The organism is Paenibacillus sp. P4_A9, assembly GCF_056402415.1.
In genome coordinates this window covers 1-57,671 of sequence record NZ_JBFUHL010000014.1, presented here as the reverse complement: position 1 = coordinate 57,671, position 57,671 = coordinate 1, and the positions used below count along the sequence as shown (strand labels likewise).

Below are 57,671 nucleotides of genomic sequence, written 5' to 3'. Positions count from 1 at the left end.
ACTGATGCTGGAATAGATTCATTTACATTAGGACGAAAGATAATGAACGTAAGGGTGCATAGAAAAGACAAAATGGTGATAGGAATCATAAATTCTTGCAGCATCTTAATTCAACCTCTTTTCGATAAAGTAAATTAAGATCTTAATTTAGATCTTAATGATCTTGTCTACTATCTCTCTAGTTCACTGAACGAACCACATGTTGAGTTACGGTTTTCTAGTTGTTTCTCCTTCCATGATAGTTGTCTTATAGTTTCATTAGCATAATATGTACAAACTACATAGGGGGGACTAGTTGTTTATACTATTGGTTTCACTTTTCCACTAATAATACGGTTAAAATGACCTATCTTATCCTTGTAATAAACTAAGGTTTAGTTTGAATAGTTGAGAAGTATCAATGAAAGAAGCCACTCTATCAATTGGAGCGGTTACAAAGCCCCATTTGTTGGGGTTATAGCTGGTTTTTCATTTCATGTTTATTTCAGATTTCAATGGTATATTTAAGTTCTATGGATTCGTCACAGGAGGTAAGGGGATTATGCGTATTTTGCTGGCTGAGGACGATGAGACACTTGGTGAGCTCACCGAGCATCAGCTGAAACGGCAATATCATGTTGTCGATTGGATGAAAGATGGCCTGCAGGCAAAAGAAGCTATAGCAGCGGGGCGTTATGACGTATATGTGCTTGATTGGATGATGCCCGAGATGACCGGTTTGGAGCTCGTTCGAGAGATCCGCAGCAACGAGGATCATACCCCCATTCTGCTGCTGACGGCGAGAGATGCCGTTCAAGACCGAGTAGAAGGGCTTCGCGCTGGGGCGGATGATTATATGATTAAGCCTTTTGCATTCGAGGAGCTGGAAGCGCGGTTATTCGCCTTGTTCCGGCGTCAAGATCGGAGCTACCAGTCGTCGGATACACTCAGCCTAGGAGATATTACGGTGCATCTAAACCGGTTCGAGGTAACGAAGGGAGGCACTGCAATCGAGCTGAAACGGCGTGAGTTTCAATTGCTCGTCTGTTTGATACGTCACGCGGGACAAGTGCTCTCCAGAGAGCAACTGCTCGATCAGGTGTGGGGGATCGGGTCGGATGTGACACTGAATGTCGTCGATGTCACGATCAAATTACTCCGCAAGAAAGTGGACGGGCCCTATAAGGCAAAATGCATCCAAAGCGTCTATGGGGCAGGCTACCGGCTCACGATGGGGGAGGAATGAGAGCCATGTTCAAACGGACAAGGACCCGATTAACGCGAGAATTTTCGCTTACCATTGGCGTTATATTGATGATTTCGGCGGTTTTCTCCTTATGGATGGTGCAGCATATGCTGACGACGACCGAGGACAATCAGCTCAAGTCGTTAAGCAAACAATATGAGGCAGAGCTGCAAAAGCTGGTCGATTCTCCAAAGGGGAAGATCGTGTTCGACTCCGCGATGGGAAGGGAGAAGATTAATTCGACCTATGCACCGAGCGGTTTGCAGCTGAACCAAATGGCATGGCTGCTCGACCCGAAAGGGGAGATGATATTCCAATCTGCGCCGGCAAGCAAACTTGCTCCAACAGAAGTGAACTTCCCCCTGACGGCGCTCTTGCCTAGTCTACTCGCGGAACGAGTCAACAATGAGTACCATAATGAACGCTTCAATGGCAGAACCTTTCGAATTGGCGGGATTGTCATCCAATCGGGAGAAATTAAAGATTACCGGATTATCGTCGCGCAAGAAGTGACGAGCGATACCGCGCTCATGACACAGCTGCGATGGGCGTTTGCAGGGTTCGCCTTGCTCATGCTTGCCGCTGGTGGAGCAGCAGGATTCCTATTGGCGGGACGAGCGATGGGACCGATTGTGCAAGCTTTCCGCAGGCAGGAGCAGTTCACGTCCGATGCGTCGCATGAGCTGCGGACGCCGCTTAGTATTTTGAAATCCGCCTATGAGGTGCTGGATGAACAAAGTGATAAGCTGCCGGACTTCCATCGCAATGTATTGACAAAGTCAGGCCGGGAGATTCATCATATGAGCCGGCTAGTCGATAATTTGCTTGTGCTTGCGCGAAGTGACAGCGGACGGCTTGACCTGGTCATCTCGCGATTCTCGCTGCGGTATACGATTCGCCAAGTGATAGAGCAATTGGAGCCGATTGCGGCATCGAAGCAGGTGAAGCTGGAATGGAAGAGCGGTCAAGGCGCACTTAGTGAGGATGAAGCGATGATCCAGGCGGATGAGGTTCGCATTCGGCAGCTCATCCTGATTTTGATCGAGAATGCGATTCAGTACAACCGGGAAGGCGGCAAAGTTACCATCTCGTTGGAAGTGAGTCTGCAGAAGATATCCTTCACGGTTAGCGATACAGGTATTGGCATCGAAGAGGAGCATCTGCCGCGGATATTCGAACGCTTTTACCGGATGGATAAAGCACGGACTCGGCGGTCGGAGGGCAACGGCCTCGGGCTTGCGATTGCCCAACAAATTGTTGATGCGCACCGCGCAAAGATTGAAGTGTGGAGTGAGCCGCAGATTGGTACAACTTTTCGTGTAACTCTTCCGAATGTTTCAGATTCTTTTCAGAATGTTCCCGTATCTTAAACCATGTAGCCTTCGGAATAAAAGGAGGGCAAACTCAAACAAGGAAGGAGTTAAACGATGAAGAAAAATTGGAAACTCGCAGGCGCAGCGCTGCTAATCGCGATTGCTGTGCCGGTAACTGCTTATGCGGCGGATAATCTGAACAACAAATCGCCGGAGGACAAGAAGAAGGATAGCTATGCAGTTGATCAAAAGACAAAGCCAGCTGGTAAACAAGGAGAGAGGCCAAATCCAGACAAAAACAAAGGGATTAACTTGGATTTGCAAACAATCGGTTCATCAAAGCTCGGTCTAGATCAAGCAGCCTTCGAACAAGCACAGAAAGAAGGCAAGTCGCTCGCAGACATCGCCAAAGAAAAAGGCAAAGAACTTCAACCACTGATTGATGCGCTAACAAATGAAATTAGTGATATGATTCAGGCGAATCTCGGCCCTAAGGAGCTTACAGCTGAACAGAAGGAGAATGTGAAAAAGAAGGCTGCTATGGAGGCAGAGCGCATTTTCACAATACCTCTCAACAAGGAGAGTGATAAGCAGCAGGGTAACGACTGGAATCTAGCAGCGGCTCTTGAATTAATCGGGATCGACAAGGCTACTTTCGCTGAGCAGGTACACAGTGACAAATCGTTCACCGACATCGCCAAGGAACATGGTGTAACCCGCCAGCAATTGATTGATGCGCTGTTGTCCGATATAAATACGAAACTCGATGAAGTTAAGGCGAGCGGGAATATTACACAAGAGCAAGCAGATCAGAAGAAGCAGGCAGTACTTAAGGAAGTTGAAGATTTCGTCGATCATACACAGACGCTGTTTATGAAGAAAGAGAGCTTTGTAATCGCACAGGGCAAGGATGTTAAAGGAAACCTAGACAAAGGGATAAAACTTGATTTTCAACAAATCGCTGCTTCTAAGCTTGGTCTGGACAAAGCAGCCTTCCAACAAGCTGTGAAAGATGGCAAGTCGCTCGCAGATATCGCAAAAGAAAAAGGCATCGAGCTACAGCCGTTGATTGATGGGCTAACGAAGGAAATCAGTGATGAAATTCAGGTGAAGCTCAGTGCTAAGGATCTTACAGCTGAGGAGAAGGAGAACGTGAAGAAAAAGGCCGCGATGGAATCGGAGCGCGTCTTCACCACTCCGCTTAACAAGGAGCAAGAGATGGAGAAGGGCGTTGGTCCATTTAACGTGCAAGCTGCTTTCGCATTGCTCGGCATTGACAAAGCGACTTTCGCTGAACAAGTGCAAGCAGGCAAATCGTTCGCTGACATTGCTATAGATCGTGGGGTAGCCCGTCAGAAGCTAATCGAAACACTTATGTCAGACTTCACTACCAAAATCGACGATGTAAAAACAAAAGGCGACATTACACAGGAACAAGCAGATCAGAAGAAGCAAGCTGTGCTGAAGGAAGTTGAAGATTTCGTCGATCATACACAGTCGATGTTTAATAAACAAGAGAAGAAATAAAATGGGATGAAGCCGCCGGAGACGGCGGCTATTCCGTATGATTAGGTCAGCCATACTACTGGTTGGCCTATTTTTTGCATTCTTTCATTGACGTAACGGCATAAACCCCCTATACTGACCATGATTCTCATTCTCAAATTATGCTAGATATAAACCCAAAGAGGGTAGAAAAGATATGTTAAAGAAGAAACAAGTTGTTCGTTTGATCGCGATCGTTCTGGTCGTTTATTCGATTTACTTAACGTGGCAATGGTTTGATTCAAAGGAATGGCTCCACGATGTAGGGCTGCTTTTCCATCAACCGAAGTGGCTGGTTTTCATGGTCATCGTCTATTTAGCTTCCTTTCTCCTCAAAGCGGCAGCTTGGCGCATATATGCGGGACAAGAGGTTAAATTCGCGGTCTATTTTCACGCCATTAGCTACAGTTTGCTCGTGAACCATGTGCTGCCGATCAAGGTGGGCGATGGCGTGCGCACGGGTTTACTTATGAAAAATGGCGGGAAATCATGGGAGGACGCACTCCATTCCGTAGCGGTTATGCGCTTGCTGGATATGCTTGTGCTTGCGGCCATTGGGGGCATAGGTATCATCCGGATGGGGTTGCCATCTTCATGGATGTGGGTGACTCTGCTGGCTTCTGGCACAGTGATTCTCGCAACTGCTCATTACTTGCCTTTAATAAGAAAAATCCCATTTATCGTCAAACACTCGGCCTATTTTCAGATGAAAATGCTTTCGGGCAAAGGGCTCGTCATTCTGGGCTTAATCACGCTAAGCTGGGTGCTGGAAGCGGGGGTTATCTTCGCTGTGGTCCAAATGATTGGCTTGCAGCTAGGCACTATTTCACTCGTATGGGCAAATAGCATGACGATTGCAGGGCAAATTTTTCATATCACGCCTGGGGGCATTGGTACTTATGAAAGTACGATGAGCGGTTCGCTGGCCTTACTGGGTGTAGATGGGAAAGATGCGTATAGAGCGGCGCTATTGTCACATACGTTCAAATTTCTTTTTGCCTATTCGATAGGCGGCTATTCGCTGCTGCGGATGCCTTTACATTGGCGAGAAATGAAAGCTTGGATTAGCCGTGTTACGGGGCAAACCAAGTCACCATCACATAGCATAGAACGGAAGGAAGATTAAAATGAAAAAAGCTTCATCCTTTGAAATCGTTGCAGCTCGCTGCTGGAACTTGTTAAATGAGGGAAAACCGTTTACACCGATCTTCGTTGTTGGGGTTTTCCTGCTTTACCATATCGGCGTATGGTCCGATCCTAGCTTTTGGAGTGCGGCTGGTCTAGGGCTGCTCGTAACACTTCCTATATTTGTGCTGTATTATTGCTTCGATTTCCCGCTTTTTTTACGCAATTATTTATGGATGCCGCTTATTGCTGCACTTCTCATTTGGGAACGAAATGATTTCTCTCTGTATTTGCTGGCACTAGGGCTGTTTTTCTTCTTTACGATTTATTTCTGGGGCACGTTTTACTATCACTTAAGAATTGGTACGACATGGTGGAATTTCACTCGCTTCTGGAAGCTTGTTCTGAAAAATAGTGATTCGACGAGCGGCAATGCGCAGGAGCAGATGCCTAAGTTTTTGCTGCTGTTGTTTGTATGGAGTCATTATTATCGTCAGTTTGAAGCGGGTGTTTCTGCTGATGTGGGAACAGGGCTGCTGTTTGCAGGTGGCTTGTTGATTTACGCCTTCATTCTTCACCGCTATTTATTCGACTGGAAGCCAGCTGAAATCCCTACCTATACACGCGATTCAAGCGCTGTACAAGCTGGCGGTGAAGCTTTGAATCAAAAGGTCATCGTCATTGTTGTAGACGGCATGCGCAAAGAGCGTTTTGAGGAAGCCCATGCACCATTTATGAAGAAACTGCGAGCAGAAGGCACCGAATATGCCCAAATGGAGACGGTATATCCGGCACGTACGGTGGTTTGCTTCTCTTCAATGTTCACAGGTACATATCCAAGCGAGCACGGCATTCGCTCCAATATGGTGTGGAGGCTGGGCATTCGGGTTGAAAGTATTTTCGATTCACTGCGTAAAGTAGGGAAAAAAGGGCGTTTGCTGGGGATCGCACACTTAATCGACTCCATGGGAGACGATGTAGAGAGTGTGACGGCCGTCATGCACAACGATGTTGCGGATCGTAACATTATTGAACGAGCCAAGAAGATTATGGCGGAGCAAAATCCAGACTTACTCGTAGCTCAATTAATCGGGGTTGACCAAACAGGTCATAGCCGAGGCGTTCTTTATGATGATTACACGCAGAAGATTGCTGAAGCGGATCAATTAATTGAAGAGTTCGTCGGCTGGCTCGAAGAGCGCGGTATGATGGCTAATACAACACTGATTATCTGTGCGGATCACGGGCAGGCAGACGGCATTGGCGGACATGGGCATCTCGACGAAGGCGAGCGTTATGTGCCATTCTTCCTGCATGGTCCAACCATCGAAGCGGGCCGTCGTATTGATGAGAAGCATTCACTTGTATCCATGGCGCCGACGCTGGCTTATCTGCTGGGAGCACCGTTCCCAAGCCATAGTCGCGGACCTGTTCTAACGGAGGCTATCAAACATCATGACTAAGAAAAAAATCATCGTATTCATGCCTGCACATAATGAAGAAGACAATATCAGCGGGGTCATTGCCCGCGTTCCGAGAGATTTCCACCCGCAGTATGAGGTGGAGGTGCTCGTGATCGACGATGGGTCCAAGGACCGCACCGTCCAAGTAGCTCGCGAAGCGGGGGCCGACCACATTGTGTCGTTCCCGCACAATCGAGGGCTCGGCGCTGCCGTTCGCGAAGGGCTGAAGCAATGCTGCCTGCTCGGCGGCGACATTGGCATCATGATCGATGCGGATAATGAGTATCCGCCGGAACAAATTCCGGACGTCCTTGCGCCCATCATTATCGAGCGCGCCGACTACACCTTTGGCTCACGCTTCAAAGGCCAAATACAAGGGATGAAGCTGCATCGCCGCCTAGGCAACTATACCTTTACCCTGCTGCAGGCGATCCTGCTGCGCAGATGGATTTATGACGGCCAGTCGGGGATGCGCGGCTTCTCGCGCGACGCTATGGAGAATGCCGTCATTATTCATGACTACAACTACGCCCAGGTGCTCACGATTAATCTGGTTCGCCAGGGCTATCGGTTGGAGGAGATTCCGATCTCGTACCAAGTTCGGACCAAAGGCCAATCCTTCATCAAGTTCAGACAGTATGTGTCTTCTGTACTTCCAGCGATTTATAAAGAAATGAGACGTCCTGTCTCCAAAAAGCGCCAGGTCACTCTCCAGATGCGTCGAGATGAATCAAGCATATGACACGTAATGCGGTGTTATTGGCCCTTTTCGCAGCTGCGGTTATTGCCGGTGTGACCTGCCTTAGTCTGCTATACGCGAGCCCCTATGTGCGTACGTGGGACGAGGTAGATTTTACGCTGGCGCTGCATCGGTATGATTTACTCGCCATGCAGCCTCATTTTCCTGGATATCCCTACTTTATTCTGGGCGGCTGGTTTATTAACCAGTGGATAAATAATGCTGTAATGGCTTTATCCGTTTTCAACACCCTAGCGGCGATAAGCTCCGCGATTCCTATGTTTTTATTAGCACATCGACTGACGGGCAGCGGCATCAAGAGTCTTTTACTGCCCGCACTCGTATTAAGCAGCCCCTACATTTGGCTGATGTCCTCGCGTCCTATGTCGGAATGCGCAGGCATGGCCTTGCTGTGGTGGTTTCTTTGGAGTATCCGCTTTGCGATGGATCGCCCGAGTTCAGCGCTTCGCCATGGACTAGCGCTGCTCATGTTCAGCTTTTTAATGGGCACACGCCTATCCTTCTTTCCATTCGGTTTAGCTTTAGTTCCGCTCTGGTATTCCGTATGGCGGCAGGGGGCGATAGGTTGGAATAGGTGGCTCCGTTTAGGAGGATCCGCTCTGACTGCAGGGTTGTTTCAGTTGATTTGGGTAGCTGGCTTGGTGCTTTCTGAAGGCAACGCAGCTGGCTTTTGGAAGCTGTCCTTAGCTTTCGTAGAAGGCCATTTCTCTGAATGGGGAGGTGGTGTGATCTCAACGCCTATGCCGATGGGAGACCGAATCATCCAGCTCATCGGGCATAATTTACTAGGTTCGGCCCTTTTTGGCGGTTCCATTATCATTGGTGTGTGTTTTGCCGTTATGGTTGTACTTACGTTGATGGTTCGGAGATTTGCCGCTCACACTTCAAAGCTTGAGAAAGAGAACAAGCACTATCTAATCTGGTTGGCAGGCTGTGCTGCCTTATATACCGTATGGGCGTTAATGGGTCAAAATATTGAAAAACCACGACATATCGTTCCTGTCGTTGCGCCAATTTTGATTTTCTTTTTTGTTTATATGATACGAATGGCAGATGCTGTGAAGGCATCGGGTCCTAAGACGCGGCTGCTAAAAATAGCGCCGAATCTTATGTATCTTCTCCTCATAGGCTTCATAACTGTACAAGCTGTCTATGGCTCTCAGCTCTTGAAACGGCAAGCGGTAGATGAGCCGGCGGTCTATCAGTTGCATGACTATCTAAGCAGCTTACATGAGCCTCTCATCCTGTTTACGTGGGAAGAAACGAGAGTCCTTCAGTACTTGCAGGCTGACTATGAACATGAGCGCATTTATACGTATGGGTATTTTCAAGCATTGGCGAGTGCGAATTCGGAACGTCGGGTCTTCCTAACAGATCACGTCGTTCGAGGCTTTGCAACGCAAGGTAAATTAGTGGAAGAGCATCTGAAGAAGGTTGCTGAGTTTACATCGGATCCACTGTTTGACCCCGCGTATGGACACGTCATTGTATATGAGTGGGTTCGGTAGTTGTCATTGCAATCATTATGTGAAAATTGTGAACAATTTGTACTACACAATCATTACCATGTTAAAAAATGGTTGACAGCACGTCGGACAATGATTATCATTATCAATGACATTGAGAATCAAATTCATTACAGGGGTGAAGTTATGAAACGATGGCTACTAGCCGGATTGACATTTGTTCTCGCGGCATTATTAATCCTGCCGACTTCCGCGCTGGCCTATTCTTACGGTGATGCTAATACCGAGGATGTCGCAGAAACCTTTAAGCTGATACAAACCAGCATTGGAGACGGAGCGAATGATTGGGGAGCAGCTGAAGGTGCCTACAAAGAGCGGAGAGCTGAAATTGTAGCACACTTTGGTGAAGCAGTAGGCACCACATTAGACGCTAATTTCCAGGCAAAAGACAATAAATTAGTCATTGCTAATTTCAAAGCTGTCCTTGTCATGAACTTGGATCGTCGATTCACGTATGCACAACAGGGAATTGATGACTATGCGGGTGCCACGCTATTATTAGCCAAAGCCAAAGCGACCTACGAAACCTTACAGCCTTATATGGGATCTGGTACAGCAGAGATTGGCAAGGCGTTTGTTACTGCGCTCGATGCACTGGGTAATCCGGGATTGTTCGGATTTGGGAAGAAGCCTGTGCAGCCGGATATATTTAAGGAAAAGGTTGATTTTATCTATAGTAAGGTAAAGCCGCTTTTCCCTTATAAAGCTTTCACTGCACCAGCGGCTACAAGTGCGCCGACGCCAGTCGTTAAGCCGGAAGAGACGCCAAAGACAGAACCTGTTGTAAAGGCAGAGGTTAGCCCTAAGCAAGAACAACCTGCTGTAACGAAAGATGCCAAACCAGCAGAAACGAAGGCACCTGATACAGCAGCTGCTGTGGAGACGAAGGCACCTGAGCCGTCTGCATCCGCATCGGCAAGTCCAAGTCCAACACTGACTGCTGAAGTTGCTAAGCCAACTGCAACAGTGGAAGCAACTGCTAAAGCTACAGAGGCAGCGAGTGCAACTGCGAAGGTAGAGCCTGTGAAAGAAGCGTCATCAGTCCATGCGCCTATGCAGCGTTCGGACAAAACGAATCCGTGGGTCAGCGTTGCTGTCATCGGTGGGGTTATCGTTGTACTCGGCGGGGCTGTATGGTTCGCTCGCAAAAGAAAGTGGATCTAACCGTTAGGTCAACCAATAAATTGATAAGAATAGAGGAGAAATTTATGCGTAAATTTTTATCTGTAGTACTAAGTACTTCAATCGCTTTATCTAGTGTTGTTACCGTTACATCCGTTGCTTTTGCGGAAAGTAAATTCCAAATCACCGAAGATCAAACGATTGCTACTAAACTTCAATCCTTCACGGACATTAAAGCACTTTTTACCGACAAAACCGTTCTTACAGATGTTAAGCAATTATATGTAGATAAATTCCAAACGGATGTCAAACGTCTTGATGTGAATATCAAAGCAGATGATCCTAAGATGGATGCAAACATTACACTCGTTTTGGACGCTGCCATTAACGGTGACTTGCAAGTGGGTCAAGCGAAAGAAGCTATCGACAAAGGATTGCAGTGGTATTTCTTCTTCGCACTTCGCGATCTGATGACCAACCAAGTAAAAACTGCTTTGACGAAAGGTGATATTGCTGGAGCAACAGCCGCTTTCGATAAAGTCGTTCAAATCTATGAAGGTGCGCTTCAACCTAATGTTGTGAAACGTGATACCAAGTTTAGCTTGAACATGGTTCCACTATTGAAAACAACGATTGAATTTATCCAAAAAGATATTAAAGACAACAACTTGAATGACTTTAACTTCCACCGTCAAATTCTTGACAAAACTTTGATCAAAAATTACGCACTTGCTACGTATACATACGCAGAAAATGTTGGTTTGGCAGCACCAGCTGACCAATCAAAAGCGATCACAGAAGGTTACTTCCTCTTCATGCCTGTGTACACGTACCTTAAAGGTGGAAGCCCAGTTGACGCTGACTTCGTGAAGAATGCCTTCGCTTCAGGCGATGCAAGCAAAATCAAAAAAGACGAAATTGGTGACGCGCTTCAACGCACAATGATCGGTAAAGTATCCGAATACCTTAACCAAATTCTAGTTAAACAAGCAGCTAGCGATCTGCAAGGCGCTCGTGGTTATGTAGCTGAAGGTACGATGTTCCTTGCTAGCCAAGAAGTTTTCTTGGGTAAAGAGAAATTTGCGGCTGCTAGTGTTGCGGCTACGAAATTAACTGAAGCTGTTGATAAATCCGATGTTGCTGCTACGAATGCGTCTATTTTTGAAATCGTAAAATTCCTCGTTGACAAAGATGGTTCCAGCCTAAAAGTTGGCGACAAAGGATATAAAGTAAATGGCGCTGCTTTCACTGCTGAGAATGCTCCTTTCATCAACCAAGAAAGCGGTCGTACACTAGTGCCAGTTCGTTTGATTGCTCAAGCAATCAATGCGCAAGTTGAGTGGGTAGAAGCAACTAGAACTATTGTGATCACGAAAGATGGTAAGAAAACAGAAATCGTGGCAGGTTCCGATCAAGTTGTTGAGAATGGTAAATTGAATGAGAAGGTCAAATTGGATCAGCCAGTTGTTCTTCAAAACGGCAGATCTTTCATTCCATTGCGTGCAGTAGCTGAGTTGTTCAGTTATGGCGTATTCTACCAAAACGGTGAGATCATTATCCTTCGCTAATCATTTCGTTTATATGGGAGACACTTGTGCTGCTTGAGCGCAAGTGTCTTTCAATGTTCAGATATGTAAGGTAGAGAATAGGGGGGTATATCATGGATTTACAGGCATTTCTCATTACGTTTCGCGAAGCGCTGGAAGCCATTCTCATTGTTGGTGTTATTCTTACCTATTTAACGCGAATTGATGCGATCCACTGGCATAAATGGGTATGGGTTGGTGTATTTTTCGCTTTAATCGTTAGTTACGGTCTAGCCCTTGCATTCCAAGTGTTTCTAACCGGATTTGCTAGTATGGGTAGCCAGAATTATATGAAAATCGGAATCATGCTCGTTTCTTCCGGTCTGTTGACACATATGATTATGTTCATGGGTAAGCAAAGCAGTGAGCTGCAAGGCAAGGTTCAGAGCAAGGTCGCTCATATTTTGACCATTGGTGGAGCCATTAATATGGTTGTTCATTCCTTCCTCGTTGTTGTGCGTGAAGGGGTAGAGACGGTATTCTTCTTCGCAGCCATTACAGGCGGCAACATTCAGAAGGCACTCGAAAGCTGGGGCGCGCTATTTGGGCTTGTTTTAGCAGTAGTGGTGGGACTTCTGTTTTTCAAGAGTACAAAGAAAATTCGTTTGGGTACGTTCTTCCGTATCACCACTGTCTTCCTGATGATGATTTCAGCAGGTCTGTTCGTACAGGCTATTGGCATTATGCAGGATTTAGGCATTATGGGTAGTTTATATCGCACAGCAGGCCACCAGATTGGTGAAATCTACAATATTACAGCTTTGATGCCGGAGCATCCTATCGATGGTGTACAATATCTTCGTGATTATGGGAAAGAGCCGCTGATTAACGGCCAAGTCGGAATTTTCTTCAAAGCTTTCCTGGGGTATACGCAGAATCCTTCTCTGGAAGAATTTGTTGGTTACTGGGGATACTACTTCTTAGTGTTCATCCTTCTGGCCGTTCAGAAGAAGCGTCAGGCACAGGAGCAGCTCCAAGAAGAGAAAGTGGCAGCTTAACAGATGTAGAATTGGTTATGAATGGATTATCAACTTGAGGAGCAGGATAATGATGAACATTGGCATTGTTGGATATGGCCATGTAGGCAAAGCGATTCATGCTTTATTTCCCAAGGCTGCTGTATATGATGCACCTCTTCAGATGGGCAGTCAAGATGAGGTGAACGCATGTGATATGGTATTCGTCTGTGTTCCGACTCCATCGCTGCCTAGTGGGAAATGCGATACCTCCATTGTAGAAGAAGTTATCGGTTGGCTGACGGCGAAAGTGCTTGTCATTCGTTCGACGATTCCCGTTGGCTTCACCGATGCTATGAAGGAACGAACAGGGAAGAGAATCGTGTTCCAACCGGAATATTACGGGGAAACTGTGGATCATCACTTTGCGGATTTGCGTCATCGGACATGGCTCACTTTGGGCGGTGCGTCTGCAGACGCTAGCCTTGTCATACGTGCGTATCAACAGGTGTATAACGCTGAAGTGAGGATTAGGCTGACCGATGCCCGTACAGCCGAAATGGCGAAGTATATGGAGAATTGTTTCCTTGCTTTGAAAGTGTCGTTTTGCAATGAATTCTATGATATTGCTGGTGCTCACGGCATTGATTATAATGAGCTGCGCGAAGTTTGGCTGGAGGATCCTCGAATCGGGAGAAGTCATACGTTTGTCTATGAGGATAACCGCGGCTATGGGGGCAAATGCCTGCCCAAGGATGTTCACGCACTCATCAGCATGGCTGAGGATAAGGACGTGAATGTCGATTTGATGAGATCGGTCCAGTTGAAAAATAACCGACTTACCCAATTGACGGAGTGAAATTTGTCTGGAATTAACAATTTATGGACCTACAGCTGAGTGCTGCAGGTCTTTATTAGTAATTATTCATAAATCCGATAAGACTTATTTGCTGCACTTCTTGTCCTAGAGCTTATAACTATCATATAATAGTAAATAAATATTTTAATCGATAAGCATATAGGGATCCAGAAAAGGAAAGGTGTGAGACTAGGTCGCGCCATGGCTTGCTGTAGCGTTAAGCAGGAGCGCCTACATCCTTTCTGCAAATTTTAGGGTATAAGGATGGTAATAATGAGCAACAGAGAAACTAAGACAGACGTCATCTTGATTGGTGCCGGAATCATGAGTGCGACTTTGGGGACGCTTTTGAAAGAATTAGTACCGGAATGGGAAATCAAAGTGTTTGAGAAGCTCGAAAGTGCAGGAGAAGAAAGCTCTAACGAATGGAATAATGCAGGAACAGGACACGCGGCACTGTGCGAGCTTAACTACACGGTCGAAAAACCAGACGGTTCCATAGATATTAGCAAAGCTATTCAAATTAATGAACAGTTTCAGCATTCCATGCAGTTTTGGTCTTATCTTGTAAACAGCAAGCTAATCAGTAATCCGCAAGACTTTATCATGCCATTGCCTCATATGAGTATGGTACAAGGGAAACAAAATGTATCGTTTCTAAAGAAACGGTATGAAGCGATGTCCAATAACTCGCTGTTTCAAGGGATGGAATTTTCCGATGATCCTCAAAAGCTGATGGAATGGATTCCGCTAATTATACAAGATCGTCCATCGAATGAACTCATTGCGGCAACAAAGATTGACTCCGGCACGGATGTTAACTTTGGTGCTTTAACGCGCATCTTGTTTGACCACTTGAAGAGTAAAAACGTCGATATTCAATACAAGCATAGCGTTGACAATATGAGACGTACAAGCGACGGCTCATGGGAATTGAAAGTGCGTAACGACAACGGTATCGTCCAACGCCATACGGCCAAATTCGTCTTCATCGGAGGCGGTGGCGGAAGCTTGCACTTGTTACAAAAATCCGGTATTCCTGAAGGGCGAAATATTGGCGGATTCCCGGTGAGCGGAATCTTTATGGTATGTAATAATCCTGAGGTTGTAGCGCAGCATCATGCCAAAGTATACGGCAAAGCTAAGCTTGGAGCTCCGCCAATGTCTGTTCCGCATCTGGACACCCGATTTATCGATAATAAAAAATCATTGTTATTCGGACCGTTTGCCGGCTTCTCTCCAAAGTTTTTGAAAACAGGTTCTATGTTTGATTTGGTAACCTCCGTTAAACCAAATAATTTAGTAACGATGTTGTCGGCAGGTGCCAAGAACATGTCTTTGACCAAATACCTGATCGAGCAAGTTATGTTATCGAAGGAAAAGCGCATGGATGAGTTACGAGAATTTATCCCGAGCGCCAAAACCGCGGATTGGGATTTAGTCGTAGCGGGCCAACGTGTGCAAGTTATCAAAGATACAGATGCTGGCAAAGGGACGCTTCAATTTGGTACGGAAGTTATTAGCTCCGCTGATGGCTCGATTGCTGCATTACTCGGCGCTTCACCGGGCGCTTCTACCGCGGTATCCGTCATGCTCGAGTTAGTAAAAAAATGCTTCCCGCAACATATTAAAGAGTGGGAACCGAAAATAAAAGAAATGATTCCGTCGTATGGCGTTTCGCTCATGAAAAACCCAGAGCTGATCCGCGAAATTCATACGTCAACAACGCGGACACTTGGTCTAAGCAAGCCGTTACAGGTTGCACGCCAAACGTAACATAAATGAGTGTAAATAAAAGAGGAGTCTGCTTCGCGGCAGAGCTCCTTTTTTGCGTTTCTCTAAACGAAACCTTGTTATGCTATGAAGGTCAAAATATTGCACACATAAGACAGAATCATCCTTAGTTTCAGGGTATTAGCCTGAGGTATAGTTAGTCTAGCATAAAGAATGCACAATATATTGAGGTGAAACAATTGGAGAATAGCAAACTAGGTATACCTGTAATAGAATCAGTTTTGCCGGAAAGAAGCGAGCAACCCCAAAAAACGTATTGGAATAATGAACGAAAAGAGTCTTTGTTCGGATGGCTGTTTTTAGCGCCAGAATTAATCGGGCTTGCTCTGCTCTATGTGTTTCCTGTGGTGTTTTCGTTGTATCTGAGTTTTTGTGACTGGAATTTAGTTGGTGGTTTGTCATCCATTAAATTTGTGGGTCTAGGTAATTTTGAAAAGCTTTTTCAAGATGATAAAGTTATGATGGCGTTAAAAAACAATCTTCTCTATACGGCAATTACCGTACCTGTGGGTATGTTTCTCGCCTTGATACTGGCTATTATTATTCATTCGAGAGTGTTCTTGAAGAGTTATTTCAAAGTTGCGTTTTTTATTCCCTACATTTCGTCCATTATCGCGCTTGGGGCGGTATGGAGTGCCTTGTATCATCCTTCTCAAGGGCCAATTAATCAGTTCCTTATGAGTATTGGGGTAACCATGCCTCCGAAATGGCTAGCAGACACACATTTTTCCCTTTATGCCATTATGATTATTGCGATCTGGGCAGGGATTGGTTATCAGATCATTATCTATTTGGCAGGTCTGACCAATATACCGGAGGAAATGTATGAGGCAGCTAGTATAGACGGTGCATCACCATTTCAGAAATTTATGAAAATTACGTTTCCTCTTCTCGGGCCAACAAACTCGTTTCTATTTATCACGTTAATGATGGCTTCATTTAAAGTGTTCGATTTAGTCGCGTTTATGACGGAGGGGGGGCCGAACAATTCTTCTACCGTCATCGTGTATCGCATTTATATTGAAGGCTTCCGTAACTTTAAAATGGGCTATGCTTCAGCGATTTCCTGGCTCTTGTTCGCGATTGTGGGTCTGGTTACCTTCGTTTCATGGCAGGTACAGAAGCGTAAAGTACATTATTAAAAGAAGGGAGTATGGGGATAGATGAAATCACAGAAACTTGATATATCAAAGCTGATCACAACGGTCATCTTGGGTGGATTTTCTTTATTTTTCTTAGTTCCACTCATTTGGATGGCATCTGCATCTGCCAAGTTTGAGAAAGATGTGTTGGAATTCCCGATCCGATGGGTACCAAAGGATTGGAATTTTATTTCCAATTTCCAAGCTGTGTGGTTGGGGAAAATACCTTTCTATTTGTTCTATTTGAATTCGATTAAACTGGCAACGATCATGACGGTATGCACGATCCTTTTCTCCTCGATGGCAGCTTATTCATTTACGAAATTGCGATTTAGAGGGAGAGATTTTGCTTTTGGTATTTTATTAACATTTATGATCATTCCAGAACAAGCAACGCTTGTCCCTCGCTTTTTACTAATGAAATGGTTTGGATTATACAATACACATTGGTCGCTCATTATCATGGGCATGTTCTCCGTCTATTTCACTTTCTTATTGCGTCAGTTTATGATGGGTATTCATAATGAATATATCGAAGCAGCCAAGATCGACGGAGCAAGTCATTTCATGACCTATTGGCGAATCATGTTGCCGCTTTGTAAGCCGATTTTGGCCACGGTGGGCATTATTAAATTCATATGGACTTGGAACGATTACCAAAGTCCGCTTATTTTCCTACTTAACAAAAAATTGTACCCGATTACACTAGGCATGCAGATGTTTAAAGAAGAATTTGCAGATAATTATGCCCTTATTATGATGGCATCGTTATCCGCAATCGTCCCTTTACTTGTTATTTTCATCATTTTACAAAAGCAGGTTATTGACGGAATCGCACTTGGCGGGGTAAAAGGGTAGGATAAAATTATGCACAAAGTGAACAAAATCGTACACATAAATCAGGTATTTCCAGTGCTACAATTCAGTCTGTAAGCTAGTTACATAACAAATTAACGAACAAACGGGGGAATCGAAATGAAAAAGAAGTTAGCCATTTTAATGTGCGGTACGGTACTTTCTATTTCCGTTTTAACAGGCTGCGCGAAAGAAGCTACACCCACAGCCCAAGGAACTACAGCAGCAGCATCGACGACCAAACCTGTCGAGAACGTTACATTGAAATACTATAACTGGGATTCTGAAGGCGAGGCGAAGGTTACTAAAGCGCTAATCGATAAATTTCAACAGAACAACCCAAATATCAAAGTAGAATCAATTGCTCTTGTGCCTGGTAACTCAGTGGAATCTCTTAAAAAACTGGATGTTACGATTTCCTCTGGCGAGCAAATGGATGTTATGTTAATGCCAGGTATTTCGGAGACGATGGCACGTACAGCTCAAGGCGTTTTTGCACCTCTTGACGACTACTACGCTAAAGATAATGTGAAGCCTGCAGATGAGTATTACGTAAGTCCGAACTTCAAAGGGAAAAACTACGCAACCATGTATAACCGTGCAAACTGGTTTGTACTGTTTAACCAAAATGCATTGGACGAAGCTGGTCTCAAGGTTCCAGAAATTGGCTGGACATGGGATGACTACCGTGAATATGCGAAAAAGCTAACCAAGGGTGAAGGGAATGCGAAGCGCTATGGTTCTTATTTCCACAACTGGAGTGACTACACGGATCCTATTTTGTTTATCGAAAAGCGCAATACGTTCTTGAAAGAAGATGGTACGACACAATTTGATGATCCTTCCGTGAAATCTTTCTTTAATCTTCGTAAAGCGATGGAGAAAGATGATAAGACAGTAAAACCTTTCGCTGATGTTGTAAGTGCAAAGCTTGCATACCGTTCAGAGTTCTTTAATGAAAAAGCAGCAATGATTGTATCCGGCAGTTGGATGGTTGCTGACTCTGTTGATGTAACCAAAAATCCACATAATTTTAAGGTTGCTTTCGCACCAGTCCCGCGTTCTTCAACGAGTGCTGAACTCGGATTGACTAATATTGACGGCCAATTTATGGCAGTGGCCAACAACTCGAAGCACAAAGAAGAGTCTTACAAATTCATTCGTTACATGTCAACAAACTATACGAATGGACTTGCTGGTTGGAAAAAGGCAGATGATAAGAAAGTCATTGATGCTTTAATTGAACCGCAGAAGCAATTTATTAATGTGGACTCACTTGATAAAGCGTTGTTTGATAAAAAAATTCATGCACCGCAAGCTTCCGAAATTGCTGCACCTTATGGACAACAGTTGAAGAACTTGATGTTGGACGGCTTTAGTAAGTTCATCCTAGATAACACATCTGCGGAAGAGGCTCAAAAGTACTTGGTCGATCAAGCAAATAAAATTATTCAAGAGAACAAAAAATAAGAGCATTGGGACGCCGTAAGGCGTCCTCTTTGTTTAAGCGCTGTTAAGGCACATCAATGACATGATTTGGGCTATGATGTAAAATGATCATAGATGATGAATAAGCGCCATGGCAATCAACAAGTATGTAGTAAAGGAGACATCATTCAATGGGTCATTTATTTCGTTTTTCCTATTATCGACGCATCCAGGTTTCCTTTATTTTGTTAATTATGGTGCCAGTATTGATTATTTCAGGCTTACTGCTTACCATGACTCGTGAAACTGTCATGGACAAGATTCGGTTGACGAACAAATCATTTCTAGAAGTTATGGTGAAAGATATGACGAAAACCATCGATGATTTGACATATGCGTCTAACTTTTTCGTTCAAGATGCTAATGTTAGGTTACAACTTCGTGCATTCAGTGAAACTTCCTCTATAACAAGTTATGCGGATTATCAACGACAACAGCAATTGATGGATTTCTTTCGTTTAGTCTCTGCCAAAACCCTTAATACAGATATTGTCATGTGGCTTGTCAGCGCAAAGTCGTTCATCATCCCGTCAACAGACATCTCTTCTATAGATTTGTTCCGCGAGCAAATGAAAGGTATCCAACAATTATACGATCCAGAACGCCCTAAAGAACTGCAGTGGTTAGGGAATGTACGAAACGATGGGAAAGAAGGGAACTCAACTTATTATGTAGCAAGAGTCATTCGTGACCCTGCGGACGATAAGTTTTTGGCAACTTTATATATAGGCATGCAAGGTGTGTATTTCGAGAAGTTATTTCATCAGGTTTCTAGCGGTGAATTCGCGTTGTTCGATAACAATCATCAATTGATCGCTGGAAGTAGTGAAATACGATTCGAAAATACGTCAAGCTCGAATGGTGAAGTGCGGAGTGAGGCGACATTGCCAAAAACGGGTTGGAAACTTGTCTATGAAACACCGCAAAAGGAAGTAACTGGACAAATTTCACGCATGTTTTATATAGCCGTATTTTCCATTCTCCCTTTCTTTGCTCTATTTTTAATCTTATCACTCGTTTTTGCTCGCAGGTTTCATTTGCCGATTTTCAAACTACAATCGATGGCCAAGCAGTACGGAGAAGGAAATCGTACGATACGTTTTCAAGTAAGAGGCACAGACGAAGTGTCCAAGCTCGGAAGCTCAGTCAACCAGATGCTGGATCGTATAGACGAACTAATAGCAGATATCAGCTTGGAGCAGGAGCATAAACGCGTATTGGAGCTGCGAGCGTTATTTGCCCAAATAAGTCCTCATTTCTTAATGAATACGCTGAATTCAATTAAATGCAGCTTGATACTCACACAAGACAAACTTCACAGCAGGCAAATCGATTCCCTCATGAGTTTGTTACATTCCTATTTAAGAATAGAGGAGATGTCAACACTCGGTACGGAATGTACCCTTCTTGGGAACTATGTCGATATTATGAAGATGCGAAATGATTTACAAGTGGAGCTAGTCATACAATTGGAAGCTGGGCTTGAAAATTTTGGTTTTCCAAGACTACTTTTACAGCCGATTGTAGAAAACGCCATTATTCATGGCTTTGAAGATCAGGTGATTGATGCAAGAATTGTTGTCAGCGCCATTAGGTTAGAGGAACGGGTTGAAATCAGCATAGCGAATAATGGTGAGGGAGTACCTGAAGATCAACTGAATACCTTAAGCGGGATTCTGAACAGACATGATTCTGACGGCCCATCACCTACCAATAGAGTAGGCTTAGTCAAYGTCGTTCAGCGCCTTAGATTAACCTTTGGTCCTACGTCTTCTATCACAATGCAATCGAATTCTGATGGAGGAGTAACGGTCGTAATAAACATTCCTCACCAAGTGGAAACAAACCAAATATTGAATGAGTCTATGAGAGGCGGATCTTTCTATGTATAAAGTCATGCTTATCGATGATGATGTGCCGATGCTGAAATTCTTGCGCCAACTGATCGATTGGGATCAGCTAGGTGTGAAACTGGTGGGGGATACGTACTCCGCGACGAAAGCATTGAAAATGTTCCAAGAACAAATGCCAGACATTGTCATCACAGATATTGGACTTCCACAAATGAACGGTCTAGAGCTTGCTGCACATTTTAGAAGTATCAAGCCGGAGATTCGTCTTATCTTTTTGACATGTCACCAAGACTTTGATTATGCCAAACAAGCGATCAATCTGAATGCCGATTCCTATCTAATTAAGTACGAATTAACAGTGGATAGACTTACGGAAAGTCTAACGAAAGCTTTGAACCAGTTGCAAACAACTAATTTGAATAAAGAGCGTGACTCGTATGTTGAGGTGTTACACCGTAATCTGGATTTGCTCAAAAAGTCGTTTTTCAAACAAGTGGCTAAAGGGGAAGCCCCCGAAACACTGCTAGCTTTTGCAAACAGACTTGGGATTCAGTGGGACAAGCCTTCCTTTATGGTTGGCGTATGTTACGTTATGTATTCCTCAGTCATAACCAAATACGAATGTGAAGATTTTTCATTGATCGAATATTGCGTGTATAATATCGCAGATGAGTTGACGAAGGAATATGCTGGCATATCTGTATTTCATGAAAAAGGTTTTCTAGCCGTAATTTTCAACTATCAGTCATCTCTTAAACTGGGCGAGCGTCAATACATGCGGACCTATATGCAGGAAGTGCAGCAGAAATGCAGACAGTTTCTAGGGGTCGAAATTGGAGTTATATGTGGTCCTAATAAACAGGCATTGTTAGAGATCGGCGGGRCATTCCGTCAAATGGATAATATATTAAGTGCAATGTATTATTTGGATCCCAAAACGGTTGATTGGAATACTGTGTCTCAGAACGAGTACAGCCCAGCTGCATCCCTCTTTGACAAAATTAAAGTTGAATTGATGGAGGCCGTTAATCAGGCCGACATGAAGATAATCGAGGAACAACTACAACATTTATTAGATACAGCAAAATCTTTTCGGGTAGAGCCCTCAGAGTTTGTGAATATCTGCACGGGGATTCTTCGCATGATAGAACTGCAGCAGTCGAAATCCAGCACTTTGGAATCATTTTATGCTAGCTTTCTGGATACGATCCATGCTGTTGATACCGTTGGATTGATGCGGTGGAAGCTTGAACAGTTCGTCGTTGCGACGAAAATGGCTAGTGAGACAAGGACGAATGAGCCCAAGTTACAAGTGATTGATCAATATATTAAGCAAAATTTGACTGAAACCATTACATCAGTTGATGTAGCGAATCATTTATTCTTGAGTCCCAGTTATTTCTCCCGCTATTTTAAAAAACTAACAGGTGAAAATTTCACGGATTACGTTCACTCTTATAAAATCAAGCTTGCTTCTAAAATGTTGCCGAACTCGGATGATTCAATCGAGCAGGTTGCGCTCAAGCTTGGCTATTCCGACAGGACTTACTTCTCTAAGGTATTTAAAAAATACTTTGGTGTCACACCAGGTGAATTCAAATCAAAGCTTGGCAAAGAGTAGGCTTAGACTCTCTTTTGGAAAAATGTTGAATAATGACGTGTAATCCTCAGAGATAGCTAAAATAGTGCACAAACAAATCAAAATTTTACTTATTCGTGAGAGCCTATCGCTTAGTATACTTAGAACAAGAAACAAACAGCGATTCAGCCTGGAAGCTAATCGCTGGGTATGACTGAAGTGGGGGAAATCCCAATTCATCGATCCATAATGAAAGCGTTTTCAAAAATAATGGGGAGCAAGGGGGTATTTAATTGTGTCAAACATGAGTAAATTATTTCAAAAGAGTTTAGGTAGAAAATTTAAGATCATGCTGGCGCTTCTGTTTCTTTTAGCACAGTTTTTCTCAATCGGCAATCAATCATTTTTTGGCGAGACGACAGTACTGGCAGCAAATCAGACCACCATTCAGTCAACTAATTTGAGCGTGACAGTGGATGACGCTTTTCCTAGAATTATCCAATACCAGTGGATGGGGGGCGGAGCGTCTAACGGTGCTGTATTTTACGGAAATGAAGACACGCTGAGTCAGGTTAAAATCAACGGTACGGCGTACACACCAGTTGTAACTAATGTTATTACTGGGGATACGATAACCTATACACTTACCATTTCAAGTATAGGGGTAACCATGACGATGTATTTCAAGGTTACTGACAACATCGTCGAATTCAAGGTAAGCGATATTGCCGAAAGCGGCGCAACGAAAGTAATGACTTTTGAAATTCCGAACCAAAACCTGATAGCCATCCGTGATAATCAGAGCAATGCAATGGAAACGGGGGTTGACGTCAAGGGCTCTGTCAATTATACAGACAATTCCAAGGAAGAATACAACACATTAACTACCAAGGCAGTTGACGCAAACCCGGTAGCCAAATCTTATCTTATTTTGAATACCGATAAACTTGCGGCAACTCTGTATAATAATGCCATTAATACGACGCCGACCACAGGGAGCAAAATTCTCGGCGACAAGTATGAAACCAGATACTATTACCAGACGGTGAATAAGACCGGGTACAAGAGGATGGGGGCATGGAACAATGCTTGGACTTACAGGGAAGTGGCAACGGAGATCATGGAATTGCCATACGCCAAAATTGCCATTACACCCGATGCAAACACTGACGGTACTGTAGACTGGCAGGATGGTGCCATTGCATACAGGCAGATTATGAAAACGCCATATGGTGCAGACACAATTAAAAAGAGCTTTGCTAGTATAACATATAGTCGTGGAAGCCTTGCCCAGTGGCCCTTCTTGAGAACACTCGATATGGTCAAGAAGACATACCTATATACCGACGGCTTCGGACAATTCCTGGAATATAAGGGACATCAGGCTGAAGGTCATGATTCAAACCACCCTGACTACGGGATCAACATCAATAAGCGAGCAGGAGGGCTGACTGATCTTAATTATTTTGTCAATCAAGCGGCTCAATATAATACTAGTGTAGGCGTGCATATCAATGAAACCGAGGCTTATCCGGAAGCGCGCTACTACAGTGAAGATCTGCTCAGACAGCCGCACGCGGGCGGTTGGAATTCACTGGACCAGTCATACCTTATTGACCAGTACAAGGATGCGACTAATCATGGGAGTCAAGGCTTGGCTGACAGGCTCGCAGAGCTGAAAGCAAATGTACCTGGGCTGAAGTGGGTTTATGTTGATGTGTATTATTTTCAGGGATACCCAGAATGGAAGCTAGGAACAGAATTAAACAAGAACGGTTGGATGGTAGGTACGGAGTTCCAAGGCGCACTTGAGGATTATGCGGTATGGAACCATGTTCCACAGATGAAGAGCCAGGTCGTAAGATTCATGAAGAACGGGGTTGCAGATTCCTTCGGTTTTAACCCTATGCTTCTGAAATCAAGGCATGCAGGCTCCATGGGGTACGGTAACGATAGAAACGACGATCAGTCTTATTCTGTCAGCTTAACTGACCAAATGAAGATATTCTACACCAACAATTTGCTTATGAAGTACATGCAGAACTTTGACATTATGAAGTGGACAAATAACAGAATTGATCTCACTAACAATGTCTATGTGCAACAAACTACATCTGAGCCTAACCCGGTAGTTGAGTTATACAAGGACAATAAAAAGCTCGCCACGTATCAGAACAATTATGATCCTTCAACCTTTAACGTAAATAACGTAAGTACACAACTGTTCATCCCGTGGGACCCTCAGAATGAGACTAAAATCTACCACTACAACACGAGCGGAGGAAGTACAACCTGGGATCTTCCTAACAGTTGGAACGGTTTGAGCACCGTGAAGCTTTACCAGCTATCCGATACAGGCAAAGCTTTTGTAACGGATCTCAGTGTAACTAACGGTAAGGTAACGATTCAAGCAACTGCCAATACCCCATATGTTGTCTACAAAGGTGAACAAACCAACCCTGTCATGAATTGGGGAGCAGGCGGATATGTGATGGACCCGGGGTTTGACAGCCACGACTTATCTCCTGCAACTTCGGCATGGACCCTATCGTCTACTGGCGGCAGCACAAGCCATATAAACATAGTGAACAGCAGTCTTGGTGAGACCTATGTGGCAGTGAACGGAAACAACGGCGCTGATGCAGTAGTGAGCCAGACCATCACAGGGCTAACCCCAGGTAAGACCTATCAGCTCTCTGCATGGATGGAAGTTAATGATAGAACGGGAATAATTGGTGTTAATAACTATGGTGGAGCAGAAATTACAAATACCATGGTTAAATCAGAGCTGGGCAATCAAATCTATAACACCTTAAGGTATACGTCTAACAATAAAATGCAGAGAATCAAGCTGGAATTTACCGTACCAGTGAATCAAACTAGCGCAAACATTTACTTCAAGGCAAATGCAGGGACTGCTTCATCTTATATGTACCTTGATGACGTGCGTATTGTAGAAATGAATACCACGCCATTTGGAAGCCATTATTTCTTCGAGGATTTTGAGAGCAATGATGAAGGCTTAGGACCATTTGTACAAACGAAGCTGGTCAGTCGAATTCATAGATCGGAGCTTCATACGGGTTATACGACAGACACCATCAACGGAAACTACTCATTGAAAATGAGAGAATCACAAGCGGGAACTGAAACAGGGGAATTTATGAGGACTGTGCCTTACAACGTCAAGTTGCAGCCCAATACGATGTATAAGATGAGTTTTAATTATCTGCTTGGTCTGACAAATAATGGAGCCTACTCTGTTGCTGTTAAAGGAAACAATGGTGCAAATACTTTGTCCAATGTGACTATTCCTTCATCCGTTAGCAACACCGTCTATTCAACATTTACAAAGACATTTTTAACAGGTAACAACGATGATACCTTCGTTTCATTTATAAAGAACGGGGGAGGAATGATTGACTTCGTCATCGATGACTTTGCGATTGACGTTGTACCTACACCGCCTCCGCTAACAGTACCTTCAGGATTAAAAGGGACTGCTTTAAGCCCATCCCAGATAAGCGTAAGCTGGGATGAAACGGATTTAGCAACCGGATATGACTTGGAAGTAGACGGCCAAGTAGTTTCATCTGCCATGTACCCTTATATTCATTCTGGGCTGGCTCTAAATTCTACTCATAACTACAGGGTAAGGGCAAAGAATGCTACAGAGACAACAGATTGGAGCGCACCAGTGAGCGTTGCGTCATTAAATGCGATTTCAATCGTTGCAGCAGCGGATGCATTTGTACGAGACGGTGCGTCAGCGACTACGAACTATGGAGCTGATCCAACTACTTTTGTTAAGTGGGATGCAGCAGGCTATATCCGTGAGGCCTTCTACAAATTTAACTTGGAGAGTATACCAGCAAATATGACCAGTGCAAAGATTAGGTTATATCCAACGACAGCTGGCGCAACATCGCCGGGGGTGAATATAGAACTTGTTCAGAATACTTGGGGCGAGTCTACCCTAAACTGGAACAACAAGCCTTCGGTAATAGGAACCAAATTGAATGCAAGTCCTATCATGCCTGTGCTTAACACGGCGTTGGTTATTGATGTGACGAATATTGCAATGAGTGCACTTGCTAGCCAAGATAAAAACATATCAATAAAAGTAACCAATGCGCTCCTGAGAGGCGGATCTTCGGATAGTCAGTTTGCGACTAAGGAAAATAGTATTTCGCAATACTGGCCAGTGGTGGAATATACGGCTCCAGGAACTATTAGAGGCAAGATTGTAGACAGCAGTAATACGCCGGTTTCAGGCGCAACCGTGACCGCATCTGTAACCAATTCCGTATATGGTTCAGTCGTTACTGCAGTTGACGGAACATATGTCATCACAAACATACCGTCTGGTTCTGGCTATACCGTAACGGCAAGTAAAACGGGATACATGGACACGACGCGCTCGAATGTTATTGTACCAATGGGGGATATCTCTATCATTGATATGATACTTACATCACCGATCAGCCTGCCGTCTAACAACGCAGATCTGGAAGGGTTGAGCCTGTCGAGCGGCCAATTGAATCCGGCATTCGCAGCGGATACGACATCGTACACGGCGAATGTGGCTAACGATGTGAGCAGTATTACCGTTACGGCATCGGTCTACGATAGCTCTTCGACGGTAAAGGTAGGCGGACAACACGCGACCAGCGGTCAGGCAAGCGGACCGATCGGCCTAAATGAAGGCAGCAATACGATTACCGTAGTGGTAACGGCACAAGACTCTACAACGAAGGCCTATACCTTGACCGTGAATCGCCAGACTTCGGCTCCAACTGCCCTATTGAGTGGCGACAATACAGTTGTTTCAGGTCAGTCGTTCAATCTTATGTTTGGATTGAGTAATGTGACGAATAGCGTGTATCAAAGCGTCTATGCACAAGATCTTACACTCAATTATGATCCTGCTAAGTTTGATCTGATCTCGATTACATCCGTAAATCCTGGATTCGAGATTGCATCTCAAAGTCAAATCGCGCCGGGACGAATTCGAATCCTGGCTGCAGCGCAAGGAGTGGAGTATGCGATCCCTGCAAATGGAAACTCACTGAAGTTATCTTTCACTGCCAAACAATTGACTCAAGATACGCAATCAACCGTTTCCGTCAGCAGCATTATGATCGCAAACAATGCCACCAATGTGTTGCAGGTGAACGGAGCTTCCCATGAGGTACTCATTACTATATCAATAGATAAAGCACCATTGCATGCAGCGATTGCAAGCGCACAGACGAAAAAAGACGTTGCAGTGGAAGGAACGAGGCTCGGCCAGTACCCATTTGGCTCGAGAGCGGAGCTGCAGAGTGCAATCGATTCAGCTAAAGCGGTGACCGACAATTCGTCAGCATCACAGCAGCAAGTTGATCAAGCCGTCACTGCCTTGCATGCAGCAGTAGAGGCATTCGATGCGTTGATTATTATCCCAATTTCGGGAGACTTGAACGGAGATGTTCAACTAAATGTAGGAGATTTAGCTTTTGTAGCGATAGCTTACGGTAAGTCTGCTGGCAATTTAGATTGGAATCAATATAAGAAAGCTGATTTTTACCATGATGGCAAGATTGATATTAAAGATCTTGTGGCCATCGCACAATTCATTCTCAATTAACGAAACTTCGTGGAGAGGGTTGGCTAATGAGCCTTCCCTCTCTAACATGGTTGAAGGGACGATATATGATGATCCGTAAATGGCTTTCGTTCGGACTAATACTTATGCTGAGTGTTTGTTGGTTCATTCCGCAAGCTGCTATGGCAGACAGCGTAACCGTTTATTCACTATCAAGTTCAACTAGCGCGACTATCGTCGATGATGAAATAACGGTTATCGTAAAGGGAGACAACCTTACTGACGTATATGGTTATGAAGTGAACTTGGATTTCGACTCGAGTAAACTGGAGTTTAAGCGCGCAACAAGCGCAATTAAGGGATTTGCAATCTCTCCGAGGGTGCAAGGAAACCATGTTCAGTTCGCGAATACGAAGACTGGACAAGTCCCTGGAGATAACGGGAGTGTGACGCTTTGTTCGATGACGTTTAAAGCGATTAGCCAAGGTACTGCCTTTATATCGCTTGGAAAAGTAATACTGGGTACCTCTAATCAAACTTATAGTGAACAAAGTTCAGATGTGAGTATTTCGATCGAAGTTTCTGCAAAAACAGTCGATACAGGTGGGAATAACAACAGTAACAATAATACCAATAACAATCCATCCGCAGTCGATGTTAAGGATGGAGTGGTACGTGTAAATCTTAACAGCGAGCAGATGAAAGCCGACATTCCGCTTGAGCAAATTGCGGGGAATTCGCTTGTGGTGCAGGCAGATGAAGTGTCGATTGCATTCGATAAATTAAATATTAACGCTCTAACAGCTTTAACCAGCAATATCGAAGGAGCATCGTTCCATGTGCAGATTGTTCCACAGCAAAGCTCTTCTGTATCTACAACGGGACAGAACAATCTGGCGCAGCTGAAAGCAGCCGGGATGATATACGACATCGTAATCAAATTGAAAGAGGCAGACGGCAATGAAATAGATATCAGAGATGTTATGGAAGGCACTCACATCTCTCTGCTTGTTAAATCGACCGATGTCGATAAAGAACTTCTGGGTGTGTACTTCTTGAATGAGATGACGAAACAGTGGGAGTATGTAAGAAGTACCGTAGACTACAATACGAATGCAGTTAGCGCCAACATTTCACATTTGGGGAAATTCGCGGTATTTGAGTACAACAAAACATTTACGGACATACCCGCTGATAACTGGGCGTACCGTACTTTACAAGTGCTTTCCGCCAAGCATATCGTCAGCGGAGTGACGGCCAACATGTTTAACCCTAAAGGGAAGACGACCCGCGCGGAATTTACGGCACTTCTTAATAGAGCATTGGATTTAAAACCAAGCAGTCAAACACCTTCGTTTACCGATGTCGGATCTGATGACTGGTATGCCAAGGATGTTGCGGAAGCCTATGCCTCGGGATTAATTCAAGGTATATCAGACAAAGAGTTTGCTCCGAACGAAGAGATTACTCGTGAACAAATGGCTGTTTTGTTGGTGAGAGCGTATGAGTACAAGCATGGACACATCATTAACTCAAGCAACGAACTGCAGGCCTTCAAGGACGGGACGAATGTGTCTGATTGGGCTAAAGACGAAGTAAATAAGGCGATTGCTGCAGGGATGATGCATGGCAAGGGAGATGCTGTCTTCGATCCGAGCGCAGAAGCGCTTCGTGCGGAAACGGCACAGGCAATCCTGAATTTGATCCAGAACAAATAATGATAGTAACCACGTTATAAAAGATTTATGCTGTGTAGCGGCAGGTACGGCGATGTCCGTGCCTGCCTGTTTTTTAATTCAAACCTAAGCAGGAGAAGTGATAAATTTGCTGATAAATTCTTATTTGGATGTTGTTTCTGAACTAATCCCTCCATATGAAAACTATCATCCATATCCGAAAATTGAAAAAAGGGCAACATGGGAAACCATTCCTGATACGATTCGAAATTATTGGATTTCAAGAGGGGACATGTACCTTGACTATTCTTGGCCAGCACTGACGGCCGTAGATTATATGCAATACGCAAGAAATGGTAACGTCATTCATTTTCAAAGCAAATACGAGGAACGCAGGACTGCATTGGCTTCCTTAGTTCTTGCCGAATGTATGGAAGGAAATGGCCGGTATATCGATCAGATTATGAATGGGATCTGGGCCATTTGTGAAGAATCTTCATGGGTAATTCCACCTCATATGGTTATATCCCAGAATAGCTCCAAAGACTCTATTCCTAATATTTCCGACCAATACATAGATTTGTGTGCCGGTGAGACGGCAAGCTTGATGGCAACGACCCATTATCTTTTGCAAAAACCACTGGATGCGGTCAGTCCCAATATATGCGGTCGAATTCGTATGGAAATGAAGCGCCGGATTTTCGATCCATATCTGGAACGCAGTGATTTATGGTGGATGGGGTTGGAGACAAGCCGTAAGATGAATAACTGGAATCCATGGATCAACTCCAACTGTTTGTCTGCTTTCCTTTTGCTGGAGAGAAGTGATGAGCGTCGTTATTGCGGAATTAAAAAGGTTATGCAAACGCTGGATCGGTATATGAGCGATTGCAGTACGGACGGAGGATGCGATGAAGGTCCAGTTTACTGGGATCGTGCCGGCGGGGCATTGTTTGACTGTTTGGAAATGCTTTACGAAGCTTCCCAAGGCAAGATCAACTTATATAATGAACCATTGATTCAGGATATCGGTCGCTACATATACAGAGTTCACATTGACGGTACCAACTTTGTCAACTGTGCCGATAGCAGTGCAAAATTTGAAATAGCAGCAGATATCGTATATAGATACGGATCCCGGATTAGAGATCGGCAAATGGTGAGATTAGCGTCGTCTACCTACCAAACGAACAAGCTGCCGCTCTCAAGATGGTTGACGCTTCATCGTATGATACCTTCCTTTTTTCTAGATGAGGAGATTAAGGAGAAAAGAGAATCACCGCCATTTGTTCGCGATGTATGGCTGAATAGTATTGAATTAATGACTGCAAGGGATCAAGAAGGCACCAGTCGTGGTATGTATTTGGCGGTTAAAGGGGGCCATAACGATGAGAGCCATAATCATAATGATATCGGTAATTTCCTTGTATACTCAGACGGGAGCCCTTTTTTGATTGATATCGGTGTCGAAACGTATACAGCCAAAACATTCAGTCCAGAGCGGTACGATATTTGGACAATGCAGTCAGCGTATCATAATGTGCCTATGGTGAATGGCATTCAGCAGAAGGCCGGCATTGCGTATAAGGCAAGTGAGGTCAAGTATAGGGTCCAACATGAAGAAGCGCAAATATCAATGAATCTGGCTCGCGCCTATCCAGAAACAGCGGGGATCAGCTCGTGGCAACGAACTTATACCCTTTATCGAAACGTAGGTTTAAACATCGAAGCATTTATCGAGATTAGGGACGATTTCAAACTTTTTCAAGTGACTGACGATATTAAAATCCACATGATGACTCCTTGTATGCCTCAAATTGAGAGCAGTGGGAGCATATTGTTACAGAATATGGTTGGTGAGGGGGTGCATATTTACTATGACGGAAGCACTCTTCTAGCATCAAGCGAGGCAATCAAGCTAAGAGATGAGAAGCTGCGGGCGGTCTGGGGCGATTATTTGTATAGAATCACTTTAAAGACCATGCACGCTGTCTCCGCTTCTGTATGGACAATGCGTATTGCTAAAGGATGACAAGGTCAAAATACTGCACAGGTTGGACAGAATCATTCTTAGCGTAAGGGGAAGGAATTCCCTTATAGTTGATTTATTATCAAAGAAAGCGAGTGATTTTTATGAAGATAGCAGCACAGCTCTATACCGTAAGGGATTTTCTGAAAACGGCCGAAGATATTTCAATCAGTCTTAGAAAGGTCAAAGAAATTGGTTATACTGCCATTCAAGTATCAGGAATAGGCAACATCGATAATAAGGAATTAAAGGAGATTGTAGACAGAGAGCAATTGACGATTTGTGCCACCCATATTCCATATGCGGATTTAACAAATAATTTAGATGCTGTTATTGAAAAGCATCAGATATGGGATTGCAAATATGTGGGATTAGGAGGTATGCCGCTAGCAAATCGCAGCAGCAAAGAAGGATATGTGGCTTTTGCCAAAGAAGCATCAGAAATTGGAAGGAAATTGAAACATGCAGGTTTGCAATTTTTTTATCATAACCATTCATTTGAGTTTGCAAAATTTGATGGAAAAACTGGAATGGAGATTCTCATGGAGGAAACAGACCCAGAAGCCTTCGGATTTTTGCTTGATTTATACTGGGTTCAAGCGGGAGGAGCAGATCCGATCGAATGGATACACAAATTGAAAGGTAGAATGAAACTCGTTCATTTAAAAGATTTTGCCGTAATGAGTGATATGGAACAGCGATTTGCCGAGATTGGCGAAGGTAATATGAATTACTCTCAAATATTGAAAGCATGTCAGAGTGTTGGTGTGGAATGGGCTCCAGTTGAACAAGACGAATGTTATGGCCGAGATCCATTTGAGTGCTTGGCAACCAGTTTCAATAATTTGAAGAAACTTGGTGTGGGTATCTGAGAGCAGGGACTCCAAATGGGAAATGATTAGAGAAATCGTACAGAACAAAGCGATAGGTTACAATCACTTTTCTCCTTAGGTGAATGTAGCCTATTTTGACATCCCGAGACCATGTTTGCATGGACGAAGTCAAAAGTTGTATAGATATGTAAAAAGGGGTTTATTACTAAGCCATATAGGAAGTGCTAGACTACGAATAAAGGAGGAGGGCAAACGGAGTTTACAATTCAATGAGGCTATTAAATAAAAATGGAGGTAAATCACATGACATGGTTAAAGAAGAGTTATTTATTATTCTTGATGGTTGCCATTATTCTATCTGCCATTTTCTCAAACAGTTTGACTGTAAAAGCCGCAGGCAAATCATTGTATGTAGCCCCTAACGGAAGCGACAGTTATACCCGCGATCAGAACGATATCAGTCACCCGTGGGCTACGCCTCTCAAAGCTTGGACTGAGGCACAAGCTGGAGATACGGTTAATTTCCGGACCGGAACATACGCGGTTACATCAACGATCTGGACCAAGTTTTATGGGTATAACGGGACGGCTGCAGAACCAATTACCTTTCGAAGTTATCCTGGCGAACAAGCAAAAATTGATGGGGGCACCCTTTCTGAAGTCATCAAAATTGAAAAAAGTTGGAACATCATTCAAGATTTAGAGTTTATAGGTGGCCATACCGTACTTAAGTTTGGGCAAGATCTTACAGTTAACGGCGGAATTGTCGAAAATAACTACGCTCATAATTATGTAGATGGCGATAATGTAGCATTTGTGTACGTAAATGGTCCTGCTTCTAATATTATAGTTAGAAATAACCGGATCGTCGGACCGGGGACTTCGGGCGTACATCTTAATACTGCGGGCATTATCGCATTCAGTGCCCAAGGACTGAAATTATTAAAAAACGAAATATCCAATGTACCAATAGGGATCTACTTTAAACACGGACAATTCCTTCCCTCATCTGATACAGGTATTGAAATCGCTTACAACTTTTTGCATGATACCAGTAGGTGGTCGATGTCTCTAAATACGGTGTATGGCTATATCCATGACAACCTGATCGGAAAGAATAACGCTGAGTTTAAGGTTAATGATTCGAACGGCGGCGCTAGAGGAGATAATAATACGATCACGCATAATACGTTTTATACTGGATCTATGAGTCTATATCCTGAAGATGGTGGGGCTTTAAATAATAGTGTACGTGACAATCTGTATATCGCTCCAACGCATGTCTATCAATATTCAGAAAGTACAACCTGGCAAACGAATACGTTTAATTATAATTTATACCCAACCGGAACCGCAGTTGTGAATAATCGAATTAATTATACGTTATCATCGTGGAAGACTTTTTCGGGGAAAGACAGTCAGTCGATAACTGGAGCACCGAGTTTCTCCAATGGTTCAGGTACGATGAATCTTATTACGGATTATTCCCTCACATCAGGTTCTGTTGGCAAAAGCGCGGCCAGTGATGGAAAAGATATGGGTGCAGATATCAGTCTTTTTGGATCCACAACACCCACGCCAACTCCAACAGCCACACCAACAGCTACTCCAACAGCTACTCCAACAGCTACTCCGACACCCACACCAACGCCTACACCACCACCGACACCCAATACAATCATTGTGAATGACAACACGATCGGAACTGGGAACAACCAGTTTGACTACACAGGTACCTGGGACTATTGGCCAGGAACTGGCAAGTACAATGATGACGACCATGCTTCGAGCATCACAAATAATTCTTATCAGGTACGTTTTTATGGAACACAAATCAAAGTCTATGCGGCAAAAGCGTCACACCATGGGATCATGGCCGTTTCTATAGATGGCGGAGCGGAGACTAACGTTGACGTGTATGCGGCAACTCGGACAGATCAGGCACTGTTGTATACCAGTCCGGTTCTGATCAACGGACAGCATACGCTTAAGGTAAGAGTGACAGGTACGAAAAACAGTAGTTCGACAGGATATTCCATAAGCTCCGATAGAGTGGATATAACAACGGCATCCGATGTATCCCCATTAACCATTTCGGCATCAACGGTAGGGGCTGAACTTGTAGGTGGTCTAGGCGTATACTCCTATGACGGAGACACAGGTACTCGGTGGACCAATGACGAAACAGTGGCAAATGCATGGATACGCTATGACCTGGGTTCGGTCAAAACAATAAAAGAACTTAAGTTGATGACGTATAACGGAGGAACAAGGACATATCCTGTAAAAGTTGAAGTCAGCAGTGACGGAACTTCCTATACACAGGTATGGAGTGGTTCAACGACATTGACCAGCGCGCTGCAAACCTTAGATGTTACTGATCTGAATGGGAGATATGTAAGGGTGTCCATGACAGCAGCAAACTCCCAAGGCTCTAACTGGTTCAGTATTTACGAAACGGAAGTGTGGGGAACCACATTCAGTACAGCAACTGTAAATGACAACACAATAGGAACGGGGAATAACCAGTTTGACTATACAGGTACTTGGGATTATTGGCCAGGAGCTGGCAAGTATAATGATGACGACCATGCTTCGAGCACCACAAATAATGATTATCAGGTACGTTTTTATGGAAATCAAATCAAAGTCTATGCAGCAAAAGCGTCGCACACTGGCATCATGGCCGTTTCGATAGATGGCGGAGCAGAAATCAATGTTGACACTTATGCGTCAACCAGAACAGATCAGGTGCTATTATATACCAGCCCAGTTCTGACGAACGGACAACATACGCTTAAGGTAAGAGTGACAGGTACCAAAAACAGCAGTTCAACAGGGTACACCATAAGCACCGATAAAGTGGATATAACAACGACAGGGACGTAATAACCAGTAAGTTCAACACTTGATCTACTGGCTTAGAAAAGATGATCAAAGTACAGCTTCCAAAACCACTGGGAGTTGTACTTTTTTTGTCGTGTGCGAAAGGAACCAAGTCGAAAGTGGTTTGGGTATGTAAAAAGGGGTTTATTACTAAGCCAAATAGGAAGTGCTAAACTACGAATAAAGGAGGAGTGCAAATGGAGTTTACAATGGATTTCTCTCAATTTGTCATGACGGAAGAGCAGAAGTTTGTATTTGACCTTAAGGGCTATCTGCTTATACCCGATGTGTTCAGCACTATACAAGTAGAAGCGATGAAGGATCAGGTCTATCAGTTGAAACACCCTGATAAAGCGAAAGGTGATGTTCCGGGAATTCCTGGAGGCGCCACGGAAGCTGTGTTCTCGAATCCCATAGTCAAGGGTGTGCTTAAGGAATTAATCGGACCGGATTTCCGGTTAGACAGCACATTTCTTGTGTGGAGAGAACGTGGAATGGGTCACAATCTTGGGCCGCATCAGGGTGGGCCGATGTCGAACCCTCATTTCCATTATCACTTTACCAATGGAAAAATCCGTGCGGGCATGGTTCGAATGGTCATTGAACTTAATCCAGTAAGTAAGGAAGACGGGGGTACTGTATTCTTGCCGGGTAGTCACAAAGCTAATTTCCCTATCCCCGAATCACTTCGTGAGAAAAAAGAGTATGAACCTCCCTTTGAAAGCTATGATGCTTCTCCAGGCTCAGTACTCTTTTTTAGTGAAAATACATGTCATGCGGGACCTATCTGGAAAAATCCGAATCACCCTCGCGTGTCGTTGTTTTTCTCTTTTGTCAATGTGGGTATGAGGTGGCACCGTGATAGTCATGTTTCACCAGAGGTTATAGCCAGTCTTGGACCGGAAGCACGCTGGTATTTCCGTGACGTATGGGCATGGGACAACATAGGAGGACGGTCGTCTGATGAACCGTCTAATCGTCTATTGATCAACAATGACGGCACTTTGACTGTATCCCCGTGACAACGGAAGTTTGCCCCGTCCGCTTTGGAGAATTCAGAGAGGTTATTAAATAACAATGGAGATAAATCACATGAAATGGTTACGTGAAAGGAAACCAAGTTTATGAGCGCTGACGTCATGCAAGTTTGGGTCGGTGTTGATATCGGCGGTACGAATACAGTGATTGGTTTGTTCGATAAGGATCGAAATATTATGGCGAAAACAACGATTTCGACCTTCGAAGGACAATCAACAGGACTCGTGAGAACGAACAATCCGCGCGAGTTTTACGACCGGCTAGCCAAATCGATTCGCACTTTGGCAGTCAAGTCCAACTGCGATGGACGAATCGTGAAAGTCGGAATCGGAGTTCCCGGCAGAATCGACATGGACCGAGGTATCGTCGAAGCTGCATCCAATCTGGAATGGTATGATATTCCACTAGCAGCGGAAATGAGCAGTAGACTCGGTGTACCCGTATTGATAGAAAACGATGTACGCGCTTATGCACTCGGCGAGGCGATCGCCGGAGCGGGTAAGGGATACCGCAACATCGTATGTTTAACGCTTGGCACCGGGCTTGCTGCCGGACTAATCGTGGATGGCCGGATCGTAAGAGGCGGCAGATGGAATGCTGGTGAGATTGGGCATGAACCCGTAGAAGGCATTCCGTATCCATGTAATTGCGGCAATACGGGTTGTCTGGAGACGGTGGCCTCAGCTACCGGCATTGTCCGACTCGCCAAGGAGGCGGTCCTAGCGGGAGAAGTTACTTCACTTGCTCTCGGTGGCAGTGTGCATCAATTGACCGCCCTTGATGTGTACCGCGCCAGCATGCAGGGGGATCCTGTCGCTTGCGGGATTTTCAACAGGGTAGGTACTCTGCTAGGACGTAAATTGCTTTCAGTGCTGTATATTCTTGACCCTGATATCGTTATTATTGGCGGTGGCGTAGCAGCGGCTGGTGAAATTCTACTTGCTCCGATACGCACGGTATTGGAAAACGGTTATTTTAGCAAGAAATCTAGCCCGCCCGTTTGTGTCGGACTGCTCGGTGACAGTGCTGGGCTGCACGGCGCCATACAGCTGCTTTGACTCTTATGAGAGTGTTACATCGAGTGCGAGTGACGAATTGAAATTCGATGGAGGCTAAGTTTAAATGAATGCTATTCGTGAAAGAATCGCTAGACTAGCGTATATAAATGCAACTATTTACACATCGCAAGGCGTTCTGAATCGTGGACGCATGATCATCAGCGGTGACGGGAGTATCATAGCTGTAGGCGGGGAGGAACTTGCGCTGCCTAACGGCACGGATACGATTGATTTGGCAGGATATGCAGTGCTGCCTGGATTTATCGATGTGCACGTGCATGGCGGCGGCGGTTACCAAATGATGGATGGCAACTACGAGAGTCTGGACGGCATGAGCCGTTTTCATGCACAGCACGGAACGACCTCCTTTTTGGCGACAACGGACACCGATTCAGCAGAACGCATCAGCACGGCGCTCTCGCATGCAGCAGACGCGATAAAGCGCAGTGTCGGAGGCGCCGAATTGCTTGGCATCCACCTGGAAGGTCCTTACATTAACTTAAAGCGGTGCGGTGCTCAAAATCAAGAAAACATTCGCCTCCCGGATCTTGCTGAAATGGAACGGTTTCATGCGTCCGCGGACCATTCAATCAAGCTTGTAACGATTGCACCCGAGGTAGAGGGCGCAATGGACATGGTTCGCTGGCTTGTCGGACGCGGTATTACCGTATCGATCGGACATTCGGACGCCACGTTTGAACAAGTATACGAAGCGGTGGAGTATGGGGCTTGCCATACAACCCATCATTTTAACGGTATGAGCCCACTTCATCATAGGGAACCTGGCGTGGCGGGGGCGGGGCTGATGCTACCTGAGTTGACCACCGAACTGATCGCTGACGGTATCCATGTCCATCCAGCAGTGGCCAAATTCCTGTTTGAGACAAAAGGCGCCAACAGGGTTTGCCTGGTCACAGATGCAGTAGGATGTGCCGGCATGCCGGACGGCATTTACGGTCACGTCAAGATGGAGGACGGGGAAGTGCTTTTGCTTGACGGGACTAGTTTAGCCGGTAGTTCATTGACCATGATCAAAGCCTTTCGAAACATGCTCGATTTCACGGGACTGCAGCCGGAGGAGATATTGCCTTCATTGACGGAGGTACCTGCCCGGCAAATCGGCGCCTACGAACGCAAAGGTTCGATAGCTGTCGGCAAAGACGCCGATTTTGTTATCGTCGATAAGCTTTGGGAGGTTCAAGCGACTTACGTGAAAGGAAACAAAGTTTATGAGCGCTGACTGGAAAATGCATGGATACGTTACGCTAAAATCGTTCATCATTGGAACGATTTTTTGTTTTCTCATCCGTATGTAATAATAGGTTTGTATAAGTAGATATTGGTTTGTTTCGTCCCATTGTATAATGAGATATCTTAAAATACACGGCTAATTGGCAAGATCGCCTGTTGAAGAGAGGAATCCAGGATGCTTCGAATTCCCTATGTGTCGATACTTTCTAAGCTAATGATCATTTTCCTACTTATTATTACGATTTTATATGGCTTGAATTTTGCCGTGAATGAGATGGGCGTTAGGAAAAATCGAGAAGAGCTAACGAAATCACTCATTAGTTCGGTGCAATCCATCAATAAAATATGGGAAACCGATATCCAACGGATATCCACGGCGCTCAGGCAAAGTGCGGTCGAAATTGCCGTTCTGAATGCAGAAACGCCTGGCTACCCCACAGATGATGTAGAACGGGTAAGCATGGTCATGAATATCCGCAAGCAGCTGGATTATGTTCAGCGGACAAGCCGGTTTATTAGGCTTACGACCGCTTATTTGCCGAATCTGAGGGGAACGTTATCTGTTGAGAATTTGGTTCCTTCCATAAACATGACTGATTTCCAAGGGCTTCAGAAAAAGACAGCGGATAGTCCCTTCGTGTACTACGATAACCGGTTATACATGAGCGTCCCTTATACGAATACAAGTTCCAGCAACCAACAAACAATGGATGAATTATTCATCCTAGCCGCGGAGCTATACCCGGATCAGATTAGCCTTATTCTGGACAATATTATAGGCTACAAGGGCAGTGGCGCTTTCATTTTTAATCCGAGTCAAGGATGGGAAATAGGTGGAATCCGAAACTCCAAGATGAGTGAATCCTTGAAGCAGCTCGTACTGAGGCAAGATTTCTCCAAAAAGACCAGTGCAACCGCAATGATCACGTTGGATAGCCAAAAGCAATTCGTAGTCATGGAATATTCCCCGACCTATGACACGATTGTAGTGACTCACATCCCAGAGGAAGAGCTCTATGTTTCGCTGAAAACGTATTATTTTCTATTTCTCGCGATGTCGATTATTTCCCTGGTTGTGGTGGTGGCGTTCCTGCTATGGAGCTATAGAATTGTACATAAGCCCCTTAGGACCTTGTTAGGCGCCTTTCGTAAGGTAGAGACTGGGAAGTTTGACTTCTCTATTCCATATGAAGGAAAAGACAATGAATTCGGTTACTTATTCAAACGCTTCAATACGATGACGCAAAATTTGAATGTGCTGATTGAGGAAGTGTACGAACAGAAGATTCGTAGCCAACGTTCAGAGCTGAAGCGACTGCAATCTCAGATCAATCCGCATTTTCTATACAATAACTTCTTCGTACTCTCTCGATTGATTAGTAGAGGGGATCAGGAGAATGCTACTAGATTCTCTACGTATCTGGGGCACTACTTTCAGTTCGTAACCCGGGATGCCGAGGAAGAGATTTCATTAGAGCAAGAGGTCCAACATGCAAGAACGTATGTCGATATTCAATCCGTCTGTTACAGCGGGCTTGTGGCTATTTCATTTGCCGAGGTACCCGATGAGCTGAAAGGCAAGCTTGTCCCGAGACTTATTATTCAACCTGTCATCGAGAATTGCTACAAATATGTATTCCAACATGTGTTAGGACGCGGCAAGTTGAACATTGATTTTGTTGCGATGCCTGGGAGTATGTCTATTGTTGTGGAGGATAGCGGAAACGAGCTTGCGGATGCCGCCATCGAGAAGCTTCATAAGAGCTTGGCGGATGCTTCGGACGGCACTGCTGAGAGCACAGGACTCATTAACGTACACCGTCGTATTCAGATTAAATATGGGAACGAATCAGGTATTTACGTCAGCCGGAGCGAATTAGGCGGGCTGCGTGTAGAAATAAAAGTACGGATAAGTGAGGACTGATACCATGCACAGGCTGCTGATTGTAGATGACATGCCGATCATCGTAGATGGATTAGCCGAAATGTTTGAGGAGCAGGAAGCGTGTGAGTTGGAGATCTATAAGGCTTATTCGGTACCGCAGGCATTGGAGATTCTCGAGAAGACCAAGATTGATATTGTGCTCTCTGACATCATGATGCCCGTCAAGACGGGTATCGATTTATTGAAAGAAATTCGGGTGCTCTGGCCAAGAAGCAAGGTTATTTTCCTAACCGGATTTAATGATTTCAACTATGCGAGAGAGACGTATTCGCTAGGGGCCTTCGACTACATATTGAAGACGGAAGGCGATGCCAAAATTCAGGATTCGGTATCGAGGGCGATTCTTTCCTTGCAATCCGAGCTGGAAGCGGAATTTCTGAATCACAAGACAAAGCATCAGTTCAAACTGGCCATCCATTCTTTGCAGAAGCAGTACTTGTACGAAATGGCAGAAGGAAAGTGGTCGGTTAGCGCCTTGAGAGAGCAATTCGAGCAATTGGAGATGCCGTACAATCATGAAGCTCCGATCTTCATCGCTTTAGCTAGGCTGGACGGTTGGAAGCAGTCCCTTAATCCGTCTGATCGGATGCTGTTACTGGATGCGGCCCAGAATGTGATGGATGAATACTTTCGGGATACCGTCGTGCTGAGGACCATTGTTTACAATCGGGTGCAAATGCTTTGCGTGTTTCAACTCCGAAATCAGGAGCAAGAGGGCTTCGCGGAGAATCGGGCACCACTGTATATTTACGGTATGCTCGAGTCGGTTCAGGATACTTGCAAGAGCTTGCTCCAGCTGGAAGTTTCCTTTCTCTTAGGAGCAGCGTCTATGGAATGGCGTTCTTTATCCGACAGCTTCCACCGCTTGGAGCTATTGGCTGAGCAGGGTCTTGGCTTAACGCCAGGGATGCTGTTAACCGATAGCGAGCTGGAGCAGATGAACTTAGATGAAGGGGAAGGGCAAGAGGATCGAACGGCGATTCCTTTTCAATTTCGTCCGGGTCAATACAGTGGGTTGATCGATTTGTTGCAGAATGGTCAGCAAATGGAGTTCATGCATCTGTACCGTGAACTGTGTGAGCATACCCGGAATGCTGTGTCCATACCTGCCCACTTGGAGATCTATCACTTCTTATCTTCCATGTTCATTACCTACATGAATCGCATGCAGCTTTTCACAGATCTGTCAGCGATGATGAACGTAGATAAGCTATTCGGTTATGACCCCAAACGCCGTTGGGAGGAGTATCTGAATTTCTTTGAGCAGCTGGCCGACACGGTCTTCACATCATCATCTTCCAATCTATCGGAGCGCACGAATCGGATTGTTCGTGAGATTGAGGTCTATATCGAGGAGAAGCTTAGCAGTGATCTGTCCTTAACTAAGCTTGGCGAGCATCTCCATATAAACCCCTCCTACTTGTCCCGATTATTCAAGCAGTTGTCGGGACATAAGCTGTCTGATTATATTGCGGAGGTTAGATTGAGAAAATCCAAGGAACTGCTGCGAACACCTATGAAAATCCATGAGATTGCAGAGGAGGTTGGATATTTGTCGGGCATCGCTTTCGCCCGGTTTTTCAAGAAATATACGAGTATGACACCGCAGGAATATCGTGATAAATCGTTATAAAACAAGTAGGGCTGCCCAGTAGGTCTAAGAAGACCTACTGGGACAGCCCTTCCTGTATGTTTACTTGTAAATGCGTTGCGTGCTGATGACGAAGTTGTCATAGTAGCGCTCGATGGCTACGGTTGGTGCGGTATTATTGTAGTTCTCCAGCATGACCGAGTTGATGCCGTAAGCATTGTAGCTGCCTAGGAAATTCAAATTCGTAGAGCTCGCTTGCAGAACGTCATCAATCCAGTATTCCATTACGCCATCGGATTGGCCAGCTGTATTAAGCTTCAAATGCACTTCTACGCTTTGCCACTTGTTCAAGTTAGGAGAGACGAAGAACGCTTGCGTACCTTGCTTCTTACCCAGCCAAGAAAGATTGGCGAAATCGTTGTATTGCGTGGTGACCAACGTACCTGCAGCATCTGTGCCGCGTGCTGGATCCATCGATAAGTAGTTATTATCCGGCGCAGCGGACCATACATGCCCGATCATCGCTTGGGCCCAGTTAGCGTTTGAGAATACCGTTCCGCGTGTCAGCTTCTGACCAGAGCCCACTACCCAATTGGAGCTGGTCTTGACATAGAAACGCCAATAAATTTCCCGGTAATCTGTTGTGGAGCCGGCGACTGGGTTGATGTAGGAGGACGGAGTCCGTCCGAAGGCGATCTTCAGATTTCCTGCGTCACTATTTCCTGGTGTCCATGTCGCTTTCATCCCTTGTGAGCTGGAGGTTCCGGCACTTGCGGTTAGAACGAACTTAGTTGGAGATTGATACTCGAAGTAGGAGCTTAACCGGTTGACTTCAAAGTCATCGCACCAAATCCAGCCAGTACCAGGAGTGTTGCATTCTTGGACAGGTGGGGAGCCAGGTGGCGGCGTAGGTGTTGGAGTTGGGGTTGCAGATGCGTTGTCCCCCCAGACTTCAATTTCCAAAAGTCGTGCATCTGTATTGCCTGCTACATTCACCCCGTCTGTAATGTACATCCGAATCTTGGTAGTGGTCACAGCTGTAAAGGTGAAATCATTATATTGGCCAACAAATCCATCCTGTGTATTGTTCGTTACACTAGCACCGGGGATGTCAACCCATGTACTTCCATTCCAGCTCTGCATCTTGAACGTATAAATTTGATAGCCAGTGCCGACTCCGTTCGCCTTGCCGCTCCAAACCTTGATGTTGCTGATCGACTTGGATGAAGCCCAATCGAGCTGGAACCAGTGCGGTTCTGCTGTGTTCGTGGATACCCATCGGCTAGCGTCCGCATTCTTGATCCCGTCAACCGCCTTATCCTTCGTATAAGTGCCGCTTGTCGTATCAACCGATAAGGTAGCCGATGGCGCCAAATTAGTGACGGCTGCCCTCACCTTGCCCATTCCTGTGAAAAACGAGCCGAACACAACTGCGAGCAATAGGGCTATGAGGATTATTTTCCACAGCCCATCCCTCCACACTTTCCCTTGATGCATGATTCCCATTAAATCACTCCTTCTATGAACTTGTTATACAGGATACTGTATACAACAAAAACATAACTGAAAATGGAATATTATGTATATAAACTATTTTTGTCATTTGTAAACCAAGCTCTACTAAAGTAAAAAGTAGTTTGTTGGCGTAAAGAACCGTTAGTACCGGAAGTAAGCGGCTTCCATGTACAATCGGCTTAGGCATCCTAGCCTGCATGATAGAGATAGTAGGAGGAGAGCGAGACATGATGACGCATTTGCTAGAGGATTTTGTGCAAGGGAGTACGGTTTGGACCGGCAACTTGGACAAAGGGATGGGGAAGCTTCCAAATGAAATACTTGGAGGAGCGATCCGAGGTATCGCAGAAACAGTTGGATTAGAAGCGGATTGGAGCGGGTACCAGTCCTTGCAATTTATGATTTACAACCCTTGGGATCGCGTAGCGATTGGTGGAATTGAGCTGCTTGACCAGCAATCATTAGCAAGTCCAGACCGTGAATTTGGCGATGTAGTGGACAGAGGCAGGGCCTTGATGCTTGGCGAAGGGTTGACACATGTGATCATTCAGATTGCGCCAATCCAGACCCAGCGCGGGGACCGCATGTTGAATTTGCAACAAATCGCAAAGGTAGTGCTTCGCATGCCAGAGCCCCGGATTGGGGAAGAACCAATATCCATTGCTTCCCTACGGCTGTCTGATCAGCGAAAAGAGGTGGATAGCCACGCATGCGTTCAGCCAGGCGACTCCATCATTTTCTTGAAGCATCTGGATATTTACTGCTATACGTATGAGCCGGAAAACTATGTCGATCCTGTAGAGGTAGTCCAACTGAAGGAGGAGCTGGAACGCGAGCTGGAGCGGTTGGTGAAGGTAATCGAGATTGCTGAGATCAATGGGAAGCAGACACATTATGCTCGTGCAGCCAAGCTTACGGCTGATATAGCCCTCAAGCTGCGGCCTATGCTTGCTTGGCACTTCGCACCTCAAGCCAAGCTGCGTAACATGCAAGGGGCCATGGTCGAGGTGATCAAGCAAAGGACGATCCTTGAGCATTTCACCAGTTCGAAGAAGTTCGAGGATGACGAGGATGACGCCAATGTGCCGCTGTCGCTTGTGAAGCCCATTCCGGATTTCAAGTCGCTAACTATTAAAGGAAATGCTTATGTAGATGCATCAGAGACCCCAGTCTTGATCTGTTCAGTAAGCTATCATAATGATGGAGCCTTGATGCAGTTTTTCTCACCCGAGCAGCATAAAACCGAGATTTTCGCCGTAGGGGGCGGTTCCCGTTACGATATCGAGTGGTCCCCGGTTTATGAAGCGTTCCATCGCCATGAAGACACGAAACGGGTGGGTTGGAAGGGCTGGTGCGGTCACCTGATTAAGGATCAGTGGGCCATGGGCGGTCGGAAGGAAAATGTGATTATTTGCTTGGAGAACGAGCATATCCTGAAAGCCATCGATCAGTATAATGCTGAACATGCCCCTGGGTGGCTGAGCATGCCTAATCTGATGTATATCATCCTGGGATATGAATTAACTTACATGTGTTATTGCAATACTTCGATAGCGCGGTACAGGGAATGGTTGCAGGAGCGTCATGGCAGCTTGGATCGATTGAATGAATGTTGGAGCACGCAGTATGAAGCGTTCAGCGAGATCGTACCGCCTCCGACCCATGGATTCGCACCAAGCCTTGACGTTAACCGAGCCACATGGCTGGATTGGACCAATTGGAATACAAGAAGATTTACAGACCACCTGATTCGGACGAAAGCGTCGATCCGTAAGTTTCACCCGACGATTCCAATCTGTGCCGGTGGCACTCATAGCATGATGAGTCCGGATAACGGGACGACTGGCATCGATGAGGAACTGATCATTAATGAAGTAGACGATGTGATTCTGCACGAGGGCAATGATCTCCTTAGCATCGATCTTCTCCGCGCATTGGCGGATAGTCCGAAGCCTATGGTAGATCCTGAGCAGGAGGGGGATAGCTCTCGATGGCTGCTCAACTATTTGCATGGCAAAACTTCAATCTCGAAGTTCTGGTGGCCGAAGCAGCCGTCACGTCAATTTCCGATGAGTACGATGAACTCGCCCGCGCATGGGGATTTGTCCTCAGAGAAGGTGGCTGAGATGCTCTATACCGCTCTTGACGTCCGCAGATTGAATAAGGAGATCACAGCGTTCTGGGACATGCCCAAAGAGGTAGCGATTCTGTATTCGAAGACGAATATGCTTCAAGTGCCGCCTGAACTACTGCGTGCTGATTCGACACCTTACTTAACTTCGTTGCGCAGCTGCTATGCTTCAGCTCGTTCCTTGGATACGAGTGTCACCTTCATAAGCGAGAGGCAGCTAGTCAATGGGATCGCTCCAAGATACAAGCTGATCGTCTTACCTGCTGCCAAGTATATGCCTGAGGAAGTGTTCGCTTCGCTTGATCGTTATGTGCGCGCAGGAGGACATGTCTTGGTGCTACCGGAGTCGCTCATAGGCGATGAGTATTGTCGTCCGCAGAGCTACTTGCAGCAGTGGGGCATTCGGATTATGGAGACGATAGCTCCGGATATCGCCCATTATGGCGAGTTGGAGCAGCGCTATGATCAGAATTTACAGCGGACGGTCTATTATGAGAATGGCACGGATGCTGAAGCGGCTGAGTTTGCAACATTTTTTCAAACGCTAGGGCGGCTGTCTTACTCTGGGTTAATCCAAAGAGTCGAACTCATTCAAGGGGAGAGTATGGTTCGGGACCGTGAGGGACGGACGATGTTATCCAAGCATGAAATCGGTCTTGGAAAGGTATGGTATGCGGCTGGGACACCGTCTGATGAATCACTTATGGAACTCTTGGATGAGCTGTACGATATCGCTGAGGTAGATCGTCCGCTGCGGGTTACAGATATGGAAGGCAAACGTGTGGTAGGCTTAGAGGCTCGACTCGTTCGCCGTAAGCATGAAGATCTGGTGTATGTGGCCAATGAGAGCGGGGGGACCGTCTCCTTCCAGCTGCATACAAACCGATCCTGTCAGAGGATCCGGGAATTGCGCTCTTCGAAGGAATATGCTGTTCCAGTCGGCACAATTGCGCACAAGGACACACAGCTGTTCTCGCTGCAAGAAGATCCTTCCATCCGAATCCGAGCGCAATCCATTCATTTTCAAGAAAATTGAACTAATTCAGAAATAAGTAAAGATTGGTTAGGATTTGTCATAACTGAATTGTTTAAATGGATCAGGGATCAACCCTATAATTAAGGAGTCAAGTCTTAACGAAAACTTAAATTTAAAAGGGGAGTGTAAGCAAATGAAAAAGATTTCTACGATCTTAGCTGCAACCTTGCTAACCGGTGTACTCGCGGCGTGTAGCGATTCCACACCAGAATCCACATCAGCAGGCAGCGCGACACCAGCAGGCAGCACGACACCTAAGTCCACGAACACACAGCCAGCCACACTCAGCATGATGGTACAGAATCATCCCGCACAACCATTGAAAGATGACTGGGCAATCTGGCAAGTGTTCGAGAAGTCCGCTAACACGAAGCTGAAGGTTTCAGGTTACCAAGGCAACTGGTGGGAATCGATCCCGCTCATTATCGCCTCGAATGAAATGCCCGATATCATGTGGATGTCCGGCTACTCCTTCGTGCAGAAGTTCGGTGGTGGCGGCGCGCTCGTCAACTATCTAGATCATTTAGACAAAATGCCTAATTTCAAGAAGTGGATGGAGACGCACCCGGTTGAATCCAAGCTGCCGCTCAATAACGAAGGAAAACTATTCTTGACACCTACGGCTGGGGCAACATCACCAGTAGGCAACGGGATCATGCTCTATCGCGACGATATCTTCAAGAAGAACAACCTGAAGGCACCCGCTACCTTCGATGAGCTTTATACGGTCTTGAAGGATCTGAAAAAGCTGTATCCGGACAGTACACCATGGGTTTGGCAGAAAGGCTTGGCAACCCTGAATTATATTTCCCCGAGCTGGGATACGCGTCACGGCTATTATTTCAATGAGCAAACCAAAGCTTGGACTTACGGCCCAAGTGAAGATAGCTACCGTAAGATGATCGAATATTTGAATAAGCTGTACGCGGAAAAGCTGGTGCCGACCGAGTTCCTATCACTCGACAGCAAGCAGCGTGACGATTTCATCGCCAATAGCAAGGGCTTCATTTTCAATGGTTACTTAAGTAATCTAGATAACTTTAACACTAACGTACGCAAGACAACGCCTGAGTTTACAATGGCGCATATGGCTCCTCCTAAAGGACCAACAGGCAAAGCGTTCCATGGAACATCGTCTTACTACGATGAAGGTCTGACGGTATCATCGACATCTAAGAATCTCGACGCTGCCTTGAAGCTGATTGACTGGATGTATACAGATCAAGCCAAAGAAGTGTTGAGCTGGGGATTGGAAGGCGTAACGTATTCGAAGACGAATGGCACGAAGAAGTTCATGCCAGAAATTACAACGACTGCGATTGCAGCTAAAAATTACGGTCTAGGCAGCTCTGGTACGAAGGTTTGGGTAGATGAAGAAGCTGGAATGTCCCTGATGTCTGCAGAGACGAAGACGGCATTAAGCGAAGCAGTCAAGTTCGCAGGGCCAAGTCCGTTACTGCCAGCATTCAACAATGCTGAACAAGAGATCGTGAACCTGAAGGGCGAAGCTATCAACAAGTACATGGAAGAAAATATCTCCAAATTCATTATTGGCAGCCGTCCACTTAGTGAATGGCCTCAATATGTGGAAGGTCTGCAAAAGCTAGGTTTGGGTGATGTGGTCAAGATGTATACGAATGCTGATGCACGCGTGAAAAAGAAATAATCTTGGAGAGTAACCCTCCCTCTTGATGAGGGAGGGCATTCTATTACTGGTAGGGGCTGAGCCTGATGAACAACACAGAGATCCAAGCTGCTAAGCGAAGTCATCTAGCAGCTGCAAGTGATCGCAAATCATTTATGAAGCGACTCAAGGATGCGAAATACTTGCTTATCCTTTTTGCACCGGCAATGGTGTTCTATCTCTTGTTCGATTACCTGCCGATGTTCGGGCTCGTGATCGCTTTCAAGGACTATAATGCATTCAAGGGCATCTGGGCAAGTGAATGGGTAGGATTTAAATATTTCTCTTATTTCTTCCAAAATCCAGATTTTCTAGTATTGCTTAAGAATACACTTCTGCTTGGGTTCTACAGTATCTTATTCGGATTCCCAGCACCTATCTTGCTAGCATTGCTTATTAATGAACTTCGTTCCACAATATTCAAACGCTTCGTGCAGACAGTAAGTTATTTGCCCCATTTCATCTCAAATGTCATTATGGTGAGCATGATTATTATGTTCTTATCGCCAACAAGCGGATTGATTAATCAGATCGTAGAATGGTTTGGAGGGGATGCGATCTATTTTCTCTCGAAGCCTGAATATTTCCGGACGATCTTCGTTACATCGGGGATTTGGCAGGGGGTAGGATGGGGAACCATTATTTATTTAGCTGCCTTGTCAGCCATAGATCCTCATTTATATGAAGCGGCAGAGATGGACGGGGCTGGACGTTGGAAAAAGATGTGGCATGTTACCCTTCCTGGCATTGTTCCCGTTATCTTCATTCTCTTAATTCTGAATGTGGGCAGTCTAATGTCTACTAGTTTCGAGAAAGTGTACTTACTCTATAATCCTCTTATTTACTCAACAGCAGATATTTTCTCGACGTATACGTATCGTGTTGGTTTGCTGCAAGGGAACTTCAGTTATTCAACGGCTATTGGGATGTTCAATGGCATTACTAGCTTCATTTTGCTGTATTTGGCTAATTTTGCAGCGAAAAAAATCAAACAGGTCAGCCTGTGGTAGGGAGTGAGAATGATGAAGCGCACTAGATTCAGCTTGTTCGACGCCATCAATATCTTCATCATGTTGTGCCTTATCTTCATCACTCTGTATCCCTTCATATATTTAATCAACGTATCCCTGAGCAGTGAAGTCTATGTGCTGCAGAACCGGGTATCCTTCTGGCCGAGGGGATTCACTACACAGTGGTATGAGCTGGTTTTTCACGATAAGAAAATATGGATCGGATATCGCAATACAATACTTTATGTCGTACTAGGTACTTTGATCTCCTTGACGGTTACCTCGATGGCCGCTTATGCCCTCTCCAAGAAGAAAATGATCTTCGGAAAGCAATTCACGCTTGCCATCATCTTCACGATCTTGTTCAGTGGAGGTATGATTCCATCTTACTTAGTTGCTAAGGAACTGGGGATCGTCAATTCGATTTGGGCGATGGTGCTTCCTGGGGCGGTAAATACGTTTCACCTGCTGATCTTCCGTACCTTCTTCGAGGGCATTCCGGAAGAATTGGAGGATGCGGGCCGAATGGACGGGTTGAATGATATTGGATTATTCACCCGGATCGTCGCTCCTCTATCGAAGCCAGTTTATGCTTCTATTGGATTGTTCGTAGCCGTAGGGATCTGGAACAATTTTTATAGCGCGCTGCTCTATCTTAGGAACCCGGACTTATTGCCCTTACAGGTCATCCTGCGGGACTTAATTATTGCCGGTTCGAACGCCGATTCGATCGCATCCACAGCTGCGGCCAAATCAGGTTCCGAGACCATTGTAGTCGAGTCATTGAAATATGCCACGATTATAGTCAGTACGTTGCCGATCCTACTGGTGTATCCATTCCTGCAAAAGTACTTCGTGAAGGGCGTTATGATTGGATCCGTAAAAGGGTAGGGACGTTCAGGAGGGTGGAAGATAAGGATGATTCTGGCTCAAGGGATTCGAAATCAGATTGCCGAGTGGTCATATGTAACCGTACAAACGTATCAAGACCCGTTMAATGAGATTGAGCTGGATGTGTTGCTTACGGATGAAGAGGGGAAACATTGGACAGTACCGGCTTTCTGGACAGGAGACAGTGAATGGAGACTTCGGTTCACACCTCCGTCTGAGGGCCGTTACTTGTTCCGGTCGATCTGCTCGGATAGGAATAATCGCCAGCTGCATGGTGTAGATGGGATGCTTGAGGTTTCGAGCGATGATGCCCATCTGAGCCCGTTGTTTCGGCGCGGAGCCATTCAAGTTAGCACCAATGGTCGATATTTTGAGCATGCGGACGGTACGCCATTCTTATGGCTGGCGGATACATGGTATACATGCTTGACGAAGCGCATGGATTACCCAGGTATGCTAGAAACGCTAGTAGCGGATCGAGTGGAAAAGGGATTCTCCGTCGTTGAAATGAGTATTGGACTGGGCCCCGAGACCCCGGCCTTCGATCCGAGAGATGAGAACGAAGCCGGGTATCCATGGGAAGATGACTTCACTAGCATCAGACCCGCATACTTCGACGAAGCCGACCGCAAGATTCAGTACATTGTGGAGTCCGGTCTCGTACCCTGCCTCATCGGTTCATGGGGATATTACCTGAAATGGATGGGAACCGAGAAGATGAAGCGGCATTGGCGTTACTTAATCGCTCGCTATGGGGGGTATCCCCTATTCTGGTGTCTCGCCGGTGAGTGCAACATGCCGTTCTATGGGAGCAAGCAGCCGGAGCGAGGTCAGGATGTCGCCATGCTGAAGCGAGAATGGACGAATGTGGCCGATTATGTGCGTCGTACCGACCCTTATAGGCACCCCTTGACCACACATTCTAACGCATTTCACTCGTCGCGAAGTCAGCTTGAAGACGGCTCGCTGTTGGATTTTGAATTGCCTCAGGCAGGACACGGTGATACAGGACGATATGCGGAGCTGCATCTAGCCGCACGGCATTATATCAATATTATAGGCGCGAAGCCTTCTGTACCGGTTATTAGTGCAGAAGCGTTCTATGAAGGCATTATGGGCCGAAACTTCGCGGATGTGCAGCGGTTTCTATTCTGGAGCAGCCTGATGTCTGGGTCGGCAGGGCATACGTATGGCACGATTGCTGTAGCGTTGACCAATTCGGAGAATGGCACATTCGGACCTCATCCTAGCGGTACCATGTGGGATGATCATATATGGGAGCAGGCCATTCACTTCTTAGGCTCGGCGCATGTTGGCGCGGGGAAGCGAATTCTGGAGCGGTTTGATTGGTGGAGATTGGAGCCTAGTCAAGCGTTAATTGAGCCCCGTGCTGGGTCTGAAGAATACTTTAACCCATACTGCGCTGTGATTCCGGGGCAAGCGATTCTGCTCTATGTTCCGATTCTGTTAACCCCTTGGAACGATCCTGTGCGAGTAAGTGGGCTAGATCCCCAGCTGCTGTACCGAGCCAGTTTTATCGATCCTCGGAATGGCTGTTCCCATATCATCGGTGACATTCGCCCAGACGATGAGGGATTATGGGTATTGCCTGTACCGCCTGTAATGCTTGACTGGGTTGTAGTTCTGGAGTAAGTGGATAGATGTTGAAGGAATACGGACATACAGATTAGGCATGCGATGCCTAAGATGAGGAGGTTCTATAGTTGCAAAAGCGCAGTGTGACCTTGAACAATGGGGTAGAGATGCCGTTGCTAGGGCTTGGTGTCTGGCAGGCTGGTAACGGCGAGGAATTGGAGCAAGCGATAGTTAGCGCTGCAGAGTACGGGTATCGCAGTATTGATACCGCATCTGTATACGGCAATGAAGAAGGGGTGGGCCGGGCTATTCAGAAGACTGGCATTCCACGCGAACAGTTCTTCGTCACCACGAAGCTGTGGAATATTGACCATGGTTATGATTCGACATTGAAGGCTTTTGAGAAGAGTCGTGAGAGGCTTGGATTGGATTATGTCGATTTATATTTGATCCATTGGCCAGTTATGGGGATGAATAGGGACACTTGGTGTGCAATGGAGCAGCTGTATGAAGAGGGCAAGGTGCGGGCGATCGGCGTCAGTAACTTTCTGGAGCACCACTTGTTGGAATTGATGGAGACGAGTCGCATTCAACCTGCAGTCAATCAAATCGAGTATCACCCGAGTTTAGCTTCCAATAACCTGCACCTATTCTGCAAGCAGCACTTCATTCAGCTGGAGGCTTACAGTCCTTTAATGCGAGGCCGCTTGATGGATCATCCATTGTTGTTGAAGCTGGCTAGCCGTTACGGGAAAAGTGTCGCTCAGATCATATTGCGTTGGGTTGTGCAACAAGATATCGTAACGGTTCCTAAATCGATCTCCCCTGTTCGCATACGAGAAAATGCCGATATCTTCGACTTCGAACTAAGTGAGGAAGACATGGTGCTTATGGCCGAATTGAACGTTAATCAACGTGTTAGCGCTCACCCGGATCATAGGAATTTTTAAGATATGAACGATATTCCTAAGATTGGTTTCCGAAATACGTGGGCTGAAGTTTCACTACATGCCATTTCTCATAATGTTAGCTTATTCAGATCTCATCTGCACAGCTCTTGTCGTCTAATGGCTGTAGTGAAAGCCGATGGCTATGGGCATGGTGCCGTTGAGGTAGCACGAGCAGCCATTCAGGCAGGTGCCCATTGGCTAGGTGTAGCCTTTCTTGACGAAGCCCTGCAGCTTAGAAATGCTGGAATTGACCATCCTATTCTCGTTCTAGGATGTACGCCAACTCGTTCCTTAGAGATCGCTGTGACACATCGAATTTCGTTAACCGTTTTTTCTGAGCAAAGCTTAGATGAACTGATTGCGGTGACTGCACGATTAAGCCAGCCCGCGCGAATTCATATCAAAGTGGATACGGGAATGTCGCGATTAGGCTGCACCAGCAAAGAAGAAGTATTGTCCCTAAGTCTTAAAGCGAGGTCAAGCCCCTATGTGCGTGTGGAGGGCATCTTTACGCATTTCGCAAATGCGGATAGTAAAGATTGCGCTCGAACCCGTCACCAATTTGAACGCTTCACGTCCGTTATCGACTATCTCGAACAACATCAAATTCAAATCCCTCTTAAACACTGCTGTAACAGTGCCGCAACCATTCAATTTCCGGAGATGCATCTGGACATGGTGCGAGTAGGCATTAGCTTATACGGGTTATTACCCTCAGATGAAGTCAACCATCCTTTAACCGATGAATTCCAAAAGGCCATGCAATTCAAATCGTCTATAGCATCCTTAAAACAAGTGGGAACTGATGAATGGATCAGCTACGGGTGTACGGCTCGAACCGAGCAACACTCCCTGATTGCCACTATGCCTGCAGGTTATGCAGATGGACTTTCACGGCTTCTGTCTAATAAAGGATTTGTTCTTGTGAGGGGACAGAGGGTGCCCATTGTCGGACGTGTATGCATGGATCAAACGATGCTAGATGTAACTACTGTTCCGAATGTACAACTTGACGACGAGGTTGTCTTATTTGGTCAGTCGCAAGGAGCCCATCTCTCCATGGATGAAATGGCTTCTTGGATCAACACGATCAATTATGAAGTTGTTTGCTCAGTGGGAAAAAGAGTTCCCCGTATTTATGAAAGGGGCCCTCTATGCTAGATCTCCCACCGCAAGCTTCATAACAAAATGACTAGGATGAAGGAGACCATATAGATGAAAGCAGCTTTAATAGGAGCGGGCAGCAGAGGCATGTTCGCTTATGGCGCTTATGCGTCAAAACATCCCAACGAAATTCAATTTATCGCCGTTGCTGATCCGAATGAAGAAAGAAGAACTCATTTTGCAAAATTGCATGAAATTCCGTTAGAACAACAATATGTCCACTGGGATGATTTCCTAACAAAACCGAAACAATGCGACACGCTATTCATTTGTACGCAGGATGCCGATCACTATGAACCGGCTATGAAGGCCATGCAAGCAGGCTATGATATCGTATTGGAAAAACCGATGTCGCCGGATCCGCTCGAGACGCTTCGATTGGCGGAAGAAGCCGAACATTTGAATCGTGGACTTACGGTATGTCACGTGCTTAGATACGATCTCTATTTCAATACATTGAAGAAGTTGGTGGACCGGAAAGAAATCGGTGATATTGTCTCCATTCAATGGAGTGAGAATATTGGATATTGGCATTTCGCGCACAGCTTTGTTAGAGGCAACTGGCGGAATTCAAGCTCTTCCAGTGCCATGATATTGGCCAAGTGCTGTCATGATCTCGATCTGCTTCAATGGCTGGCAGGGGGGCAATGCGAGTCCGTCTCTTCCTTCGGTGACTTAAGTTATTTCCGTGAGCGCCATGCTCCGTTAGGATCTACCGAACGATGCACGGATGGTTGCGCGGTTGAGCCTGAGTGTCCTTATTCCGCGCTCAAACTTTACTACAATGAAAATAACAGTTGGCCTCAGGATGTTGTTTCGTTACAGAACGATCTGCCGACCCGGTGGAAAGCTCTACAGGAAGGTCCTTATGGTAAATGTGTGTTTCGTTGTGATAATGATGTTGTGGATCATCAAGCCGTTAATATGCAGTTCGACAACGGGGTAACCGTCAGCTTCAATATTTCCGCCTTTTCGAGCGAAATCACGCGTACTTTCAAGATTATGGGCACGTTGGGGGAAATTACGGGACATCGCAAAAGCGGAGAGTTAGAGATGGTCCTTTTCAACGGACACAGAGAGCGTATCGTGCCGGCCAGTGTGGATGGGGGGCACGGTGGGGCAGATACCATGCTCATGCGAGAAATCGTTAGGCGTAATCACCATCAAAGCGGTCAGTCTGAACCATCGCGGTCTTCCGGCATGATCTCTGCTGAGAGCCACCTGATTGCCTTTGCTGCAGAACAGTCACGTCTGACGGGGCAGACCATCCGAATGAACGAGTTTGTAGATCAACTACGACAGCAAAACATAGGTGATGCGGTGGATGGAGTGGGAGCATGGAAGAAACAGAAATAAGCCTTAAGCTATTGCCTAACGAATATTGGTGGGGTGGTAGAGCTTCGGATGGACAGCACATGCCCTATGCGGACCATGAGTTCCAGGCAAGCTTGAACGGCGATTTATTAGCCAACCAAGCTTGTCCGCTGCTCCTATCCAACAAAGGAAGGTATCTTTGGAGCGAGGAACCATTCGTCTTTTCTACTCAAGACAGAGTACTGAATGTGAAGAGCGTCTGTGGTGCCTCACTCTATTTCAGTGATCAGCATCTCGATCTTCGCGGAGCTTTTTTGGCGGCGTCGAAGACCCATTTTCCTCCCGCTGGCCTTATGCCGGAACGTCTGCTGTTCACAGCCCCACAATATAACCTATGGATCGAACTTTTGTACTCCCCTACCCAAGAGAAGGTATTACAATATGCACGGCATGTTTTGGAGCATGGGATGGACCCGGGAGTCATCATGATCGATGATAATTGGCATGAACCTTATGGGACATGGGAATTCCATTCCGGTCGATTCCCCGATCCGAAAGCGATGGTAGATGAACTGCACCTGCTGGGATTTAAAATCATGCTGTGGGTTTGCCCATTTGTGAGCCCGGACAGCCTTACGTTCCGGCAATTGGAACCAACTGGATTTTTACTGAAGGATCATAGCAATCAAATCGCAATTCGAAAATGGTGGAATGGGTATAGCGCCGTCCTCGACTGTACGCATCAAGGTGCGGTTGATTGGATCCATTTGAAATTACGTTTTCTGCAAGAGCAGTATGGAATTGACGGCTTCAAATTCGATGCTGGGGATCCTAATTTCTACGACGAAAGTGATTGGAGTGCAGCTCCATGTCATCCCAATGCTCATTGTGAGGCCTGGGCTAAAGTCGGTTTGCCTTATGCGTTGAATGAATTTCGAGCTTGCTGGAAGTTGGCAGGACAACCCTTGGTTCAGCGATTAAAGGACAAGAAGCATTCCTGGGAGGGAGACGGATTAGGGGCCTTGATTCCAGATGCGTTAGCTCAAGGTTTACTTGGGTACTCATTTATATGCCCTGATATGATTGGTGGAGGCGAATATATTCAATTCACTTCAGTTGAAAATAGCTTGGATGCGGAATTGTTTGTCCGTTATGCCCAGTGTTCGGCTCTGTTCCCGATGATGCAATTTTCCGCAGCTCCATGGCGGGTGTTAGATCCAGAGTATTTGGGTTATTGCAGGGATGCGGCCAAACTACATGTGAGGCTCGGTCCTGAGATTGTCGAAATTGCTGAGCATTCTGCAAGGACAGGGGAACCGATTCTGCGTCATTTAGCCTATGAATTTCCCAGTCAAGACTATGAACAAGTGTCTGATCAATTTCTGCTCGGCAGTCATTTGATGGCAGCTCCAATCGTGAATAAGGGACAACGCAGGCGCAATGTCTTCATTCCACCAGGTGAATGGCTGGGTGATGACGGTGCAATTGTAGTGGGTCCGACTACGATAGAAATTGATGTCCCTATTTCACGACTGCCTTGGTATCGAAGAGTGGATTGAGTTTATTGTTTAACCCAGCTTCGACGTTACTGAAGCTGGGAATTTTGCTTTCGTCCAGTGCAGACCTCTACCTAAATTGAGCCTGTTTCTCAATGTCAACATTGGTTAGGAATAGTAACAAATGATTTATTTAAGGCATCGTAGGGCTAATTCTATAATTAAGGCGTCCAGTCTCGTAAACTTACATTTGAATGAAAGAGGAGAGAGGTCCCTTGAGACATGTTCCAGGCATTCCGCAATTGTACAGTCGAATATTCATTTTAGTAATGGTGGCTTTGCTACTGGCGTCTGCCAGTCCATTTCCATTCGCTGCGAAACCAGTTGCAGCAGCCGAGGAACCAATTGCCGGCTCAGGAGCCGGTCTAGTCACGCAGGAGTGCAGCAATAAGCAAGCGGGGTGGATTTGGTGCGATGATTTCGAAAGCGACCGGTTGAGCTCGTACTTCGAATATCAGAACACGAGTAAGTTCGTGCGTGCGGATGGCGCAGGGGTATCCGGCTCTAAAGGGATGAAGGCGACCTGGTCGGCCGGCAGCGGCGATGCAGGCAACCTGAAGGTAGCGTTCGGTCGGACACCGGATGCCTATCTCAAGGCCGTAGATGAGGGAACCGAGAAGTACCGGGAGATCTATTGGCGGTTCTACGTGAAGAACGGCCCTACTTGGACAGCGACCGGGGCGCAGAAGCTGTCGCGAGCGACCATCATGGCAAGCGCGGACTGGAAGCAGGCCATGAT

General features: G+C 45.6%; 39 protein-coding genes (1 of these 39 running past the window's edge). 37 read left to right on the top strand and 2 right to left on the bottom strand.

The window, feature by feature from the left end; genetic code table 11:
* Nucleotides 1-104, bottom strand: partial view of an arsenic transporter gene (locus AC1DVJ_RS12640; RefSeq protein WP_477591172.1) — the start only. Its footprint begins 1,237 nt before the window's first position; only the first 104 of its 1,341 coding nucleotides appear in the window; it begins with the start codon at nucleotides 102-104; its stop codon lies off the left edge, out of view.
* A 437-nt stretch (nucleotides 105-541) separates the two neighbouring features.
* Between AC1DVJ_RS12640 and AC1DVJ_RS12635 the strand changes: the two genes are divergently transcribed.
* The 27 genes from AC1DVJ_RS12635 (at nucleotide 542) to AC1DVJ_RS12505 (ending at nucleotide 42,127) form a co-directional block, all read left to right on the top strand.
* The gene (locus AC1DVJ_RS12635) at nucleotides 542-1,225 is read left to right on the top strand and encodes a response regulator transcription factor (RefSeq protein WP_477591171.1); all 684 of its coding nucleotides are present in this window, start codon (nucleotides 542-544) and stop codon (nucleotides 1,223-1,225) included.
* 5 nt (nucleotides 1,226-1,230) lie between these two features.
* Nucleotides 1,231-2,595: a sensor histidine kinase gene (locus AC1DVJ_RS12630; RefSeq protein WP_477591170.1), complete on the top strand. Its 1,365-nt coding sequence runs from the start codon at nucleotides 1,231-1,233 to the stop codon at nucleotides 2,593-2,595.
* A 57-nt stretch (nucleotides 2,596-2,652) separates the two neighbouring features.
* Nucleotides 2,653-4,065: a hypothetical protein gene (locus tag AC1DVJ_RS12625; protein ID WP_477591169.1), complete on the top strand. Its 1,413-nt coding sequence runs from the start codon at nucleotides 2,653-2,655 to the stop codon at nucleotides 4,063-4,065.
* A gap of 175 nt (nucleotides 4,066-4,240) precedes the next feature.
* A complete protein-coding gene (locus AC1DVJ_RS12620) occupies nucleotides 4,241-5,209 on the top strand; it encodes a lysylphosphatidylglycerol synthase transmembrane domain-containing protein (protein WP_477591167.1) in 969 nt (322 codons plus the stop codon).
* Nucleotide 5,210: 1 nt separating this feature from the next.
* A complete protein-coding gene (locus tag AC1DVJ_RS12615) occupies nucleotides 5,211-6,671 on the top strand; it encodes an alkaline phosphatase family protein (RefSeq protein WP_477591165.1) in 1,461 nt (486 codons plus the stop codon).
* Entirely contained in the window at nucleotides 6,664-7,413 is a 750-nt protein-coding gene (locus AC1DVJ_RS12610; protein WP_477591164.1) for a glycosyltransferase family 2 protein, read from the top strand. Before AC1DVJ_RS12615 ends, AC1DVJ_RS12610 begins: the two co-directional genes overlap by 8 nt.
* Complete coding sequence (locus AC1DVJ_RS12605) at nucleotides 7,410-8,939, top strand: hypothetical protein (RefSeq protein ID WP_477591162.1); 1,530 nt, start codon at nucleotides 7,410-7,412, stop codon at nucleotides 8,937-8,939. Before AC1DVJ_RS12610 ends, AC1DVJ_RS12605 begins: the two co-directional genes overlap by 4 nt.
* Nucleotides 8,940-9,083: 144 nt before the next feature.
* Nucleotides 9,084-10,121: a hypothetical protein gene (locus tag AC1DVJ_RS12600; RefSeq protein WP_477591161.1), complete on the top strand. Its 1,038-nt coding sequence runs from the start codon at nucleotides 9,084-9,086 to the stop codon at nucleotides 10,119-10,121.
* Between the two features lie 44 nt (nucleotides 10,122-10,165).
* A complete protein-coding gene (locus AC1DVJ_RS12595; RefSeq protein WP_477591159.1) occupies nucleotides 10,166-11,647 on the top strand; it encodes a copper amine oxidase N-terminal domain-containing protein in 1,482 nt (493 codons plus the stop codon).
* Nucleotides 11,648-11,739: 92 nt separating this feature from the next.
* Nucleotides 11,740-12,663 carry an FTR1 family iron permease gene (locus AC1DVJ_RS12590; protein WP_477591157.1) on the top strand — a complete coding sequence of 308 codons (924 nt, stop codon included), beginning with the start codon at nucleotides 11,740-11,742 and terminating at the stop codon, nucleotides 12,661-12,663.
* A gap of 52 nt (nucleotides 12,664-12,715) precedes the next feature.
* Nucleotides 12,716-13,480 carry a Rossmann-fold NAD(P)-binding domain-containing protein gene (locus AC1DVJ_RS12585; RefSeq protein ID WP_477591155.1) on the top strand — a complete coding sequence of 255 codons (765 nt, stop codon included), beginning with the start codon at nucleotides 12,716-12,718 and terminating at the stop codon, nucleotides 13,478-13,480.
* A 273-nt stretch (nucleotides 13,481-13,753) separates the two neighbouring features.
* Entirely contained in the window at nucleotides 13,754-15,256 is a 1,503-nt protein-coding gene (locus tag AC1DVJ_RS12580) for a malate:quinone oxidoreductase (protein ID WP_477591154.1), read from the top strand.
* Between the two features lie 227 nt (nucleotides 15,257-15,483).
* On the top strand, nucleotides 15,484-16,416 hold the full coding sequence (locus AC1DVJ_RS12575) for a carbohydrate ABC transporter permease (RefSeq protein ID WP_477591249.1): 933 nt from the start codon (nucleotides 15,484-15,486) through the stop codon (nucleotides 16,414-16,416).
* 21 nt (nucleotides 16,417-16,437) lie between these two features.
* The gene (locus AC1DVJ_RS12570; protein ID WP_477591153.1) at nucleotides 16,438-17,274 is read left to right on the top strand and encodes a carbohydrate ABC transporter permease; all 837 of its coding nucleotides are present in this window, start codon (nucleotides 16,438-16,440) and stop codon (nucleotides 17,272-17,274) included.
* 117 nt (nucleotides 17,275-17,391) lie between these two features.
* On the top strand, nucleotides 17,392-18,741 hold the full coding sequence (locus AC1DVJ_RS12565; RefSeq protein WP_477591151.1) for an ABC transporter substrate-binding protein: 1,350 nt from the start codon (nucleotides 17,392-17,394) through the stop codon (nucleotides 18,739-18,741).
* Between the two features lie 149 nt (nucleotides 18,742-18,890).
* A complete protein-coding gene (locus AC1DVJ_RS12560) occupies nucleotides 18,891-20,651 on the top strand; it encodes a sensor histidine kinase (RefSeq protein WP_477591149.1) in 1,761 nt (586 codons plus the stop codon).
* Nucleotides 20,644-22,233, top strand: a complete 1,590-nt coding sequence (locus tag AC1DVJ_RS12555; protein WP_477591147.1) for a response regulator transcription factor — start codon at nucleotides 20,644-20,646, stop codon at nucleotides 22,231-22,233. Before AC1DVJ_RS12560 ends, AC1DVJ_RS12555 begins: the two co-directional genes overlap by 8 nt.
* A 262-nt stretch (nucleotides 22,234-22,495) precedes the next feature.
* On the top strand, nucleotides 22,496-27,820 hold the full coding sequence (locus tag AC1DVJ_RS12550; protein WP_477591145.1) for an endo-alpha-N-acetylgalactosaminidase family protein: 5,325 nt from the start codon (nucleotides 22,496-22,498) through the stop codon (nucleotides 27,818-27,820).
* A gap of 26 nt (nucleotides 27,821-27,846) precedes the next feature.
* Complete coding sequence (locus AC1DVJ_RS12545) at nucleotides 27,847-29,496, top strand: S-layer homology domain-containing protein (protein WP_477591143.1); 1,650 nt, start codon at nucleotides 27,847-27,849, stop codon at nucleotides 29,494-29,496.
* 106 nt (nucleotides 29,497-29,602) lie between these two features.
* Nucleotides 29,603-31,486, top strand: a complete 1,884-nt coding sequence (locus tag AC1DVJ_RS12540; RefSeq protein ID WP_477591142.1) for a heparinase II/III domain-containing protein — start codon at nucleotides 29,603-29,605, stop codon at nucleotides 31,484-31,486.
* Between the two features lie 101 nt (nucleotides 31,487-31,587).
* Complete coding sequence (locus tag AC1DVJ_RS12535; protein WP_477591141.1) at nucleotides 31,588-32,355, top strand: sugar phosphate isomerase/epimerase family protein; 768 nt, start codon at nucleotides 31,588-31,590, stop codon at nucleotides 32,353-32,355.
* Between the two features lie 264 nt (nucleotides 32,356-32,619).
* Nucleotides 32,620-35,205 carry a galactose-binding domain-containing protein gene (locus AC1DVJ_RS12530; protein WP_477591139.1) on the top strand — a complete coding sequence of 862 codons (2,586 nt, stop codon included), beginning with the start codon at nucleotides 32,620-32,622 and terminating at the stop codon, nucleotides 35,203-35,205.
* Between the two features lie 194 nt (nucleotides 35,206-35,399).
* Nucleotides 35,400-36,224, top strand: a complete 825-nt coding sequence (locus tag AC1DVJ_RS12525; protein WP_477591138.1) for a phytanoyl-CoA dioxygenase family protein — start codon at nucleotides 35,400-35,402, stop codon at nucleotides 36,222-36,224.
* Nucleotides 36,225-36,326: 102 nt separating this feature from the next.
* Complete coding sequence (locus tag AC1DVJ_RS12520; RefSeq protein WP_477591136.1) at nucleotides 36,327-37,298, top strand: ROK family protein; 972 nt, start codon at nucleotides 36,327-36,329, stop codon at nucleotides 37,296-37,298.
* 64 nt (nucleotides 37,299-37,362) lie between these two features.
* A complete protein-coding gene (nagA, locus tag AC1DVJ_RS12515) occupies nucleotides 37,363-38,538 on the top strand; it encodes an N-acetylglucosamine-6-phosphate deacetylase (protein WP_477591135.1) in 1,176 nt (391 codons plus the stop codon).
* A 186-nt stretch (nucleotides 38,539-38,724) separates the two neighbouring features.
* Nucleotides 38,725-40,473, top strand: coding sequence for a sensor histidine kinase (locus AC1DVJ_RS12510; protein ID WP_477591134.1), 1,749 nt, complete (start codon nucleotides 38,725-38,727; stop codon nucleotides 40,471-40,473).
* 4 nt (nucleotides 40,474-40,477) lie between these two features.
* Nucleotides 40,478-42,127 carry a response regulator gene (locus tag AC1DVJ_RS12505; protein WP_477591132.1) on the top strand — a complete coding sequence of 550 codons (1,650 nt, stop codon included), beginning with the start codon at nucleotides 40,478-40,480 and terminating at the stop codon, nucleotides 42,125-42,127.
* A 60-nt stretch (nucleotides 42,128-42,187) separates the two neighbouring features.
* Here the strand turns inward: AC1DVJ_RS12505 and AC1DVJ_RS12500 are convergent, their stop codons facing one another.
* A complete protein-coding gene (locus AC1DVJ_RS12500; RefSeq protein WP_477591131.1) occupies nucleotides 42,188-43,591 on the bottom strand; it encodes a discoidin domain-containing protein in 1,404 nt (467 codons plus the stop codon).
* Between the two features lie 236 nt (nucleotides 43,592-43,827).
* On the opposite strand from AC1DVJ_RS12500, the gene AC1DVJ_RS12495 reads away from it, so the two are divergent.
* From AC1DVJ_RS12495 to AC1DVJ_RS12450, 10 genes are all read left to right on the top strand, one after another.
* The gene (locus AC1DVJ_RS12495; RefSeq protein ID WP_477591129.1) at nucleotides 43,828-46,767 is read left to right on the top strand and encodes a beta-galactosidase; all 2,940 of its coding nucleotides are present in this window, start codon (nucleotides 43,828-43,830) and stop codon (nucleotides 46,765-46,767) included.
* Nucleotides 46,768-46,900: 133 nt separating this feature from the next.
* Nucleotides 46,901-48,433, top strand: coding sequence for an extracellular solute-binding protein (locus AC1DVJ_RS12490; protein WP_477591128.1), 1,533 nt, complete (start codon nucleotides 46,901-46,903; stop codon nucleotides 48,431-48,433).
* A gap of 65 nt (nucleotides 48,434-48,498) precedes the next feature.
* A complete protein-coding gene (locus AC1DVJ_RS12485) occupies nucleotides 48,499-49,461 on the top strand; it encodes an ABC transporter permease (RefSeq protein WP_477591126.1) in 963 nt (320 codons plus the stop codon).
* 12 nt (nucleotides 49,462-49,473) lie between these two features.
* Complete coding sequence (locus tag AC1DVJ_RS12480; RefSeq protein ID WP_477591124.1) at nucleotides 49,474-50,352, top strand: carbohydrate ABC transporter permease; 879 nt, start codon at nucleotides 49,474-49,476, stop codon at nucleotides 50,350-50,352.
* Between the two features lie 27 nt (nucleotides 50,353-50,379).
* The gene (locus tag AC1DVJ_RS12475) at nucleotides 50,380-52,005 is read left to right on the top strand and encodes an apiosidase-like domain-containing protein (protein WP_477591122.1); all 1,626 of its coding nucleotides are present in this window, start codon (nucleotides 50,380-50,382) and stop codon (nucleotides 52,003-52,005) included.
* A 110-nt stretch (nucleotides 52,006-52,115) separates the two neighbouring features.
* Complete coding sequence (locus tag AC1DVJ_RS12470; RefSeq protein WP_477591247.1) at nucleotides 52,116-52,898, top strand: aldo/keto reductase; 783 nt, start codon at nucleotides 52,116-52,118, stop codon at nucleotides 52,896-52,898.
* Between the two features lie 3 nt (nucleotides 52,899-52,901).
* The gene (gene alr / locus AC1DVJ_RS12465; protein WP_477591121.1) at nucleotides 52,902-54,059 is read left to right on the top strand and encodes an alanine racemase; all 1,158 of its coding nucleotides are present in this window, start codon (nucleotides 52,902-52,904) and stop codon (nucleotides 54,057-54,059) included.
* 54 nt (nucleotides 54,060-54,113) lie between these two features.
* Nucleotides 54,114-55,418, top strand: a complete 1,305-nt coding sequence (locus AC1DVJ_RS12460; RefSeq protein WP_477591119.1) for a Gfo/Idh/MocA family protein — start codon at nucleotides 54,114-54,116, stop codon at nucleotides 55,416-55,418.
* Nucleotides 55,400-56,935 carry a glycoside hydrolase family 31 protein gene (locus AC1DVJ_RS12455; RefSeq protein ID WP_477591117.1) on the top strand — a complete coding sequence of 512 codons (1,536 nt, stop codon included), beginning with the start codon at nucleotides 55,400-55,402 and terminating at the stop codon, nucleotides 56,933-56,935. Before AC1DVJ_RS12460 ends, AC1DVJ_RS12455 begins: the two co-directional genes overlap by 19 nt.
* A 212-nt stretch (nucleotides 56,936-57,147) precedes the next feature.
* Nucleotides 57,148-57,671, top strand: a 524-nt coding sequence (locus AC1DVJ_RS12450) for a hypothetical protein (RefSeq protein ID WP_477591115.1), incomplete at its 3' end; no start/stop codon positions are given.

Coding starts and splice junctions, on each gene's coding strand:
- AC1DVJ_RS12510 (WP_477591134.1), top strand. CDS start 38,725: ATGCTTCGAATTCCCTATGTGTCGATACTTTCTAAGCTAATGATCATT.
- alr (WP_477591121.1), top strand. CDS start 52,902: ATGAACGATATTCCTAAGATTGGTTTCCGAAATACGTGGGCTGAAGTT.
- AC1DVJ_RS12525 (WP_477591138.1), top strand. CDS start 35,400: ATGGAGTTTACAATGGATTTCTCTCAATTTGTCATGACGGAAGAGCAG.
- AC1DVJ_RS12530 (WP_477591139.1), top strand. CDS start 32,620: ATGACATGGTTAAAGAAGAGTTATTTATTATTCTTGATGGTTGCCATT.
- AC1DVJ_RS12535 (WP_477591141.1), top strand. CDS start 31,588: ATGAAGATAGCAGCACAGCTCTATACCGTAAGGGATTTTCTGAAAACG.
- AC1DVJ_RS12585 (WP_477591155.1), top strand. CDS start 12,716: ATGAACATTGGCATTGTTGGATATGGCCATGTAGGCAAAGCGATTCAT.
- AC1DVJ_RS12615 (WP_477591165.1), top strand. CDS start 5,211: ATGAAAAAAGCTTCATCCTTTGAAATCGTTGCAGCTCGCTGCTGGAAC.
- AC1DVJ_RS12545 (WP_477591143.1), top strand. CDS start 27,847: ATGAGCCTTCCCTCTCTAACATGGTTGAAGGGACGATATATGATGATC.
- AC1DVJ_RS12480 (WP_477591124.1), top strand. CDS start 49,474: ATGAAGCGCACTAGATTCAGCTTGTTCGACGCCATCAATATCTTCATC.
- nagA (WP_477591135.1), top strand. CDS start 37,363: ATGAATGCTATTCGTGAAAGAATCGCTAGACTAGCGTATATAAATGCA.
- AC1DVJ_RS12550 (WP_477591145.1), top strand. CDS start 22,496: ATGAGTAAATTATTTCAAAAGAGTTTAGGTAGAAAATTTAAGATCATG.
- AC1DVJ_RS12580 (WP_477591154.1), top strand. CDS start 13,754: ATGAGCAACAGAGAAACTAAGACAGACGTCATCTTGATTGGTGCCGGA.
- AC1DVJ_RS12470 (WP_477591247.1), top strand. CDS start 52,116: ATGCCGTTGCTAGGGCTTGGTGTCTGGCAGGCTGGTAACGGCGAGGAA.
- AC1DVJ_RS12620 (WP_477591167.1), top strand. CDS start 4,241: ATGTTAAAGAAGAAACAAGTTGTTCGTTTGATCGCGATCGTTCTGGTC.
- AC1DVJ_RS12490 (WP_477591128.1), top strand. CDS start 46,901: ATGAAAAAGATTTCTACGATCTTAGCTGCAACCTTGCTAACCGGTGTA.
- AC1DVJ_RS12625 (WP_477591169.1), top strand. CDS start 2,653: ATGAAGAAAAATTGGAAACTCGCAGGCGCAGCGCTGCTAATCGCGATT.
- AC1DVJ_RS12590 (WP_477591157.1), top strand. CDS start 11,740: ATGGATTTACAGGCATTTCTCATTACGTTTCGCGAAGCGCTGGAAGCC.
- AC1DVJ_RS12460 (WP_477591119.1), top strand. CDS start 54,114: ATGAAAGCAGCTTTAATAGGAGCGGGCAGCAGAGGCATGTTCGCTTAT.
- AC1DVJ_RS12455 (WP_477591117.1), top strand. CDS start 55,400: ATGGAAGAAACAGAAATAAGCCTTAAGCTATTGCCTAACGAATATTGG.
- AC1DVJ_RS12610 (WP_477591164.1), top strand. CDS start 6,664: ATGACTAAGAAAAAAATCATCGTATTCATGCCTGCACATAATGAAGAA.
- AC1DVJ_RS12485 (WP_477591126.1), top strand. CDS start 48,499: ATGAACAACACAGAGATCCAAGCTGCTAAGCGAAGTCATCTAGCAGCT.
- AC1DVJ_RS12595 (WP_477591159.1), top strand. CDS start 10,166: ATGCGTAAATTTTTATCTGTAGTACTAAGTACTTCAATCGCTTTATCT.
- AC1DVJ_RS12500 (WP_477591131.1), bottom strand. CDS start 43,591: ATGGGAATCATGCATCAAGGGAAAGTGTGGAGGGATGGGCTGTGGAAA.
- AC1DVJ_RS12495 (WP_477591129.1), top strand. CDS start 43,828: ATGATGACGCATTTGCTAGAGGATTTTGTGCAAGGGAGTACGGTTTGG.
- AC1DVJ_RS12605 (WP_477591162.1), top strand. CDS start 7,410: ATGACACGTAATGCGGTGTTATTGGCCCTTTTCGCAGCTGCGGTTATT.
- AC1DVJ_RS12570 (WP_477591153.1), top strand. CDS start 16,438: ATGAAATCACAGAAACTTGATATATCAAAGCTGATCACAACGGTCATC.
- AC1DVJ_RS12600 (WP_477591161.1), top strand. CDS start 9,084: ATGAAACGATGGCTACTAGCCGGATTGACATTTGTTCTCGCGGCATTA.
- AC1DVJ_RS12565 (WP_477591151.1), top strand. CDS start 17,392: ATGAAAAAGAAGTTAGCCATTTTAATGTGCGGTACGGTACTTTCTATT.
- AC1DVJ_RS12520 (WP_477591136.1), top strand. CDS start 36,327: ATGAGCGCTGACGTCATGCAAGTTTGGGTCGGTGTTGATATCGGCGGT.
- AC1DVJ_RS12505 (WP_477591132.1), top strand. CDS start 40,478: ATGCACAGGCTGCTGATTGTAGATGACATGCCGATCATCGTAGATGGA.
- AC1DVJ_RS12630 (WP_477591170.1), top strand. CDS start 1,231: ATGTTCAAACGGACAAGGACCCGATTAACGCGAGAATTTTCGCTTACC.
- AC1DVJ_RS12635 (WP_477591171.1), top strand. CDS start 542: ATGCGTATTTTGCTGGCTGAGGACGATGAGACACTTGGTGAGCTCACC.